Origin of the sequence: Paenibacillus zeirhizosphaerae (assembly GCF_030705605.1) — a bacterium.
Classification (GTDB): domain Bacteria; phylum Bacillota; class Bacilli; order Paenibacillales; family Paenibacillaceae; genus Paenibacillus; species Paenibacillus zeirhizosphaerae.
The window spans coordinates 461,370-519,040 of sequence record NZ_JAPCKK010000016.1; the positions used below are offsets into that span (position 1 = coordinate 461,370).

The 57,671-nt window shown below is 50.0% G+C and carries 55 protein-coding genes (1 of these 55 only partly in view); all 55 read right to left on the reverse strand.

Annotation, left to right across the window (positions count from 1 at the left end; genetic code table 11):
• Positions 1-48 precede the first annotated feature (48 nt).
• Positions 49-1,590, reverse strand: coding sequence for a ribonuclease Y (rny, locus tag OIN60_RS11860; RefSeq protein ID WP_305755070.1), 1,542 nt, complete (start codon positions 1,588-1,590; stop codon positions 49-51).
• Positions 1,591-1,893: 303 nt separating this feature from the next.
• A complete protein-coding gene (locus OIN60_RS11865; protein WP_305755071.1) occupies positions 1,894-2,631 on the reverse strand; it encodes a regulatory protein RecX in 738 nt (245 codons plus the stop codon).
• 133 nt (positions 2,632-2,764) lie between these two features.
• A complete protein-coding gene (recA, locus tag OIN60_RS11870; protein WP_305755072.1) occupies positions 2,765-3,826 on the reverse strand; it encodes a recombinase RecA in 1,062 nt (353 codons plus the stop codon).
• A gap of 216 nt (positions 3,827-4,042) precedes the next feature.
• A complete protein-coding gene (locus tag OIN60_RS11875) occupies positions 4,043-5,308 on the reverse strand; it encodes a competence/damage-inducible protein A (RefSeq protein WP_305755073.1) in 1,266 nt (421 codons plus the stop codon).
• Between the two features lie 107 nt (positions 5,309-5,415).
• Positions 5,416-6,003, reverse strand: coding sequence for a CDP-diacylglycerol--glycerol-3-phosphate 3-phosphatidyltransferase (pgsA, locus tag OIN60_RS11880; RefSeq protein WP_305755074.1), 588 nt, complete (start codon positions 6,001-6,003; stop codon positions 5,416-5,418).
• 215 nt (positions 6,004-6,218) lie between these two features.
• On the reverse strand, positions 6,219-6,710 hold the full coding sequence (locus OIN60_RS11885; protein WP_305755075.1) for a YajQ family cyclic di-GMP-binding protein: 492 nt from the start codon (positions 6,708-6,710) through the stop codon (positions 6,219-6,221).
• A gap of 180 nt (positions 6,711-6,890) precedes the next feature.
• Positions 6,891-7,958 (reverse strand): helix-turn-helix domain-containing protein, encoded by a 1,068-nt coding sequence (locus OIN60_RS11890; RefSeq protein WP_305755076.1) that lies wholly within the window; start codon positions 7,956-7,958, stop codon positions 6,891-6,893.
• Positions 7,959-7,989: 31 nt separating this feature from the next.
• A complete protein-coding gene (locus tag OIN60_RS11895) occupies positions 7,990-8,763 on the reverse strand; it encodes a DUF3388 domain-containing protein (protein ID WP_305755077.1) in 774 nt (257 codons plus the stop codon).
• 204 nt (positions 8,764-8,967) lie between these two features.
• Positions 8,968-9,228, reverse strand: coding sequence for a DUF3243 domain-containing protein (locus OIN60_RS11900; protein ID WP_305755078.1), 261 nt, complete (start codon positions 9,226-9,228; stop codon positions 8,968-8,970).
• A 107-nt stretch (positions 9,229-9,335) separates the two neighbouring features.
• A complete protein-coding gene (ymfI, locus tag OIN60_RS11905; protein WP_305755079.1) occupies positions 9,336-10,106 on the reverse strand; it encodes an elongation factor P 5-aminopentanone reductase in 771 nt (256 codons plus the stop codon).
• A gap of 1 nt (position 10,107) precedes the next feature.
• On the reverse strand, positions 10,108-11,388 hold the full coding sequence (gene yfmH / locus OIN60_RS11910) for an EF-P 5-aminopentanol modification-associated protein YfmH (protein WP_305755080.1): 1,281 nt from the start codon (positions 11,386-11,388) through the stop codon (positions 10,108-10,110).
• A 2-nt stretch (positions 11,389-11,390) separates the two neighbouring features.
• Positions 11,391-12,671 carry an EF-P 5-aminopentanol modification-associated protein YfmF gene (gene yfmF / locus OIN60_RS11915; RefSeq protein WP_305755081.1) on the reverse strand — a complete coding sequence of 427 codons (1,281 nt, stop codon included), beginning with the start codon at positions 12,669-12,671 and terminating at the stop codon, positions 11,391-11,393.
• 169 nt (positions 12,672-12,840) lie between these two features.
• The gene (gene sleB / locus OIN60_RS11920; RefSeq protein ID WP_305755534.1) at positions 12,841-13,698 is read right to left on the reverse strand and encodes a spore cortex-lytic enzyme; all 858 of its coding nucleotides are present in this window, start codon (positions 13,696-13,698) and stop codon (positions 12,841-12,843) included.
• Between the two features lie 156 nt (positions 13,699-13,854).
• Entirely contained in the window at positions 13,855-16,494 is a 2,640-nt protein-coding gene (locus OIN60_RS11925) for a DNA translocase FtsK (protein WP_305755082.1), read from the reverse strand.
• A gap of 103 nt (positions 16,495-16,597) precedes the next feature.
• Positions 16,598-16,807, reverse strand: a complete 210-nt coding sequence (locus tag OIN60_RS11930) for a YlzJ-like family protein (RefSeq protein WP_305755083.1) — start codon at positions 16,805-16,807, stop codon at positions 16,598-16,600.
• Positions 16,804-17,634, reverse strand: coding sequence for a ClpP family protease (locus tag OIN60_RS11935; RefSeq protein WP_305755084.1), 831 nt, complete (start codon positions 17,632-17,634; stop codon positions 16,804-16,806). The genes OIN60_RS11930 and OIN60_RS11935 overlap by 4 nt, the downstream gene beginning before the upstream one ends.
• A gap of 155 nt (positions 17,635-17,789) precedes the next feature.
• Positions 17,790-19,469, reverse strand: a complete 1,680-nt coding sequence (locus tag OIN60_RS11940) for a ribonuclease J (RefSeq protein ID WP_305755085.1) — start codon at positions 19,467-19,469, stop codon at positions 17,790-17,792.
• Between the two features lie 263 nt (positions 19,470-19,732).
• Positions 19,733-20,614 carry a 4-hydroxy-tetrahydrodipicolinate synthase gene (dapA, locus tag OIN60_RS11945; protein ID WP_305755535.1) on the reverse strand — a complete coding sequence of 294 codons (882 nt, stop codon included), beginning with the start codon at positions 20,612-20,614 and terminating at the stop codon, positions 19,733-19,735.
• Between the two features lie 29 nt (positions 20,615-20,643).
• Complete coding sequence (gene dapG / locus OIN60_RS11950) at positions 20,644-21,861, reverse strand: aspartate kinase (RefSeq protein WP_305755086.1); 1,218 nt, start codon at positions 21,859-21,861, stop codon at positions 20,644-20,646.
• A gap of 200 nt (positions 21,862-22,061) precedes the next feature.
• Positions 22,062-22,658, reverse strand: a complete 597-nt coding sequence (locus OIN60_RS11955) for a dipicolinate synthase subunit B (RefSeq protein WP_305755087.1) — start codon at positions 22,656-22,658, stop codon at positions 22,062-22,064.
• A complete protein-coding gene (gene dpsA / locus OIN60_RS11960) occupies positions 22,655-23,554 on the reverse strand; it encodes a dipicolinate synthase subunit DpsA (RefSeq protein ID WP_305755088.1) in 900 nt (299 codons plus the stop codon). Before dpsA ends, OIN60_RS11955 begins: the two co-directional genes overlap by 4 nt.
• A 137-nt stretch (positions 23,555-23,691) precedes the next feature.
• A complete protein-coding gene (dut, locus tag OIN60_RS11965) occupies positions 23,692-24,141 on the reverse strand; it encodes a dUTP diphosphatase (protein WP_305755089.1) in 450 nt (149 codons plus the stop codon).
• Entirely contained in the window at positions 24,119-25,429 is a 1,311-nt protein-coding gene (locus OIN60_RS11970) for a M16 family metallopeptidase (RefSeq protein WP_370872472.1), read from the reverse strand. The genes dut and OIN60_RS11970 overlap by 23 nt, the downstream gene beginning before the upstream one ends.
• Before the next feature lie 39 nt (positions 25,430-25,468).
• The gene (locus OIN60_RS11975) at positions 25,469-26,458 is read right to left on the reverse strand and encodes a polysaccharide deacetylase family protein (RefSeq protein WP_305755091.1); all 990 of its coding nucleotides are present in this window, start codon (positions 26,456-26,458) and stop codon (positions 25,469-25,471) included.
• Between the two features lie 157 nt (positions 26,459-26,615).
• Positions 26,616-28,718 carry a polyribonucleotide nucleotidyltransferase gene (gene pnp, locus OIN60_RS11980; protein WP_305755092.1) on the reverse strand — a complete coding sequence of 701 codons (2,103 nt, stop codon included), beginning with the start codon at positions 28,716-28,718 and terminating at the stop codon, positions 26,616-26,618.
• 294 nt (positions 28,719-29,012) lie between these two features.
• Positions 29,013-29,282 (reverse strand): 30S ribosomal protein S15, encoded by a 270-nt coding sequence (gene rpsO, locus OIN60_RS11985; protein WP_305755093.1) that lies wholly within the window; start codon positions 29,280-29,282, stop codon positions 29,013-29,015.
• Between the two features lie 165 nt (positions 29,283-29,447).
• A complete protein-coding gene (locus OIN60_RS11990; RefSeq protein ID WP_305755094.1) occupies positions 29,448-30,398 on the reverse strand; it encodes a bifunctional riboflavin kinase/FAD synthetase in 951 nt (316 codons plus the stop codon).
• A 43-nt stretch (positions 30,399-30,441) separates the two neighbouring features.
• The gene (truB, locus tag OIN60_RS11995) at positions 30,442-31,368 is read right to left on the reverse strand and encodes a tRNA pseudouridine(55) synthase TruB (protein WP_305755095.1); all 927 of its coding nucleotides are present in this window, start codon (positions 31,366-31,368) and stop codon (positions 30,442-30,444) included.
• Positions 31,365-32,342 (reverse strand): DHH family phosphoesterase, encoded by a 978-nt coding sequence (locus tag OIN60_RS12000; RefSeq protein ID WP_305755096.1) that lies wholly within the window; start codon positions 32,340-32,342, stop codon positions 31,365-31,367. Before OIN60_RS12000 ends, truB begins: the two co-directional genes overlap by 4 nt.
• 22 nt (positions 32,343-32,364) lie before the next feature.
• Positions 32,365-32,718 (reverse strand): 30S ribosome-binding factor RbfA, encoded by a 354-nt coding sequence (gene rbfA, locus OIN60_RS12005; RefSeq protein WP_305755097.1) that lies wholly within the window; start codon positions 32,716-32,718, stop codon positions 32,365-32,367.
• 20 nt (positions 32,719-32,738) lie between these two features.
• A complete protein-coding gene (infB, locus tag OIN60_RS12010) occupies positions 32,739-35,273 on the reverse strand; it encodes a translation initiation factor IF-2 (protein WP_305755098.1) in 2,535 nt (844 codons plus the stop codon).
• The gene (locus tag OIN60_RS12015; protein WP_305755536.1) at positions 35,266-35,589 is read right to left on the reverse strand and encodes a L7Ae/L30e/S12e/Gadd45 family ribosomal protein; all 324 of its coding nucleotides are present in this window, start codon (positions 35,587-35,589) and stop codon (positions 35,266-35,268) included. Before OIN60_RS12015 ends, infB begins: the two co-directional genes overlap by 8 nt.
• Positions 35,582-35,890 carry an RNase P modulator RnpM gene (rnpM, locus tag OIN60_RS12020; protein WP_305755099.1) on the reverse strand — a complete coding sequence of 103 codons (309 nt, stop codon included), beginning with the start codon at positions 35,888-35,890 and terminating at the stop codon, positions 35,582-35,584. Before rnpM ends, OIN60_RS12015 begins: the two co-directional genes overlap by 8 nt.
• Positions 35,891-35,914: 24 nt before the next feature.
• Positions 35,915-37,012 (reverse strand): transcription termination factor NusA, encoded by a 1,098-nt coding sequence (nusA, locus tag OIN60_RS12025; protein WP_305755100.1) that lies wholly within the window; start codon positions 37,010-37,012, stop codon positions 35,915-35,917.
• A gap of 121 nt (positions 37,013-37,133) precedes the next feature.
• Entirely contained in the window at positions 37,134-37,595 is a 462-nt protein-coding gene (rimP, locus tag OIN60_RS12030; protein WP_305755101.1) for a ribosome maturation factor RimP, read from the reverse strand.
• Positions 37,596-37,930: 335 nt separating this feature from the next.
• Complete coding sequence (locus tag OIN60_RS12035; RefSeq protein WP_305755102.1) at positions 37,931-42,247, reverse strand: PolC-type DNA polymerase III; 4,317 nt, start codon at positions 42,245-42,247, stop codon at positions 37,931-37,933.
• A 128-nt stretch (positions 42,248-42,375) separates the two neighbouring features.
• Positions 42,376-43,824, reverse strand: coding sequence for a proline--tRNA ligase (proS, locus tag OIN60_RS12040; protein WP_305755103.1), 1,449 nt, complete (start codon positions 43,822-43,824; stop codon positions 42,376-42,378).
• 52 nt (positions 43,825-43,876) lie between these two features.
• Positions 43,877-45,148, reverse strand: a complete 1,272-nt coding sequence (gene rseP / locus OIN60_RS12045; protein ID WP_305755104.1) for an RIP metalloprotease RseP — start codon at positions 45,146-45,148, stop codon at positions 43,877-43,879.
• Between the two features lie 112 nt (positions 45,149-45,260).
• Positions 45,261-46,400 carry a 1-deoxy-D-xylulose-5-phosphate reductoisomerase gene (locus OIN60_RS12050; RefSeq protein WP_305755105.1) on the reverse strand — a complete coding sequence of 380 codons (1,140 nt, stop codon included), beginning with the start codon at positions 46,398-46,400 and terminating at the stop codon, positions 45,261-45,263.
• Positions 46,401-46,457: 57 nt separating this feature from the next.
• Complete coding sequence (locus OIN60_RS12055; RefSeq protein ID WP_305755106.1) at positions 46,458-47,252, reverse strand: phosphatidate cytidylyltransferase; 795 nt, start codon at positions 47,250-47,252, stop codon at positions 46,458-46,460.
• A gap of 15 nt (positions 47,253-47,267) precedes the next feature.
• Positions 47,268-48,038: an undecaprenyl pyrophosphate synthase gene (gene uppS, locus OIN60_RS12060; protein WP_305755107.1), complete on the reverse strand. Its 771-nt coding sequence runs from the start codon at positions 48,036-48,038 to the stop codon at positions 47,268-47,270.
• A gap of 84 nt (positions 48,039-48,122) precedes the next feature.
• Positions 48,123-48,677, reverse strand: coding sequence for a ribosome recycling factor (gene frr / locus OIN60_RS12065; RefSeq protein ID WP_305755108.1), 555 nt, complete (start codon positions 48,675-48,677; stop codon positions 48,123-48,125).
• Entirely contained in the window at positions 48,677-49,405 is a 729-nt protein-coding gene (gene pyrH / locus OIN60_RS12070) for a UMP kinase (protein WP_305755109.1), read from the reverse strand. The genes frr and pyrH overlap by 1 nt, the downstream gene beginning before the upstream one ends.
• 180 nt (positions 49,406-49,585) lie before the next feature.
• The gene (tsf, locus tag OIN60_RS12075; RefSeq protein WP_305755110.1) at positions 49,586-50,236 is read right to left on the reverse strand and encodes a translation elongation factor Ts; all 651 of its coding nucleotides are present in this window, start codon (positions 50,234-50,236) and stop codon (positions 49,586-49,588) included.
• Positions 50,237-50,361: 125 nt separating this feature from the next.
• Positions 50,362-51,060, reverse strand: coding sequence for a 30S ribosomal protein S2 (rpsB, locus tag OIN60_RS12080; protein WP_305755111.1), 699 nt, complete (start codon positions 51,058-51,060; stop codon positions 50,362-50,364).
• 215 nt (positions 51,061-51,275) lie between these two features.
• Complete coding sequence (locus OIN60_RS12085; protein ID WP_305755112.1) at positions 51,276-51,881, reverse strand: peptidase; 606 nt, start codon at positions 51,879-51,881, stop codon at positions 51,276-51,278.
• Positions 51,874-52,452, reverse strand: a complete 579-nt coding sequence (locus OIN60_RS12090; protein WP_305755113.1) for a hypothetical protein — start codon at positions 52,450-52,452, stop codon at positions 51,874-51,876. The genes OIN60_RS12085 and OIN60_RS12090 overlap by 8 nt, the downstream gene beginning before the upstream one ends.
• Before the next feature lie 37 nt (positions 52,453-52,489).
• On the reverse strand, positions 52,490-52,813 hold the full coding sequence (locus tag OIN60_RS12095) for a hypothetical protein (protein ID WP_305755114.1): 324 nt from the start codon (positions 52,811-52,813) through the stop codon (positions 52,490-52,492).
• Positions 52,814-52,880: 67 nt separating this feature from the next.
• Entirely contained in the window at positions 52,881-54,290 is a 1,410-nt protein-coding gene (locus tag OIN60_RS12100) for a FapA family protein (RefSeq protein WP_305755115.1), read from the reverse strand.
• 39 nt (positions 54,291-54,329) lie between these two features.
• Positions 54,330-55,118, reverse strand: coding sequence for a FliA/WhiG family RNA polymerase sigma factor (locus OIN60_RS12105; protein ID WP_305755116.1), 789 nt, complete (start codon positions 55,116-55,118; stop codon positions 54,330-54,332).
• 15 nt (positions 55,119-55,133) lie between these two features.
• The gene (locus tag OIN60_RS12110) at positions 55,134-55,559 is read right to left on the reverse strand and encodes a hypothetical protein (RefSeq protein ID WP_305755117.1); all 426 of its coding nucleotides are present in this window, start codon (positions 55,557-55,559) and stop codon (positions 55,134-55,136) included.
• Positions 55,560-55,561: 2 nt separating this feature from the next.
• The gene (locus tag OIN60_RS12115; RefSeq protein WP_305755118.1) at positions 55,562-56,059 is read right to left on the reverse strand and encodes a chemotaxis protein CheD; all 498 of its coding nucleotides are present in this window, start codon (positions 56,057-56,059) and stop codon (positions 55,562-55,564) included.
• Positions 56,060-56,062: 3 nt separating this feature from the next.
• A complete protein-coding gene (locus OIN60_RS12120) occupies positions 56,063-56,644 on the reverse strand; it encodes a chemotaxis protein CheC (RefSeq protein WP_305755537.1) in 582 nt (193 codons plus the stop codon).
• A gap of 31 nt (positions 56,645-56,675) precedes the next feature.
• A complete protein-coding gene (locus OIN60_RS12125) occupies positions 56,676-57,137 on the reverse strand; it encodes a chemotaxis protein CheW (protein ID WP_305755119.1) in 462 nt (153 codons plus the stop codon).
• A 43-nt stretch (positions 57,138-57,180) separates the two neighbouring features.
• Positions 57,181-57,671, reverse strand: partial view of a chemotaxis protein CheA gene (locus OIN60_RS12130; protein ID WP_305755120.1) — the final stretch only. The gene runs 1,600 nt beyond the window's last position; 491 of the gene's 2,091 nt are visible here — the last part of the coding sequence; its start codon lies beyond the right edge, outside the window; its stop codon occupies positions 57,181-57,183.

Here is a 57,671-nt window from a genome sequence, read left to right on the forward strand (position 1 = left end):
TCTTAATGAAAAATGGCCCCAGCGGGGGCCACTTTTCATATTCATATCTTATTTTGCATATTCAACCGCACGGGTTTCCCGAATAACGGTTACTTTAATATGCCCAGGATAATCAAGCTCGTTTTCAATCGTCTTGGTAATATCACGCGCCAATCGGAACGCTTCGGCATCATCCACTTTTTCCGGCTGCACCATCACGCGGACTTCACGCCCGGCCTGAATGGCATAGGATTTCTCAACACCTTCAAAAGATTCGGAGATGGCCTCCAGCTTCTCCAGACGTCTGATATACGTTTCCAGTGTTTCTCTTCTTGCTCCCGGTCTTGCAGCGGACAATGCATCTGCCGCTCCGACTAGCATGGCAATAACAGAAGTTGCTTCCGCATCACCGTGATGGGAGGCAATACTGTTGATAACCACTGGATGCTCTTTGTATTTCTTCGCCAGTTCCACGCCAATTTCGACATGTGATCCTTCCACTTCGTGATCCAGCGCTTTCCCGATGTCATGCAGAAGGCCAGCACGTCTCGCCAACACAACATCTTCACCCAATTCTCCGGCCATCAAGCCTGCCAAGTACGCCACTTCCATGGAGTGCTTAAGCACATTCTGACCATAGCTTGTACGGAACTTGAGACGTCCGAGAATTTTGATTAAATCCGGGTGCAGGCTGTGTACTCCCACTTCAAAGGTGGCCTGTTCACCGTATTCTCTAATCCGTTCATCAACTTCCTTGCGGGATTTCTCCACCATTTCTTCGATTCGAGCCGGGTGAATACGCCCGTCAGCGACAAGTTTCTCCAAAGCGGTACGCGCAATTTCACGGCGGATTGGATCAAATCCGGATAAGATTACAGCCTCCGGCGTATCATCGATAATGAGGTCAATGCCCGTAAGGGTCTCAAGCGCACGGATGTTACGGCCTTCACGTCCGATAATGCGCCCTTTCATTTCTTCGTTCGGCAGAGTGACTACGGACACTGTCGTTTCGGCCACATGGTCAGCGGCACAACGCTGAATCGCCAGTGTAATGATTTCACGGGATTTCTTGTCCGCTTCCTCTTTGGCCTGCTGCTCGATTTCTTTGATCATCTGAGCCGTTTCATGACGAACCTCTTGCTCTACGTTAGACAATATGATGCTTCTGGCATCTTCCATCGTAAGATTGGAAATTCGCTCCAGTTCCGACACTTGGCTTTTGTAGATCAACTCAATTTGCTGCTGAGTTTCATCAATTCTCTTCTCTTTGTTAGCCACTTGTTCTTCTTTTCGTTCCAGTGATTCTATTTTTTTATCCAGCGATTCTTCCTTTTGCAGCAGTCGTCGTTCCTGCCGTTGAATTTCATTCCGACGTTCACGAGTTTCTTTTTCAGCTTCGTTACGGATGCGATGGACTTCGTCTTTCGCTTCCAGTACCGTTTCTTTTTTCAGTGCTTCTGCCTCTTTCTTCGCGTTCTCCACGATTTGCACGGCAGCCTGCTCCGCACTGGAAATTTTAGCTTCTGCAATAGATTTGCGAATAAAATAACCAATCCCGAACCCAAAGAATAACGCGGCTACAACGAGAATGATCGAGATTCCAGGACTCATACTGTTCACCTCCTCGTTGGTTCCTCCAAGGCATTCCTTGGGACTTGTTCAGTTGTCATCATTACGCTTCAATCAATGTGAACATGCTTCCACATGTACAATACCGCCTTAAGGCGGCTTCACTTGTTATGGGCGATAGGAATCAGGCCTAGCCGTCCCCTTTTTTGGAAGGAAAAAGAGGGCATGCACAAGACGCGGATTCATGTCCATTTTATTATTTGACAATCCGCATTGTCAAGAGAAGGCAAACGTACATACGTCTTCATTCCTTTAGTTCTGGGAAGAACAGCATGGACAATTGATCTAATCCCAAAACATTTCGTCTTCTTCTGCTTCCAGGCCTGCTTGATCATTACGCAGCAAAGACTGAAGAACTCTGCGAGTAACTTCACTGGAATAACCTCGCCTTATTAAAAATGAATAGGTTTTGCGCTTTTTTTCAATCACTTCACCACGCATCTGCTTCCACTTCTTCTGCCCTGCCTGAAGTGCACTCTCCCACTCTTCCGTCTCGCTAATTTCACCAAGTGCTTCGGCAATGACCAACTTATCCACGCCCTTTTGCCGAAGTTCCTGCCTGATCCACAGCTTCCCTTTGCTCTGACCAGATATGCGCTGTCGTGCCCACTGCCTGGCATACAGCTCATCATCTACCAGCTTTTCTTTCTCCAGACGATCCAAAGTTTCGTCAATGACAGCCGGCTCCAGTTCCTTCTCACCCAAACGCCGCGAAAGCTCCTGACGCGTGCGAGGTTTGCGTGCCAAATACTGCAACGACAGGACATAGGCCCGCTGCCTCTCATCTGCAATGATAATGTCCGATAGCTCACTCTTATTGAAGAATGACCCCTTGGTCATCCTGTATTTAATCATGACATCCTCGAGAACGGATAACGAGTACGGTCCGAAGTATATAATGTACCTGCCCCGCATGCCTCGCTTCCCCTGCTCTACTTTGGTGATTTCAAGCTCCACCCCGGCGGGAAAATGGCCAATGCCCTGCTGAATATTATGCTCCTCTTCTATCGGCTCATGCTTCATTTCTGAAAGTTCCTCTCTTAGTCCACAAGGTAAAATGCCCCGTCGCTCCCCTTGTTAGTGCTCTGATGAACAAAAAGGTCGAAAACAGGGAAGCAAGTTCCCCTGTCCTCGACCTTTATCAACCCACTGATTCCTATTCCAACTCAAGCAGTTCTTGCTCTTCTTTGGCTTCCTTCGCAAGCTGCTCAGCGCTCGGTGCTTCAACTGTTGTAACCAGATTGCTTGCAACCCGAATTTTTTGTTCAATCGCATTGGCCATGTTCGTATTTTCTTTAAGGAACTGCTTCGCGTTCTCACGGCCTTGACCAAGACGATCTCCCTCATAGGAATACCAGGCACCGCTCTTATCTACGATATCAAGCTCAGTACCTATATCGATCAGGCTGCCCTCTTTGGAAATGCCTTCACCATACATGATGTCGACCTCGGCTTGTTTGAAAGGAGGAGCCACTTTATTTTTAACAACTTTAATCCGGGTTCGATTACCCACGATGTCGTTGCCTATTTTTAAGCTTTCTACCCGACGTACATCCAGCCGGACTGTCGAGTAAAACTTCAATGCGCGGCCGCCTGGCGTTGTTTCCGGGTTGCCAAACATAACACCGACTTTCTCACGCAACTGGTTGATGAAGATCGCAATTGTCTTGGATTTGTTAATGGCACCGGAAAGCTTACGCAGAGCCTGGGACATCAAGCGTGCCTGCAGACCCACGTGCGAATCTCCCATCTCCCCTTCAATTTCAGCTTTTGGTACGAGAGCCGCTACCGAGTCAATAACAATGATATCCACCGCACCGCTGCGGACGAGCGCTTCAGCAATCTCCAACGCCTGCTCACCTGTGTCCGGCTGGGAAAGCAGCAGCTCGTCAATGTTAACGCCCAGTTTGCTTGCATATGAAGGATCTAGAGCATGCTCTGCATCGATGAATGCAGCCTGTCCGCCTGTTTTCTGCACCTCGGCAATCGCATGCAATGCTACTGTCGTTTTACCTGAAGATTCCGGTCCGTATATTTCAATAATGCGGCCTCTTGGAAAACCGCCAGTTCCTAACGCAATATCCAGTGCAATCGATCCACTGGGAATCGTTTCCACTTGCATATGAGTCGATTCGCCCAGCTTCATGATTGAACCTTTACCAAACTGCTTTTCTATTTGACGGAGCGCCATATCCAGCGCAGCGCGACGATCTGACAATTAGCTCACATCCTTCATTGTTTATAATATAATAATACTCTGTTTGGACAGGTTTGCCAAGCATTTTTTCGAACATACATTCGTTTTTTTTTATTCCAGCCGGATAGAGCGACAACTGCCGATCAAGCCACAGAAAGCTTATTCTTGCCTCAGCTCAACAAAAAAAGAACCGTTGGCAAGTTCTTTGCCACGGTTCTTCCGTGTAATTCCATTATATCATTCTTTTTCATTTTCAACAAGCCTGCGCCATAGTCTGTACAAAATGGCTTTAGCCGAGCGGATTCGGATCGTCTCCCGGTTCCCATTCAGTCGCAGCTCATGGATTTCCGTCTCTTTGCCACGCTCCGCTATCCCGATATAGACAAGCCCTACAGGCTTATGCTCGGAATAACCCGGACCCGCTACGCCGGTGATCGATAGCCCGAAGTCGCTATCCATAATCATTCTGACCTGCTCTGCGAGCACTCCCGCCACTTCCTGGCTTACCGCACCCGGACAGTTCTCTCCCTCAAGGTAATCATGAGGCACATTCAACAGCTTCTCCTTGATCTCGTTGGAATAACAGACGATTCCGCCTTTGAAAGTAGCAGCACTGCCAGGTATGGAGGTAAGCATCTCCATAACAAGACCGCCGGTACAGCTTTCCGCTGCGCTCACCGTCAGCCCCAGCCTGCTCATCCCTTCCACGATGACTTTTTCGAGCGGCACATCTTCACTGGCGTACAAATGCTCCGACAAACGCTGCTGTATCTGAGCCTCCATAGCATCCAGCTTGACCAAGGCCACGCTCTCGCTTGTCGCCTTCGTAGATACCCTGATCGTCACTTCTCCCTCTTTGGCATAAGGAGCTATCGTCGGATCGCTCTGCTTCTCGATGAGATCGATCAGCCTGGTTTCGAGCGCTGATTCGCCGATACCTGCAAACTTCAGCATTTTTGAGTAAATGGCCATTTCGCTACCGCCTAATGCGTGCTGGAGAAGCCAGGGCTTCGCCTCCTGCTCAAACATCGGCTTTAATTCCTTGGGGGGACCCGGAAGAATCACATAATACTTCCCTTCCTGCACAAGCGCATTGCCTACAGCCAGTCCGGTTTCATTCTTGAGCGGCGTTGCCCCGTCGATCGTCAATGCCTGACGGCGGTTGTTCTCCGTCATTTCAACACCGCGTTCTCTGAAGAAACCTTCGATTTTATCCATCGATAGTCTATCGATATGCAGTTCGCGTCCCAGCACGGAGGCTATCGCATCCTTGGTCAGATCGTCCTGTGTTGGCCCCAGGCCTCCGGAGAACAGAATAATGTCCGCGCGTCTCTGTGCCGCTTTTACCGCCTCCTGGAGGCGCATCATGTTGTCCCCTACCACGGTTTGAAAATATACATCCACCCCGATCGACGCCAGCTCCTGGGACAGATACTGGGCGTTTGTATTCACAATTTGCCCCAATAACAATTCAGTACCTACTGCAATAATCTCTGCCTTCATATCGACGCCCCTCCACATCAATTAAGTATCGTCACCCACTGCTTCATAAAGAAAAAGCAATAGGCAGTCCCATTGCTTTAGTCTTCCCCTCCAAGACATCCTATGTATCAAGCATTGGAGGAATGAAGCAGGTGCTTATTCTTTACGAAATAGTCATACCCTGAATAAATGGTAATGATAGCAGCCGCCCAAATCGCGATTTGATCAAACGGAAGCCCCATAAATACAAAAGGGAAATTGTTGATCAGTAAAGCTACGATAGCCACGATCTGTATGACCGTTTTTAGCTTGCCCCAATTGCTCGCAGCCACTACGGAACCATCAAGCAGCGCAATCTGACGCAGTCCGGTGACAGCGAACTCTCGGCTTACGATAACTACGGCAACCCAGGAATCCAGCTTGCCCATCTCCACTAGAGAAATGAGCACCGCAGTAACGAGCAGCTTGTCTGCCAGCGGGTCGAGAAGCTTGCCCAAATTGGTAACCAGATTGTGCTTGCGGGCCAAATATCCATCAATACCGTCCGTGCTTGCAGCCACGATAAAAATAAGCGCAGCAAGCAACTGGTTGAAAGGCAGACTGAATTCTCCCCATTGAAGCGGTTCGGGGTAGAAGTCAAATTTCACCAGCAGACAGATCATCATGAGCGGAATGAGGCAAATCCGTGCCAGTGTAATTTTGTTGGGTAAATTCACAGTACACCTCTCCCCTGACAATTCTTAAATACGTCGACACTATGTACTTCGAAACGGCGTCATCGCCAAGGCTTATCCGCGTATCGATTACAAGTATAATATACGCCTGAAACACGTGTCAAAGCAGGTCGTACCGGCAAAGGGGCATGCTCCAGCAGAGTATAGAAAACAAAACCTCCGGCACAGCCGTATGTACGGTACACCAGAGGAAAGTCTTACTTAAAGTTTGTGAACTGGAGGTCGAGTGAAAGGTCCGCTTTGCGCAGCATCTGCATAACCTCCTGAAGGTCATTTTTACTTTTGCCTGTCACACGAATCTGATCTCCCTGAATCTGACTCTTCACCTTCAGTTTGGAATCGCGTATCAGAATGTTGATCTTTTTTGCATTTTCCTGGTCGATGCCTTGCTTGAAGGACACCTTTTGACGGACGCTTCCCATCGAAGCAGGCTCCAGCTTGCCGTAATCCATATTTTTGACAGCAAGACCGCGTTTGATCATTTTGGATTTCAAAATGTCAATAACCGCGTTCAGCTTATATTCGTCGTCTGACGCGATCGTCAGAGCATCCTTTTCCAGTTTGAGGCTGCTTTTGCTGTCTTTGAAATCAAAGCGTGTTTCGATTTCGCGCTCCGTCTGATTTACGGCATTTGCAAGCTCCTGCATATCCATTTTGGAAACAATGTCGAATGAATTTTCTGAAGCCATTTCGTCACATTCCTTTCGGAAGAAAGTTCAAACATTAATTATATGGAAAAGCTGCCCAAAAGTCTAATTTTCGTGAAAAAAGGTGTTTTTTCACGGGCTCGCCCGAAAAAAACACCTGGATACAACATAGCTGCTTCATTCGGAGAGTTGAACAGGTTCATCCTCCCTCACTGTCAGGCATTATTCACCATTAGAATCCATTTCCGTTTTGGAGGTGTCTGAATTAGTGCCCGCTGTGTTGTCGGCAGCCTTAACCTGAACCAGCCGGATGCGTGTCGTAGCCTTTCCGTCGGAAACCGGCTGTCCCCCCACCTTAATCGCAGTAGCGGAAGAAGCGCCCGATTTAATATACATTCCACGTTCATCAAGGTCGAAAGACTTCGTATCACCTGCTGTGGTCATACCGTACTGCAATTTCTCACCAGTTGAATTTTCTCCCCTGTATACTTCAAGCCAGCTTTCACCGGAAGCCTGAATTTCCACCTTGACAGGGTCGCCGCTTGCACTGGACACATTGAAAATCGTCGTCTTCCCTGCCTTGCCGTCCTGGGTTACCGTAACTCCTTCGGTTGTACCTGTTCCTTCGTCCGTTCCAGGTTCTTCTGTTCCTGATTCTTCCGTCCCGGAATTCTCTTGGGAAGTCTCACCCTGTTCATCCGTTGTTGATCCGCCACCACCGATCTGACCATCCGTTGTGCCGGGTTGATCCTGCGTCGTGGCTGGAGGAGTATTGTTCTGGCCGGTATTCGCCGGAGGAGCCGTTTCCTCATTCCCGGTTCCCTGACCCCCGCCTGTGGCTGGTGGTGTTTGCGTTTGATTATTGTTTTGAGCTATACCGCCAGGAGGATTATTATCTTCATTGCCTCTACTTGTGATATAAACATAAATTACTACGATGATCAAAATCGGGAACAGCCACATCAATGCATTGGACAGCCATTTCATATTTTGTTCTCCCGATGCGCGGCTCGCACGTTTCTGAATTACCGGCTCCATCGTAGCCTCCTGCTCTTGCACAGGGACGTCCTTTTTGTGGCCTTCGAGCAGTTCATCCGCATTTAACCCTACCGTCTCCGCGTAGGTTTTGATAAAAGCTCTGACGTAAAAAGTGCCTGGCAGCACCTTGTAGTCACCCGCTTCGATCGCTTCCAGATACCGTTTGCGAATTTTCGTCATATCTTGGACATCGTCCAGGCTCAACCCTTTTTGCAGCCGGGCCTCCCTTAACTGCTGACCCAGTTCAGACATGCCATCATCTCCTCATTTCTCTCCACTGTTATTAAATATCGTCTGTATAACTGGTAGTGAAAGTATCATATATAATTTCCTCGTTCGGATTGTTGCGCAGCTCAATGATCATATGGAAATCATCAAATGTGTAACCTGATTCACGGACAAAAATATCCGGGTGCTCAATAACCTTGGTGCTTGGCAAATTCATGATATCCTGCAGTAAATTATAGTGTTTCTCATTGGAGCGGATTGTACTCACGATCCCGTCAATGATAAAAACATTGTCCGGATTCATCTCCTCCTCGGAGAGCTGGCTGCGGACAGTTTGACGCAATAACGTGGAGGAGACAAACGTCCATCTTTTGGCAGCACACACACTGCTGGCTATAATAGACTCCGTCTTCCCAACCCTGGGCATCCCCCTCAAGCCGATAACCTGATTTCCTTCCCTTTTAAATACTTCACCCAAAAAATCGACAAGTAACCCGAGTTCATCCCGCGTAAAACGGAAAGTTTTGCGGTCATCTGAATCGCGGTCAATATAGCGGCCATGACGGACAGCAAGAATATCAACCAGCTTTGGCGGACGAAATGCCGTAATCGTGATGTTGCTTGCCTTCTGCAGCATTTCCCCGAGGATGCGGATTTTGTCGTCATCATCGGTTTCAAGCAGCATGCCCCGTCGCTGTCCCTCCACCCCGTTAATCGTCAGGATATTGACCCCCAGCATTCCCAGCATGGAAGCAATATCGCCGAGCAGACCCGGCCGGTTATTATGTATTTTGTATTCCATGTACCATTGTTTGCTTTCAGCCGTCACTTCGCCACCTCTTCAAACCTTTATTCTATTACTCTAGCACAGATCGACATATTTCTATGATACTTCCGTGCAAGTGCGTTTAAATGACATCCGTAACTACAATCACGTTTTATGATATATAAAATAGTTATGAATTACAAGAACAGGTCTGTAACCATTGCAGAAAAGCCCCCTCCAAGGGAGCTTTTCTACATCATTTACAGGTTAAACTTGGCTTTTGGCAAGCTTCACCATACATTTGGCAATGACATGGCGCTCATCCTTATCCGCCACATCCCACAGCTCTTTCAGAGCACGGTTGGAGTGGTTTGCCGGATCAACCTTTTCATCCAAAAATTCCCCGATTTCGTAAGCCAGATTCGAGATGGTTTCCTCGCTGAGACCTATTTTTTCTGCTTGGGCCACACGATCTCCGAGGAACTTTTTCCAGGTATCGAAATTTTTGAGAACTGTATTCGACATCATTACATCCTCCTTCAGTAAGGAATGAGATTTAAAATCTACAGATGTAATATGCGCCGCAGCAGCCCCCTCTATGCTGGAGGTTTCCTCCAGCACAGGGCCTCTTGTGTTCAGGTTACCCAGCCGCCATTGGGACTGATAATCTGACCATTGATATATCCGGATTCAGGCAGAGCGAGAAAATAAACAAGTGACGAGATTTCATCCGGCTTCGCCAGTCTTCCGGCGGGGATCTCTTCTCTTAGCCCTGCCAATTCGCCAGCGTCAAGATGCTCCAGCATGGCCGTATCTACAGCGCCCGGAGCTACCGCATTCACAGTAACTCCGGACGGCGCCGCTTCTTTGGCTAATGCTTTGGTAAAAGCATTTACAGCCCCCTTGGTCGACGAATACAGCACCTCACAGGAAGCGCCGGACAATCCCCATATTGAGGATACGTTGATAATCCGGCCGTAACGCTGCGAAATCATATACGGCAGAAAAGCCTGTGTGCAGAGGAATGTCCCTTTTACATTCACAGCCATGACGTCATCCCACTCTTCCTCGCTTACATCCGCCAGCAGACCAAAATGGGATATTCCCGCATTGTTCACAAGAATGTCCGGCTTTAGCCCGTGGTTCTCCAGCTTTTCCCGCATGCGTAAAATTTGTTCTTTATTGCGGAGATCGGCGGTGACGGTCATAACCGAGCCTGCATATTTCATGCAGCGTCGCGCGACTTCATTGGCCTCTTCATGGGATTTCATGTAATGAATCACCACGTTCATGCCTACAGAGGCGAAGCGCTCCGCGATAGCCGCGCCGATTCCTCTGCTGCCGCCGGTCACCAATACTGTCATTTCCCCTAACGCTTTGTTAATCGCTCCGGTTTCACTCTCCATGTCAAGGGCTCACCACCAGCGAAACGGCCAGCTGCTCCCAATCCGTGTGCTCCCGCAGACGCCGGTTCACATCTTCAAGGGTAATGCTCTCATAGACAGGCAGGATCTCGAACAAATCGCTGCCTCTAAAGCGGTGGCGAGTAAATTCATGGGCAATATTTTCAGGCGAGTTCAGCATACGCAAATATCCACCGATTCTTTTCTTGCGTGCCCGTTCAAAATGCTCCTCCGTAAACCCGCTTGCTTTTACCGCCTCAATTTCTTCACGAATGCGGGACAGTAGCCGGTCTGGGTCCTTGGTGTCGCCGCCGATCGCCGAGAAGGCATATTGATTAGAGCTGTTGTATTCATGGCCGAAGCTGTCTGAAATGAGCTCTTCATCATAAAGCTTTTGATAAAGCTGTGTGCTGGAGCCCAGCAGCAGATCGAGCATCAGCTTGCTCTCCAGGTCATGCCGGAGTAGTTCTGCGCCGGTAAGGCCTGTTGTTTTCTCCTTGAAACCAAACAGACATTTAGGAAGAGACACCGCAAGCCTTACCTCACGTCTTTTTTCAGCTACACCCGCAGGCTCCGGCTCAAAAATCCGTTCAATATCACCCTGCGGCTTATAATTTTTGCCACTTTGGTTTTCCCTTATGAGGTTCAATACCTTTTCCGGTTCAACGCCTCCTACCACGAAGAGCAGCATGTTGCTGGGATGATAAAACGCATTGTAGCAAGTATAAAGCGTATCCTTTGTAATGGTACCGATTGATTCAATCGTACCCGCGATATCGATATGTACCGGATGCTTGGAATACATAGCCTCTATGAGGCCAAAATAGCTTCTCCAATCCGGGTTATCCTGGTACATATTGATTTCCTGGCCAATAATGCCTTTTTCTTTATCCACACTTTGATCCGTAAAATAAGGAGACTGGACAAAATTAATCAACGTCTCCAGGTTATCGTAAATATGCTCGGTTGCCGAGAATAGGTAGACGGTCTGCTCAAAGCTGGTGAACGCATTGGCGGATGCACCCTTGGAAGAAAACTTGGTGAAAACATCCCCATCCTCTTCTTCAAACATTTTATGCTCAAGAAAGTGGGCGATTCCGTCCGGAACCTTGATGGCTTCGGCCCCTTCAACCTTAAAGTGATTATCAATCGAACCATACTTCGTGGCAAAGGTGGCAAAGGTCTTCTGAAAGCCCGGTTTGGGAAGCACATACACGTGCAGGCCATTATCCATTACCTCGAAATACAGCGTTTCCTGCAAATGATCATACGTGATGCTCTGCACGGCTACTCCTCCTTCTGATCTCTCAAGAAATAAATGGTGTCCAGATTAAAGGTCTGGGCCGCTTCCTGCACATCCTTTACGGATACCGATTCTACTTGCTCCAATAGCTGCTCGACCGTTCTTTCTTTGCCGGAAAGCTGTCTGTTAAAGTCAAACGCAATCATTTCGAACGCCGAATCCTGCATCTCTTTGAGCAAGTTGCGGATCATGGCCTTGGTCTGGGTCATCTCCAGCTCACTGATGACACCGCCGCGCATATCGTCAAGCTGCTGACGAATGATGCTTACAGCCTTTTCATAATTTGGTATCTCAATACCGGATTGAATGGTGGCAATGCCCTTATGACCGTCATAACGAGAAGAAGCATAATAGGCAAGGCTCTCCTTTTCTCTTACGTTCACAAACAGCTTCGAATGGGGGTAACCGCCAAGAATACCATTATACATCAGTGCGGAAGCATACTGATCGTCACTGTAGGTAATCGAGGTCCGTAAGCCCATGTTCAGCTTCCCTTGATTTACATCAAGACGTTCAACAATGGTCTGTACTTCCCGCGCCTGTGCGGACACACCTGCGCCTCTATAGTGCGGTGTAGAGGATCGGTCAAGGCTGAAATAACGGTCTACAAGCCCTTCTACCTCTTCGAGCGACGTGTCCCCTACCACATACAAATCCATGCTGGCGTTGTCGAGCCAGCCTCTGTAGGCCTTGTAGAGGTCGTCTGGGCCGATAGAATCAAGATCGGAGCGCTGACCGAGCGGATGCAGGCGAAAAGGTTCATTTTTACACATTTCTTCGATACAGCGTTCACCTGCATAACGGATTTTGTCATTTACGATCGCTTCCAGCTTTTTGCGCACATTCTCCCTCTCCTGCTGGACATAGGTTGCGCGGAAAGCGTCATCCTCCACAACTGGACGTGTCAGCACCTCTCCGAGGAAAGAAAATGATCTGTCGAGCAGGCTGTCTGCGCTGCTTACGAAGCTGTCATTAATGGTATCCATCCGAAACTGGACAATCTGATAATCTCCTCTTTTATATATATCGAACCCGAAGCCAGCGCCATACATTTGCTCAAGCTGCTCCCTGAACTGAGTTGTTTCCGGATAAGAAGCAGTCCCGCGTCTCAGTACAAATGGTGTCAAAGCCACACTTGAAACGGTAGTTTCCTGCAAAGGAACTCCAGCGTAAAGCGATATCGCATACGTCTTAAAGCGTTTGGTCGGCATCACGTGAATACGCAACTGCCGCCGGCTGCCGCGTTCAAATCTTGTTTTTATCAACTCCAAAACTCCTTTGCGACGTCATTTTCGAATCCTTAATGAGCGGCAATCTATGCCAATTTTTATTGTAAACGATCAAAAAGCCAAGAAGCAACCGGAGACAGGCTCCGGTTGCCGGTTTTCACACGCGGGACACTGCCTTTTTCCGCCGTGTATTTGATTTTCAAAGCTACATGCAGAAAATGTGCTCTCCAATCGTTTTTACCTGGGGCCGTGACCAGATCCATTTAGAGGTTGCCGTGCGCGGGTTGAAATAATAAAGACAGCCTCCTGTAGGGTCCCAGCCGTTCAATGCCTGCTGAACTGCCTTGCGAGCCTGCGGATTCGGTGTGAGCCAGATTTGGCCGTCCGCCACCGCTGTGAACGCTCCAGGTTGAAAGATCACACCAGAAGGTGTATTAGGAAAATTAGGTGATTTCACACGGTTCAGGATAACGGCTGCAACCGCAACCTGACCTTCGAACGGTTCCCCCCGTGCTTCCCCGTAAACCGCGTTGGCCATCATTTTCAATTCGTTTTCTGACAGGCCTGCCGCTCTTCCGGGGCTTAGCGAAACTGCCCCGCCTGTAGATGCTGCTTTCTCACCTGACCTGCCTTTGTTCGCCGTTTGCTGATTACTCCCTCCATTGTGCAAAGGGGTTTCCGTCGGCTTCCAATGCGCCGTGGCATTCACCAGCTTCAGTTTTGTTTTGGCCCCCACAATGCCGTCGGGAGTTATGCCGAATTTGGATTGGAACCATTTAACCGACCCTAATGTTTTACTTCCAAATTGGCTGTCTACTTTTCCATAGAAAAAGCCAAGCAATTTCAACCGGCTTTGCAGCTCATATACATCCTGACCGTAAGAGCCATAGGTGATCGGCTTGCTGCTGAAAACCGCCTCAACAGGTCCCGTTTCGTAAGTCTCAGCTTGTTGCGGAAGCTTGTCGGGGCTCCTTTTTACGCCCGGATCATCAAGGAAGGCTGCATATACTACGGCCGTAACCGCCAATACGCCCGTGCATATCCATAGGGCTGTCTTTTTCATCATCGCTCTACCTTTCTTTGTGGGATGAACAGGATGGCTACGCTTATTATGACAAGGGAGGAGCCTGGCTATTCACACCACATGGTGAGCACGCAACGATTAAAGCGCGAAAAAAGCCGTGCAAGCTACACGCTTGAACGGCTGGAGACAGCCCGGTCAGGAGCTGATTTTATTTTGCTGGTACTGCTCCAGAGACATCAGAACCTCTCGTGGTTTGCTTCCTTCATACGGCCCAATCACACCTCGTGCCTCCATGGAATCAATCAGGCGGGCAGCCCTTGTATATCCGATTCTCATACGGCGTTGAAGCAGAGATACGGAGGCCTGCTTAGCCTCAAGAATGATGCCCACAGCCTGGTCATACAGCTCATCCAGTGTATCGTCCGTTTCGGCTGTGTTATCCTCCACTTCCGGTACAAGCGTGTCGTCATATTGGGCCTCTGCCTGATCACGGACATAATTCACGATGTTCTCGACTTCCTGGTCGCTCATAAATGCACCCTGAACACGCACCGGCTTGGAAGCTCCCATTGGCATAAAGAGCATATCCCCACGTCCAAGCAGTTTCTCCGCCCCGCCCATATCGAGAATGGTGCGGGAGTCGATCTGAGACGAGACGCCGAACGCGATGCGTGAAGGAATATTGGCCTTGATCACACCAGTGATGACATCAACCGACGGGCGCTGTGTGGCAATGATCAGATGGATGCCGGCGGCGCGGGCCATCTGTGCCAAACGGGCAATAGCGTCTTCCACATCTCCAGCGGCTACCATCATCAAATCGGCAAGCTCGTCAACGATAACTACAATAAATGGAAGTACCGCCGCGGGGTTGTCTTTCATCAGATGGTTATAGCCTTCAATGTTTCTTGTGCCTGATTTGGAGAACAACTCATAACGCTTCTCCATCTCTACGACGATTTTCTTCAATGCAAGCGATGCCCGTTTCGGATCGGTGACAACTGGAGCCAGCAGATGGGGAATGCCATTGTAGACATTCAGTTCCACCATTTTGGGATCGACCATCAAAAATTTAACCTCATCGGGTTTGGACTTGTACAAAATACTGGTAATAATGCCGTTAATGCACACCGATTTACCCGAACCGGTAGCTCCTGCTACGAGCAAATGGGGCATCTTGGCCAGGTTTCCGATAATGGTCTGTCCCGCAATATCCCGACCAAAGGCAATAGACAGCTTAGCTTCCGATTCCTGAAATATCGGCGTTTCCATAACCTCGCGCATGGTAACTACGGATACCTCGCTGTTCGGCACCTCAATGCCGATAGCCGATTTGCCGGGAATCGGCGCCTCCATCCGAATGTCTTTGGCCGCAAGAGCCAGCGCAATGTCATCCGTCAGACTTACGATCCGGCTCACCTTAACACCAATATCGGGCTGGATCTCATAGCGGGTTACAGCAGGACCCCGTACAACCTCAAGCACCTTGGCTCGTACACCGAAGCTTTCCAGTGTAGCCTCCAGCTTGCGCGCTGTCTGCATATAGTCTTTCTGTCCGCCTCCCTTGCCTGCGCCTTGAGGCTTGGAAAGAAGCTTGAAGGGAGGAAGCCTGTACGGCTTCGGAGGCGGTGAGGGCGGTGCCTGCTGAGTAGCCACTCCACCGTCTGGTGCCTCTCCTTCGGCTGTTGGTGTCCCCTCTGCCGCTGCTTCGGCATTACTGTGCCTCTGAGCATTCTTTTCATCTGCTGCTGCTCCGGCCACAGAAGGTATATCCGCTTCGGCATCCGCACCGTCAGGCAAGCTGCTATCCTCTTCCCCACCGTACACATCCATGCTTTCTTCCGTACGAACCTGCTCGAAAAAGTCTCTGATAATCGGTGAACTTCTCGTCTCCACCGCTTCGGGCTCACCAGCAATGAATGGTGGTGACTGCATGTCAGCATCCCTATCATCGTGCCGGTTCTTATACGCCAACGAATGAAACGGCGCGACTTCTTCTCCTCCCACCGCTGTATGATCATCCATCGCATTATCCGCAGGAGCCTTACGGCTCCCGAACAACTGGAAGAACAAAGGCTGCTTCCACTTCGGTGGGGAAGGAAGCTCTTCATAATCGTCGTCCATATCCTCCCCGTCTTCAGGAACAGCAACCGGCTTGTTTTTTCTGCCCTTGCGGCTTTCCGCAATCGGGATCGGAGTCTTTCTTTCCTCCCATTTTCGCTGCAGGCTGCTGCCTGTTTTCAGCGCTTTGGTACGCAAAATGCGCCCCAAATCAACATAGGAAAGCTGGGTAACAAGCATAAAGCTGATGACAAACATGACAAGCATGATGAGCTTGGCTCCCGTCAGCCCGAACAACCAGAGCAGAGCGGTCAGCTCCAGGGCACCGACATATCCGCCGCTGATATCCTTGTTCAGCATGGAGTGCTGATCCTCATCAGCAGCAAATAGCTCGTCCCGCAAATCGATATGTATTTGACTCATCACATTCCCCGGCTCCAGCGCCCCAATCGGGCCAAGCCGATGTTCCATGGAGGAAATAGTGCTCATCAGCGTTAATGAAAGCACGAATAAAAGCAACCCGCTCTTGCGGGCATGCCATTTGTCAGGCCACTTTCGGTGTATCATCACCATTAATCCGTAAAAAATGCCGATCAGGGGTATGACAAAATAAAACTTGCCCAGTACAAGACCGAACATCTTGGACAAAGAGCGGCCGACTGCCGCTTCACCAGACAAGGCGATCACTGAAAGTGTAATCAGAACAATACCGTATATTTCGTATTTGAGGACGCTACCCAATGTAGTTTTCTTCTTTTTGCGTCTTCTGGCCATTATGGTCACCCCCAGAAGAATATTATACCACGTCCGCCTGCATCAGCACATATGTTCTTTTTCGACAAGATCTCCTTATTTCGTGAATCTGTTCGTCTAGCAGCTACCACTCAATTTCGGTACCAGGGGCCAGCTTGGGATTCAAATAAGCATCGAGAGGGCAGTCCAGCAGCCTTACGATGGTGCCCTTTCGCTCCCCCTCAGCCCTTACCTGGATCAGGCAGCCATCCGCTTTGATTTCCTGCAGCGGACCTGACTCTTTCCACATCCCCTGCCAAACCAGATCCATCGGTATTACAGAGTAAAGCGTCATTGGGTCAAGCCTCCCCCCTGCTGCGTGGCGACCGCCCCGGGTTGTCCCTGCAATGCACCAGCATTCATGGTAGGGATATCCCCCTGCGGTGCAGTGCCGCGCCGTTCAGCGATAGCTTTATTCAGATAGGTTAACGCTTCGCCAATGCCGCCGACCGCATCCATGAGCCCGTATTTCACAGCATCTTGGCCTCCCACAGCCGTTCCGATATCCCGATTCAGCTCTCCCGTCTTAAACATCAGCTCTTTAAACTGCTGCTCCGTGATGCGAGAATGACCCGTTACAAACCGGACAACCCGCTCCTGCATTTTTTCCATATATTCAAATGTCTGCGGAACCCCGATCACCAAGCCGCTCATCCGGATCGGATGAATGGTCATGGTAGCGCTCTCCGCAATAAGTGAGTAGGACGCTGACACCGCGATGGGCACGCCGATACTGTGTCCCCCGCCAATGACTACCGTCACAGTCGGTTTCGTCAGAGAAGCAATCATCTCTGCGATAGCGAGGCCAGCTTCCACATCGCCCCCCACCGTATTCAGTACCAGCAGCAATCCCTCTATGCGGGAATTCTGCTCGGCAGCAACGAGCTGGGGAATGATATGTTCATATTTGGTGGTTTTGTTTTGTGGAGGCAGTATAAAATGCCCTTCAACTTGTCCGATAATGGTCATGCAAAAAATATTAGATTCCGCTGTCGGTACTCCTGTCTGACCAAACTGCTGAATACTTTCTATAATCGGGGACATTTTTTTCTCACCGGTCTGTGGACTCTGAGCTTCCGTTCCCTCTTCCTTATTACCGTCATAGGATACCATACTATTCATCCATCCCTTCATCGATAAATGCCGTTATAACGGATAGTATGGTATATAAATGGAAGATTTTATACTTTACACGCAAAAAAAGCCTCCTCTCCGCGGAAACCGTCCAATATTTCCGGCGTAGAGGAGGCGACTGTGTGCCTTATTCAACTATAAGTTTACACTTCCATAATAATCGGCAAAATCATCGGTCTGCGGCGGGTCTGCTCATACAGGAAACGACCCAGCGCATCTTTGACATTGGTTTTAAGTGAAGCCCACTCATTCACATTCTCGCTCATCAGTTTCTGTAAAGTACTGGATACGATGCGGTTGGCTTCATCTAACAGTCCTTCCGACTCGCGGACATATACAAAACCGCGGGAGATGATATCAGGACCGGATACGATTGTCCCATCCTGCTTGCTAAGCGTAACCACCACCACCAGAATTCCGTCCTGCGACAGAAGCTTCCGATCACGCAGAACAATGTTGCCTACGTCTCCGACACCTAATCCGTCGATCAGTACGTTGCCTGCCGTAACTTTACCCGCTTTACGCGCAGCACCATTCTGAATCTCGATAACCTCACCGATATCGGTAATGAAAATGTTGTCATGCTCAACACCAACAGACTCGGCCAGCAAGGCATGTCTGCGCTGCATTCTGTATTCACCGTGGATGGGAATGAAAAATTCCGGTTTCATCAGGTTGAGCATCAGCTTGAGTTCTTCCTGGCTACCATGTCCAGACACGTGTACGCCAGAATTTGCGCCGCTGTAATAAACTTCCGCACCTAGACGGAACAATTCGTCAATCGTGCGGCCGACATATTTCTCGTTGCCCGGTACAGGCGTTGCCGCAATGATCACGGTATCTCCAGGCAGAATATCCACCTTGCGGTGAGTCGAGCGAGCCATGCGCGTCAGCGCCGACATGGGCTCTCCCTGGCTGCCGGTACACAGGATAACGACCCGGTCAGCAGCCATTTTGCCTACTTCCTCCGGCTCAATCAGCATGCCGTCTGGAATTTCGAGATATCCAAGATCATGGGCAATACCGACTACGTTAACCATGCTTCGCCCGATCACAGCCACCTTGCGTCCTGTCTTCTCGGCAGCATTGATCACCTGCTGAATCCGGTGCACATTGGAAGCGAAGGTTGCAACTACGACCCGTTGGCGAGATTTACGGAAGATATCCTCAAGCACGATACCTACACTTTTTTCCGAAGGTGTGAAGCCGGGCTTCTCAGCATTGGTGCTGTCCGATAACAGCGCTAGCACGCCCCTGCTCCCAATCTCAGCCATCCGCTGCAAATCCGCATATTGACCATTGACTGGAGTATGGTCAAACTTGAAGTCGCCCGTATGAACAACAGCACCTTCTGGTGTATCGATGCAAACACCGACCGAATCCGGAATACTGTGATTTGTACTAAAAAATGACACTTTCAGGGTCGAACCCAATTTGATCTCGGAGTCGGCGTTAATCATGATCCGCTTCGTCTCTCCGAGCAAATTCGCTTCCTTCAGCTTATTTTCGACAAGCCCCAAAGTCAGCTTTGTCCCATAAACCGGAACATTCAGGTGCTTGAGCACATACGGAAGTCCACCAATATGGTCTTCATGGCCATGTGTCAGCACAATTCCTCTCACTTTGTCACGGTTCTCCGTAAGGTAGGAAATATCAGGGATTACAATATCGATGCCGAGCATATCTTCCTCAGGAAATTTCAGTCCCGAATCCACGACAACAATGTCGTTGGCATATTGGATGACATACATATTTTTCCCGATCTCTCCGACGCCGCCCAAAGCGAAAATCATCAATTTATCGTTGTTAGCTTTTTTAGACAAATGAATCTAAACCTCCTATGGTAGTTGGACGTCGTACCTTAATTTGTTATTTATTTTTCAAAAAAATACCGCACCCAGTCACTTGACCTCATTATACATGATTAAAAAGCGAAAACACAAGTCGCCCTCTTCTTTAGAAGATAGGTTTCCCGTTTTCCAGAAAACCATGAACGGCATAGTGTTCTTTCACTTCTTTCTTCACCCATTCCCAAAAACACAAAAAAAGCGTCCCGCCTCGGAACGCTTTTGTCATATCCTATAATTTACTTTTCAAACAGGGAGCGAATAAAGTCTTCCTCCTGCTCTGTTGGTGCCACTAGGGGCAAACGGACAGGACCCGCAGTAATTCCTTTCAGCTCCAATGCATATTTCACGGCTACAGGGTTCGGAACCGGATGAGGGCACTCAAACAAGCCTTTAAACACGGGAAACAACGACTGATGCAGAGAGGCTGCCCGATCAGGCTGACCCTTCGTAAATGCCTCAATCATCTGCTTCATTTCGGCTCCGATAACATGGCTTGCAACGCTGACAATCCCGTATGCGCCGACAGCCATGGCGGGAAGCGCCGAAGAATCGTCACCGGAATACACTTTAAAACCGTCTGGTGCAGCCGCCGCAATCTGCGTGACCTGCTCCAGTGAAGCGCATTCCTTGGTTGCTACGATGTTATCAATCTGCGCCAGACGCAGCGTGGTCTCTGCTGTAAGACCCACAACCGTTCTTCCTGGGACATTATACAGCATGACTGGAAGCGAAGTGGACCGGGCGATTGCCTCGAAGTGCCTGTACATCCCCTCCTGATTCGGCTTGTTGTAATAAGGAACGACAAGCAGAACGCCGTCCACGCCCGCTCGTTCAGCCTCCTTGGTTAAATGAATGGAATGGCGTGTATTGTTGCTGCCCGTTCCCGCAATAATTTTACAGCGTCCTGCCGCTTTTTCTACCGCGAAGGAAAACAATTTGATTTTCTCCTCATCGCTGAGGGTCGGAGATTCTCCAGTCGTCCCCGATACAACGAGAGTATCGGATTTCTGCTCCTCTATCAAATAATTGATCAAATCGGATGCGGCATCCCAATTGATCTCACCCTGCTCATTGAATGGTGTAATCATCGCTGTTATCAATCTTCCAAAATCCACGATGCTGCCTCCTTTCTTAGCTCTATGCCCGGTTAACGGTGAAGCTCGAATTTGGTATGAAGCGCACGCAGCGCCTGCACCATATCATCCTTTTGGACCAATACCCAAATGGTTGTGTTGGAATCGGCAGACTGCAGAATCTGAATATCCGCCTCCGCTAAAGCCTCAACGATCGTCGCCATAATACCGGGTACGCCATTGATACCGCCCCCGATCACCGATACCTTTGCACAACCTGCAACAATTCGGGGCTCCAGGTCCATTTCCTGCAGTACTTTAACCGCTTTGGCTCCTTCTCTGTCACTGACTGTATATACTGCGCCTGTTGGCGTCACGTTAATAAAATCCACACTGATCCCGTTCGCAGCCATCGCCTTGAATACCTTTAGCTGAAGCTGATTGTTCGCTTGTTCCGAATCTACGGTAATCTGTGTTACATGCCCAACGTAAGCGATGCCAGTTACGTAGCGATCGACCACGCCGGACTGAACATCCTTGAAGCCTTCCGGATGGGTAACCAAGGTTCCTTCATTATCAGAAAATGTCGAACGAACTCGAACCGGGACATTGGCCTGCATAGCGATTTCCACAGCGCGCGGGTGAATGACTTTCGCTCCGTGGTGGGCCATATTGCAAATTTCGGTGTAGCTGACATAAGTAAGCGGTTTGGCATCTTCCACAATTCTTGGATCCGCGGTTAAAATTCCGTTAACATCCGTATAAATATCGACCATTTCGGCATGCAGAGCGGCCCCCAATGCAGTAGCCGATGTGTCGCTGCCGCCTCTGCCAAGGGTCGTGAAATCCCCATTCTCCGTCTGACCCTGAAAACCGGTTACAATAACAACCCGGTCCCGCCCAAGCTCTTCCAGAATGCGTTCAGGCTTGATATCCAGAATTCTCGCATTCCCAAACTGGTTATCGGTTACAAAACCCGCTTGTGCTCCGGTCAACACTGTTGCCGGAATCCCTTCCTTCTCCAGCAGACCGCAGAGCGTAGCTGCAGAAATAATCTCTCCGCAACACATCAGCAAATCCCGTTCACGCTCAGGCAAACTGTCTCCATTGCTTGCTGCCCAATCGAGCAGCGTATCCGTCGCGTACGGCTCACCCTTGCGGCCCATTGCCGATACAACTACCACAAGCTGAAATTGATTATCCAGCTCCCTCTTGATATGACCGATAACCAAACGTCTGGCCTCTGATGTGGAGAGCGAAGTGCCCCCATATTTTTGTACTAAAATCCCCATGATTTCTCCTCCACCGTGTACACCTCAGGAACTTGCTTTGTCTCCGACCAAACTCCAAAGCAGCATTGATTCCTGCCAAACCATCAAGTATTGCATGTTATATTTCTTCGCTTCCATACTGCAGTGATCCGTTCAGTTTGACATACCATATATTCTGAAAGCCCCCGGGCTGCATCAGCAGCCGGAGGCCCGACAGGCAATTACACGGTATGATATCGCTGAATGATCATAGGTTGGAGCTGTCTGCCCTCCAAGGCTGCATAGCAGGTCTCAGGAATAAGCTCCATCTGAGCGACAAGCGAATTAGGCTTCTGCTCTGGATTGTCCTGTCCGAACGGCACAAAATAAACGGATTTGGCTACAAGCAGCTTCGCGATATTGGCTGCATTAAATCCAAGACCGTCATTGGTCGAAATGGCCAGCACCAACGGACGGCTGTTCCGCAACTGTGCTTTCGCCGCCATCAGTACCGGACTGTCCGTCATGGCATTCGCCAGCTTGCTGGTCGTATTACCTGTGCATGGAGCGATAACGAGCACATCCAGCAAACGTGATGGGCCAAGCGGTTCAGCCTCAACAATTGTAGAAATAATATCATTCCCTGTTATATCTTTCAACTGTTTTTGCCAACTTTGCGAGGTGCCGAAACGTGTATCCGTCGTCTGTACCGAGCTCGATATAATCGGGATTACCCGTGCACCCTCATCCATAAAACGCTGAATGACAGGCATCACTTCCTCAAAGGTACAGTGTGATCCCGTGATCGCATAACCTACTGTTTTGCCCCTCCAGTTCATACGCCTTCCTCCCGGTTCGGATTATCTTCCAAAAGCTGCTGAACCAACGCGTCAGCCATGATCAGGCCTGCGGTTTTGGGAGCTACGATGCCGGGAAGTCCAGGTGCTAGAAATGCCTTAATTCCAATCTTCTCCGCACTTGAGAAATCACAGCCGCCGGGAGCAGAGGCCAAGTCAATGATAACGGCACTCCTAGGCATTCGGGACAGGATTTGCGCTGTGATAATCATAGAGGGTATCGTATTAAAAAGCAAGTCGATACCGCCCACCTCATCCGCCAGATACTTTGTCGCAAAAGGCTTCCAGCCCATCACAGCAGCACGCGCCCCTTCATCCTTCCAGCGGATTCCGACCTTCACGTCAGCCCCCATACCCTGGAGTGTTTTAGCCAATGTAAAACCGGTACGCCCCATACCGAGCACGATACATTTCGACTGGTGAATTGTAATTTCTGTATGCTGAATCGCCATCATGATGGCCCCTTCGGCAGTAGGGATCGAGTTGTAAATGGCAACATCGTCCCGATCCAGAAGCTCAACCAGCTTCAGACCGTATTTGGCGCTTAACTCACGCAAATACGGCTTCGCCATACCGGTGTAAATTGTACAGTGCCCCGGAAGCACAGAAACATGCTCTTCCAGTAGCTGCAGCGATGCTTCGGCAAATGTGGCACTTACCGCTCCATTCTCGTCACAGCCAACGACAGGTAGTATAAGAGCATCCGCTGATTCCAGAAGTTCTTCTCTTAGCGGTGCCAGCGTCACACCGGGTATCTTCTCCGAAAGACGGTCGAACCCCACGGCATGTACTGAAGCATCCAAGGCGGCACATTTCCTCATCACTTCCAGTTGCCGTGCATCTCCGCCAATAACCAAGACCCGAATTCCTGTCAGCATCTGGTGTTCACTCCTTTCCCAGATACGGTATGGTTCATTGTATGCATATACCCGGAAAGGGTGAAAGTGACGGCAAAAAAGCCGCCCACGGCGGGCGGCTCTCTCTAACTTGGATATCGTATCATGGCTTACTAAGTCTAGTTCGTGCCTGTATGTCCAAAGCCTCCCGAGCCGCGAACCGTTTCAGATAGAACTTCGACCTGCTTCAGTTCGACCTGAGGCACCTCCTGGAAGATCATTTGGGCAATCCGTTCGTTCCGCACGATCGTAAAGGGCTCCTCTCCCAAATTAATAAGCAGCACCTTAACTTCGCCGCGGTAGTCGGCATCAATTGTTCCGGGAGTGTTCAGGCACGTAATCCCGTGCTTGAAAGCAAGCCCGCTACGGGGGCGAATCTGAGCCTCCAGCCCGGCAGGCATGGCGAGCGCAAAGCCGGTCGGAATGAGACAGCGTTTACCTGGCTCAAGTACGACATCCTCCGTTACTGCCGCGTACAAATCGAATCCGGAAGCCAATTCCGACATTCTGCGGGGCAATGCGATGTCTTCGTTACCGGCCAGTTTGTTAATTTCCACGTAATAAGGCAAATTGGTCCCTCCTCAATCCTGTAACTGCCGCGTCCGAAGATCCGACCATAGCAACGGCGAAAGGCTCGGCGAACATGCGATCCAGCACAGCCTGCACATCGTCCATCGTTACCTGCTCAATATTTTGTATCATCTCATCCAGCGTATAATGCCGACCGAGCATCAGCTCATTCTTTCCGTTTCTGTTCATCCGGCTGCCCGTACTCTCCAGGCTCAAGATAAGGCTTCCTTTAAGCTGTTCCTTGCCTTTGGCGAGCTCTGTGGGTGTCAGCCCGTTCACCGCAACATCACGCAGCAGCTCCTGGGTCAGCTCAAGCACATCCTTGGTTTGCTTCGGAGCCGTCCCCGCATAGATGGTCAGCATGCCGCTATCCGCATGGGAGCTGTGATAGGAGTATACGGAATACGCAAGCCCTCGTTTTTCACGGATCTCCTGAAACAGCCGGGAGCTCATGCCGCCGCCAAGCGCATTATTCAGCAAAATCATGGCATATTGCAGCTTCTCTCCTGTCGAGCAACCCGGAAACGACATGCAGATATGATTTTGCTCCGTGCTCTTCTCATGAAATAACATCTGTCCCGTAAAGGAAGGGATTTCCAGATTGGAAGACTGACCGTGATCATTAAAGTGGCCAAAGTGTTTTTCCAGCAGTTCAACTACGCTATCCTCAATATTGCCGGCCAGACTGATTACTGTGTTTTCAACCGTGTAATGCTCCTTCATGTAGCTGCGAAGAAGATCGCTGTCCATCGCCAACAGGCGTTCCTCCGAACCCAGAATCGGATAGGCCAGCGGATGGCTCCCGTATGCCGCTCGCGATACCAGATCATGCACCATGTCATCAGGCGTATCCTCATACATGGATATCTCCTCAAGGATGACATTTTTCTCGCGCGCCAGCTCCTCCGGGTCCAGCTTGGAATTAAAAAACATATCTGACAGCATATCTACCGCAATTGGCAAATGCTCGTCAAGCACCTTTGCATAGTAGCACGTATATTCCTTGGATGTGAAAGCATTGACGTTGCCGCCGATGGCATCAAACTCCTCAGCAATATCTTTTGCGCTGAACCGCTCTGTGCCTTTAAAAAGCATATGCTCAATAAAATGAGAGATCCCGCTGCTTGCTTCATTTTCATGCCGCGATCCGGTCTTGACCCAGATCCCGAAGGAAACAGAGCGTACGTTCGGGATTTTTTCCATGACCACTCTAAGGCCGTTGTTCAGCTTGATTTGTTTCACTAGGTTGGCCCCCTTAAACTTAAACTTACCTATGCCGTTATGCATCTGACGCCATAATGTCTCATCGTAACAGAAAAATAAAGACTACTCAACCGCTCCCTCAATGATCCGCTCCGGCGACAATGTCTGGCTTACGGTTCCGAGTACCAGTCCTTTGCTGCGTACAGCCTTAATCATATCCGCCAATGCCAAAGCTGAAGACCGGGTTGGGTGCATCAGAATAAGTGAGCCCGGTTCTACATCGGCCTCAATTTTTCGTACAATGGATAACGGCTCCGGTTTTTTCCAATCCACCGTGTCCAGTGTCCATAGAATAGTCTTCAACCCCAGACCTGCCGCAATTTCGACGGTTCCCTGATCATAGTCTCCGGAAGGCGGGGCAAACCACTTGTTCCGGACACCCAGTGTTTCCTTCAGCAGAGCTTCCGTTTTCGAGATTTCCTGCGTCGCACGTTCCCTGCTGAGCTGGCTCATATGCGGATGGGAATAAGCATGGTTCGAAATTTCATGCCCTCTCTTCTGGATTTCCTTGGCGAGATCTGAATTTTTCTTCAGCCAGCTTCCATCCAGAAAAAAAGTGGCCTTGACGTGTTCACGATCCAAGGTATCGAGCATAGGAACTATGTATTCATTACCCCAGGCTACATTAATCATGATTGCGGCCATCGGTTTGGACGGATTGCCGCGATAAATCGGATAATTCCCCAAATCATCAAGCGATACCCGCGGCGAAATTTGTTTATGTATGTATTGTACAGGGGCATCCGGACTGGCTGCCGCCTTCAGATAGGTAGCGTCGATATCCACCTCGAGTCCATTATATCCTGGAATCGCCTTCCAGACAGGGTCAACCTTCGCGTCAACCGGAGCCTGCTTACGCCGGTCGGCTTCCATCTGTATCTTCTCTATAAGCTGGTCGCTAGCGGGGGCAGGTCCCAACACATCTAGTACGGCCACTCCTTTCCCCTGATTGCGCACCTCTTGGACATAATCACGAATGCCGCCGACTTGGCCAATGAATAGAACCAGGGCAGCACTCACTACGGCAGCGGCGGCTATTTTCGCCTTTTTCATTCAATTCATCCTTCCAGCGCGTTTGTCCACATCCTATGAGCTCCGGACAGGTTTTATGCCTCTATGCATACTAGCTGGAAAACTTATGACATGAAAAAAAGAGCCAGAAAATTACTCTGTCTCTTTTACGGATCATTGATTGGTATGATTGTTACAACTACTCGGCAGGCTGCTGCTCAGCAGTCAATACGGCTTTACGGGACAGATTGACACGGCCCTGCTGATCTATTTCGGTAACTTTAACCGTAATCGTATCGCCGATTGCCACAACATCTTCTACTTTGCCGACCCGATCGGTAGACAACTGGGAAATATGAACCAGTCCGTCTTTGCCAGGCAAAATTTCAACGAACGCACCAAATTTTTCGATACGTCTAACAGTTCCGATATAGATTTCGCCTACCACAACTTCTTTTACGATACCCTCAATAATAGAGCGTGCTTTCTCGTTCATTTCCTGGTTGGAGGAAGCGATAAATACACGTCCGTCCTGCTCGATATCAATTTTTACACCGGTTTCTTCAATGATCTTGTTAATGATCTTGCCGCCTGCACCGATGACATCACGGATTTTATCCGGATTGATATACATGGTAATGATTTTCGGCGCATAAGGAGAGAGCTGCTCTCTTGGCACTTTGATCGCTTCCATCATTTTATTCAGAATGAACATACGTCCTTCTTTGGCTTGGGTCAGAGCGTCTTGCAGGATTTCACGGTCAATACCGTCGATCTTAATGTCCATCTGAATAGCGGTTACGCCTTCAGCGGTACCGGCTACTTTAAAGTCCATATCTCCAAGATGATCCTCCATGCCCTGGATATCCGTCAAAATGGATACATGTTCATTGTCCTTGATCAATCCCATAGCAACACCCGCAACCGGCGCTTTGATCGGAACGCCTGCGTCCATTAGAGCCAATGTGCTGGCACAAATGCTTGCTTGTGACGTAGACCCATTGGATTCAATCACCTCGGATACAAGGCGGATTGTGTAAGGGAACTCGGATTCCGACGGAATGACTTTGGCTAATGCACGCTCGCCGAGGGCACCATGTCCAATTTCACGTCTGCCGGGAGCACGCAAAGGACGCGCCTCACCCACGCTGAAAGGCGGGAAGTTGTAATGATGCATAAAACGCTTCGATTCTTCCAGAGAAATGCCGTCCAGGATTTGAACATCACCAAGGGCTCCCAGCGTACAAACGCTCAGCGCCTGTGTCTGGCCACGCGTAAACAAACCTGAACCGTGAGTCCGCGGCAGGAGGCCTGTATCACTTTCGATCGGACGGATTTCATCCAGCTTACGGCCGTCAGGACGGACCTTGTCATGCGTAATCAGACGACGCACTTCTTCCTTAACGATGTCGTACAGCACTTCGTTGACATCCTTCAGCAGTGCAGGTGTATCGATGTACTTCTCTTCAAAATAAGCAACCGTCTCTTCGTTGATCACATCGATTGCGTTCTGGCGTGCATGCTTCTCTTCGATTTTTACCGCTTCCACCAAACGAGCTCCAGCATAATCACGAACCTCTTGGTTAACCGTCTCGTTCACAGCATGCAGCTTCACCTGCATTTTTTCCTTGCCAGCAATCTTCACCAGTTCCTCAATCGACGTAACGATATTCTTGATTTCATCATGTCCAAACATGATGGCCTCCAGTATCGTGTCCTCGGGAATCTCGTTCGCTTCGGCTTCCACCATCATAATCGCATCTCTTGTGCCCGCTACAACCAGGTACAAATCGCTGACTTCCTGCTGTTCAATGGTAGGATTAATAATGAATTGACCGTCTACCCGGCCAACTGCAACACCGCCGATCGGACCGTTAAACGGTACATCCGAAATGCTGAGCGCTGCCGAGGTGCCGATCATGGCTGCGATCTGAGGCTCACAGTCTTGGTCAACACTCATCACCAGGTTCAGTACCTGAACATCATTGCGGAAGCCTTCCGGAAACAGTGGCCGGATCGGGCGGTCCGTCAAGCGGCTGGCCAGAATCGCCTTCTCGCTTGGTCTTCCTTCTCGCTTGATAAATCCCCCCGGGATTTTACCCACAGCATATAATCTTTCCTCGTAATTGACGGTCAGCGGAAAAAAGTCTAAATCCTTCGGTTCACTTGATGCTGTTACCGTACAAAGCACTGCGGTATCGCCGTACCGAACCATTACCGCCGCATTGGCCTGTTTCGCCAGTCGTCCCGTTTCCAGTACGAGCTGTCTGCCGCCAAGCTGCATTTCTACACGTTGTTCCATGGTATCCCTCCATTCTTTACACCTGTATGTTCTTGTTCTGCGTAAAAACAGTATTTCCTGCTTCAAGCCGATTCATAAGACCTCCATCAGTGGAAGCTTATCCTGCGATGATAGAATTGTTCAGCTTCGCAGAAAACGTATGTATTCTATCATCTAGAAAAACGGCATGGCTGGTGCGGCTTCCCGTAGATCTAGAAACCCGAGAACTAAGAAAATAACCTGGCTGCTGTCCGCCGTCGCCTTTTCAGGGACATGCGGTGAACAACCAGGTTCTTTTTCGCCTTACATGTAAAATTAACGGCGCAGTCCGAGTCTTTCGATCAGTGCACTGTAACGTTTTACATCGGTTTTCTTCAGGTAAGCCAAAAGCTTACGACGCTGACCAACCATCTTCAACAGCCCGCGGCGGGAGTGATGGTCTTTCTTATGCGAACGAAAGTGGCTTTGCAAGTTAACGATGTTCTCAGTCAGGATTGCGATTTGTACCTCTGCGGATCCAGTATCAGATTCGTGAGTTTTGTATTCGTCAATCAACTGTTGTTTGCGCTCTTGAGTCAATGCCATTCTGTTCACCTCCTTCATTATAATCGCCATCAGCCTAGTAACCGCCGGTGAGAGCGTGAAACCAAGCCAAGGTTCTTGCTGCATGAGCAACGTACATTAGTATAACACAGCAGATTGTCCATTGTAAATCTTTGCTGTTATTTTCTTACTTAAAAGCAGCTATGTTTATAGTCTGGAGGATGAGAGCAACTGGCTTGCCGTATCCGCATCATTCCGGATTTGAGCCACAAGCTCCTGCACCCCGCTGAACTTCCGCTCAGGCCGGATAAAGTGACACAGCTCCACAGTCATCATTTCACCATATATCTGCCTGTCAAAATCGAACAGATGCACCTCAAACGACGGCTTCAGCTCTCCTTCATGAAACGTCGGTTTAACACCAACGTTCATGACACCGTTCAGGAGTTGATCTTCCACAACGGCCCGGACCGCGTATACGCCCTTCATAGGAACGACATAATTATCATGCAGCCGGAGGTTGGCGGTCGGAAACCCGATCGTCCGTCCCCTTTTTTCTCCATCGCTGACGATTCCCCGCAGCCTGTACGGGCGTCCGAGCCAGTCCAAGGCACGGGCAAGATCGCCTTCGCGCAGCGCATTACGGATTCCCGAGCTGCTTACTTTTTCCCCGTTTAATTGAAACGGGGGCACCGTCTCTACATTCATTCGTTCGCCGCCCAGCTCCCGCAGCATGCCCTCATCCCCTTCGCCCCGGTGGCCAAAACGAAAATCAAAGCCGACAACCGCCGTCTGGACTTGAAGCGAAAAAAGCACATGATCCACAAACTGCTGCGGGGTTACACGTGAAAAAGCATCATTAAACTCCATAATATACAGCACGTCGACACCCATCGACTCAAGCAGAGCCTTTTTCTCGGCAACCGGAGTCAGATAGCCTTCATAATCACCCTTCTTCATGACTTCTTTGGGATGAGGATGAAAGGTCATGACCGATACCGGGCACTGTCGGCTCTCGGCAAGTGAAGCTGCCGTGCGGATCACACTTTGGTGGCCCATATGAAGACCGTCGAACTGCCCCATAGCCATCACCTGCGGGCGGGCGTGCTGCAGCAGAACATCACCTGTCGGCGGGTACGACAACGATACAGTTATCATTCTCTTTCACCTGCAATTCCTAGATATTGTTTCGGAATACCTTCTATTCTTGCTCAGGAAGAAACACTTTGATGGCTGCCACGGCATGCGACTCCGGCTCACGGCCAAAGATGCCAAGAAACTGGCCATCTTCCCGATAAAGCCGGATCGGTAAATTATGATCCACCAGCGGCACCACGGCCTGTGGGGACAAGCGCTGCCCTTGCAGGGCCGCTGCTGTCCTTTCATTCACAACCGTATGAGCAGGCATAAAAGAAACCGCCTGGTCTACCGAAATCAGATATTCCCCAAGCGAAGCATCCGCCACATGGCGCTCGATTTCCTCGAACGTCAAGCATCGGTCTGCTGTTATGCCGGCGGACATCGTCCGCTCGAGACGAACCATGGTGGACGGATAACCGAGTTCGCGTCCGATATCCACACACAGGGTTCGGATGTAGGTACCTTTGGAGCACAGAACACGAAACGATACATCCGTATATGTACCCGTTTTGGAAAATCCGTTTATTTCCAGCTCGTAAATGGTGACTTCCCGGCTTTTGCGTTCCACGGTCTTCCCTTCACGAGCGAGCTCGTACAGCCGTTTGCCCTCAACCTTCACTGCCGAGTACATTGGGGGCACTTGACTGATTACGCCGGTAAAATGCTGCAGCACCGCTACTGCCTCTTCCTCGGTCACCGCCTGCGCATCGGCTTCCTCCACAACCTTGCCCGTCATATCTTCCGTATCCGTAGAAATCCCAAGACGTAGTGTGGCATGGTATTCCTTCGGTCGCTCCTGCAGGTATTCTACAACCCGGGTCGCTCTCCCCAGACATAGCGGAAGTACGCCGGTAACCTGCGGGTCCAGCGTGCCTGTGTGACCAATCCGTTTCATCCCCAGCAGACGGCGTGTTTTGGCAACTACATCATGGGATGTGAAACCGGCAGGCTTGTATACCGGTAATATCCCTTCCCACGTTTTTTTCATAGCAGCTCCTTGACCCGGTTCACAACCCGCTCTATGACTTCCTCAACCGTGCCTTCCAACCGGCAGCCGGCGGCCCGCACATGCCCTCCGCCTTCGAAGGACTGGGCAAGAGCGGCCACATCGATCCTGCCCGCAGAGCGCAGACTGGCTTTGACCGCTTGTCCGTCAATCACCTTAAATAAAATGCCCACTTCCACGCCCTGTATGTTGCGCGGATAATTTACAATCCCTTCGAGGTCCTCATTATCCGCCCCTGCTGCCGTCATATCCTCCGGTCGAACGGTTACCCAGGCAATTTTCCCATCCGCTGTCATCTCAAGCGTTGACAAAGCCCGTGTCAAAATTTTAACCTGTGCCAGTGACATACATTCGAGCAGCCTTTCCGACAAATCTGGACCATTCACGCCATAAGACAACAAGTCAGAAGCAATCGACATGACTTTCGGTGACGTATTTGAATAACGAAAGCCACCCGTATCGGTCAACAGACCGGTATAGACTGAGGCTGCAATCTCTTCATTCCAGTTTACGCCGCACAGCTCCAGCAGATCAAACAAAATTTCGGCTGTAGCAGCCGCGTCGGGCTTGATGACATTAACGGTGCCATAACCATCGTTTGTCGGATGGTGATCAATATTCAGAATAAGTGCCTCTTCTTCAAAATACTGCGCGGTCAGCCCGACGCGGCGAAAATCCGCACAGTCCACACAGATCACCCGGCTGTACTTGCGGTCCAATGGCTGAAGGCTCATATTCACAATGTCGTCAGCATGCCACAAAAATTTCATTCGCTGCGGGATCGGCCCTTCGTTCAGCATCGTGAATTTCTTGCCCAGACATGAGAGAAGCCAGCCCACCGTTAAGGTTGAGCTGACTGCATCTCCGTCCGGCTGTACATGCGACACGACCAGGAAATCATCATGCTCCTGCAGGAAATTCTTTGCCTGCTGAAGCGCCTGTTCATAAGTCTGCATTGCCGTCTCCTTTACATTCAATTCATTGTTGGTCCTCTTTGCCGATATCATTGAGCAGCTTCTCGATGCGGCTGCCATATGCAATGGATTCGTCAATTTTAAAAATCAATTCAGGCACATGACGGAGCCGAATCCTTTTGCCCAGCTCCGAGCGCAGAAACCCATTAGCTTTTTCTACCCCTTTGAGCGAGGCCTGCTTCTGCTCTTCGTCCCCCAGAACACTTAAATACACTTTAGCCTGGGACAAATCATTGGTCACTTCAACACCCGTTACGGTAACAAAACCGATGCGCGGATCCTTCATCTCGCTCTGGATCAGCAGGCTCAGCTCCTTTTTGATTTGTTCCCCGACACGTCCTGTTCGTATTTTAGCCATTGTAGCTCACCTTTCTGTCCTCAGCGTTCCACCGTCTCCATGACGAACGCTTCAATGACGTCTAGTTCTTTAACGTCATTATAGCCATCAAGGGTAATACCGCATTCGTAGCCTTGCGCCACTTCCTTGGCATCATCCTTATACCGCTTCAAGGAATCAATTTTGCCCTCGAAAATTACGATACCATCGCGGATCAGGCGGGCTTCCGCTGAGCGGGTAATTTTACCGGAAGTAACCATACTGCCGGCAATGGTCCCGACTTTGCTGACCTTGAACACATTCCGCACTTCAGCATGGCCGATAATGCTTTCTTTGTAAACCGGATCAAGCATGCCCTTCATAGCCTGCTCGATTTCTTCGATTACGTTGTAGATGACCCGGTGCAAACGGATATCCACTTTCTCGGATTCAGCCGTCGCCTTAGCTTGGTTGTCAGGACGAACGTTAAAGCCGATAACAATCGCATTCGAGGCCGCGGCCAGAATGATGTCGGACTCATTAATCGCACCGACACTGCTGTGAATGATCTTGACGCGTACACCCTCAACTTCGATTTTGTTCAGGGAGCCTTTCAGCGCTTCGACAGAGCCTTGAACGTCACCTTTAATAATGACATTCAAATCTTTCATTTCGCCATCTTTAATGTGCTGGAACAGGTCATCAAGGGTCACACGTGTATTGCTGCCCAGCTCGGATTGACGATGTGTGATCGCACGTTTGTCAGCAATGGCGCGCGCTTTGCGCTCATCTTCAAATACCATGAACGGATCCCCCGCCAAAGGTACTTCTGTCAAACCAGTAATTTCTACTGGGGTGGAAGGACCAGCCTCTTTCAGGCGGCGGCCCTTATCGTTGACCATTGCCCGTACCCGTCCGAAGCAGTTACCCGCAACAAACGCGTCCCCAACTTTCAGCGTGCCGTTCTGAACGAGAATTCGTGCCACCGAGCCGCGGCCTTTGTCAAGCTCTGCTTCGATGATGGTTCCGCGTGCGCGCTTGTCAGGATTCGCTTTATACTCATTCACTTCAGCTACCAGCAGAATCATTTCGAGCAGGTCTTCCAGACCCATTCTTTGTTTAGCAGATACATTGACAAAGATCGTATCGCCGCCCCACTCTTCAGGAACGAGTTCATATTCTGTGAGCTCTTGTTTCACTTTATCCGGATTAGCATCCGGCTTATCAATTTTATTCACCGCTACGATGATCGGCAACCCTGCCGCTTTGGCATGGTTGATGGCCTCCACTGTTTGCGGCATAACGCCGTCGTCGGCTGCAACAACGATAATAGTCATATCCGTAACCTGGGCGCCGCGTGCACGCATGGCTGTAAATGCTTCGTGGCCTGGCGTATCCAGGAACGTAATCTTCTTACCGTTGATCTCTACCTGGTAAGCTCCGATATGCTGCGTGATGCCCCCGGCTTCGCCGCCGGTAACGTTCGTGGAACGGATTGCATCCAGCAGTGTTGTTTTACCGTGGTCGACGTGCCCCATGATCGTAACAACCGGCGGACGGGTCGTCAGCTTTTCCGGATCGTCGTTCTCCTCAACTGTTTCAAAACGATCCTCTTCAACTGGAATCTTCACTTCAACTTCCACGCCGAAATCACCTGCAAGCAGGAGAATCGTGTCCATGTCCAGCTCCTGGTTGATGGTAGCCATCGTGCCAAGCGTAATGAGCTTTTTGATGACTTCGGAAGCATCCTTGTGGAGAAGCTTAGCCGTTTCACCGACGGTCATTTCACCACGAACGATAATTTTCTTCGGTGTGTTGTCGATTTTCTCGCGACGTTCCTGCGGCTGTCCTCCGCGTCCGCGGTTATTGTTGTATTTACCGCCTCTGTTGTTACCTCCGCGTCCGTTATTGCCACGGCCCCCGCCGGAACGGTCGTCAAAGCGGTTGCCACCCGGCTTGCCGCTACTGCCATTACTGCCGTTACGGTTGTTATTATTGCCGCCGCTGCGATTGCCCTGCCCACTGCGATTTTGTCCTCCGCTGCTGCTGCGTTCGGCCGTTCTGACAGCAGTTCCGCTATCACGCTGCTGTCCGCTGTTTTGCGGACGGGAAGCTGCCGTTGCACCGCTTTGCTGGCGCGGCGCGGAACTGCCCTGCTGACGATTGCCGCCGCTCGTATTTCCTTGGCCTTGGCCTTGTCGTTGTCCACCGCTCCGATTCTGGCCACCCTGGCCGGAAGCGGAGCCGCTTCTCCGGTTATCTTGACCGCTTTGCGGTCTTGAGCTAGTGCTGCTCTGGTTTTGGTTGTTTGTTTTATTATTCATACTTACCTGCTTTTCCTGTTGATTTTTGGGTTGCTCTGTCTTCTGCGCATGGACCTGAACTGTACCTGTCCCGTTTTGCTTTGCGGCGTTGGATTTGATGTCCTTAAAAAAGTTTTCAACCTTGCCTACGGCATCGTTCTCCATGACACTCATATGATTGTTAACGGGAATGTCAAGCCTTTTAAGAATCGTAATAATTTCCTTACTGCTCATATTCAATGACTTGGCGTACTCATAAACCCGCAGTTTGTCTTTGTTTTCCTGTTTACTCAATATACTCCACCTCCGACATAATCCCCGCATGTTTCAAGATCATCTGCGCGAACCCTTGATCCGTTACTGCCAGCACGACCCGTTCGGCCTTGCCGACACTGTTGCCCAAGCTCTCCCGGTCAAACCCTATCAGCAGTGGAATGTTGTAGGATCCGCATTTATCGCGGAATTTCTTTTGAGTATTTTCTGAGGCATCTTTCGCAAGGATGACCAGCTTGGCTTCAGAAGAGCGCACAGCCTTCAGGACAATTTCATCACCGGTTACAAGTTTGCCTGCTCTCATAGCCAGGCCTATATTAGACAGCGCCTTATTCATCATCTGCACTGCCTTGTGCCGCCAGGAATTCTTCCTCGGCGGCAGCGAAATCCCGCGCCAATTGATCATGGATTTCCGGATCTACCTGATGCTTTAAAGCACGGTCCAACGCTTTGTTCTTACGGGCCAGCTTAAAACATGCGTCCTTGCCGCATAAATAAGCCCCCCGGCCGGATTTTTTACCGGTCAGATCAATCAATATGTCGTCTTCAGGGGTTTTGACGATACGGATAAGCTGCTTCTTCGGCATCATTTCCTGGCAAGCCACGCATTTACGCAGCGGTACCTTTCTCTGTTTCATACGACTCCCCCCTTAACCTTACGTTTAATCGACAGAAACGGAATCCTGATGCATCTCCCCGTCATGTGTGCGAGGTCTGCCAAGTTCTTCTTCCGCCTGGGTTTCGCTCTTGATATCGATTTTCCAGCCTGTCAGCTTGGCAGCAAGACGCGCATTCTGCCCCTTGATGCCAATGGCGAGGGAAAGCTGGTAATCAGGGACGATGACACGTGCCATCTTCTCTTCTTCAAACACCTGTACCTCAAGCACCTTGGAAGGACTCAGCGCATTGGCTACATATTCGTCAACATTGTCAGAGTAACGGACGATGTCGATTTTCTCACCGCGCAGCTCATTGACGATCGTCTGCACCCGTGTGCCTCGCGGGCCTACGCAGGAGCCGACCGGATCGACTTCTTCGTTGCGCGAATGTACGGCGATTTTGGAACGGAAACCGGCTTCACGGGCCACGGAACGGATCTCAACGACCCCATCAAAAATTTCAGGAACCTCCAGCTCGAACAGACGCTTGAGCAGGCCGGGATGGGTGCGGGACAACAAAATTTGCGGTCCCTTTGTCGTATTCTCGACTTTTGTAATATAAGCCTTGATACGGTCCAGATGGTTGAATTTCTCGTTCGGCATCAGTTCGCTGAGCGGGAGCGCAGCCTCGATCTTACCAAGATCCACGTAAATGTTACGCTGATCCTGCCGCTGCACGGTGCCTGTGACGATATCCTCCTCTTTATCGACAAAAGCGTTATAAATCAGCCCGCGCTCCGCCTCGCGTATACGCTGGGTAACAACCTGCTTAGCCGTCTGGGCGGCAATACGCCCGAAATCACGCGGTGTCACCTCAATCTCCGCAATGTCGTCAATCTGGAAATGCGGATTGATCTCACGAGAGGCTGGCAGGGAAATTTCGGTGCGCGGATCCAGCACCTCGTCAACGATCAGCTTGCGGGCAAACACTTTGATAACCCCAGTATTGCGGTTCATATCAACACGAACGTTCTGGGCGGTGTTGAAATTGCGCTTATAGCTGGAAATGAGGGCGGCTTCAATCGCTTCAAACAGCACATCTTTGCTGATGCCTTTTTCCCTCTCCAGCTCATTCATTGCTTCAATAAAATCCATACTCATGGATTCTTTCTCCCCCTTTCAAATCATGGCGTCTTGCGCAGAAACGGCTTGATTTCCTTGCTGCAAGCAAAGAAACCGGCCGTTTCACACGAGACAAATAGTCATTAGTTGTAGTTAAGCATTAAAATATGATCGCCAGCCGCGCTCCCGCTACTTTGGCGTACGGAATGACATGCTCTTTTTTGCTGGTTTGTACAGTAAGCTCGTCATTTTCAAATGAAAGCAATCTGCCCTCAAATTCCTTGAGGCCATTGATAGGCTCGTATGTAGTGATGAATACGTTCTTACCTACCGCTTTGGCCACATCCTCCGCCTTCTTCAGCGGACGTTCCGCGCCGGGAGATGACACTTCCAGAAAATAAGCATCCGAGACCGGATCCTTCTCATCCAGCTTCTGGCTGAGAAATTCACTGATCATACCGCAATCGTCCAGATCGATTCCGCCATCCTTGTCAACGAAGACGCGCAAAAACCAGTTGCTTCCTTCCTTGACATATTCAACGTCGACCAGCTCGAAGCCATGCTCAATAAAGTAGGGTTGGACCATTTCTTCCACGATGGATTTGATCTTTGGTGTGCTCAAAGATTATAACCTCCAAGAGTATCGTTTCCTGCACCTGTTTTTCCTGCGCAGCCCAGGGCATGCGCAAAAGTGTGCTGCTGGACAATGCAGATGTCCAGATATGCTGCCGTCACGGCATTTATAATTGAATCCAGAAAGCAACCGACAGAAAAATGAAGGGTTGCTGTTCAAGGCAGCTTTCAAAATATATAAAACCACCATAGCAAAGATTAAAGAGTGGGTTTCCCCACTCTTTAGCAACGGTTTTATCTCCATGATTACCAAAAAAATTATAACATAACCAGATGTAAGTGACAAGTGCCGGAGCTTGACTGTCACTGGGAGAAAACGTAAACCTAGAACAGAGAAAGCTGATTGCTTTCCGGCAGTCCGCGGAAGCATCCCATTTGAGACAGCATTTCTACAATTGTTTTACTTGCCTTAGACTTTTGCTGAAAGTCCTCAATGGACAAAAATTCACCCTGCTCGCGGGCGGCGGCAATATTGCGGGCGGCGTTCTCGCCAATTCCCGCCAGCGCGCCGAACGGTGGAATCAGCGAATCCCCGTCGACCTTAAAACGTGTCGCTTCCGAGCGGTAAAGATCAATCGGTTTAAAGGTAAAGCCGCGTGCGGTCATTTCCAGCGCCATCTCCAGAATCGGCAGCATGTTTTTCTCCTTCGGCGGAGCCTGAAACCCGAGCTGCTCGATTTCAACAATTTTACGGCCGATCGCTTCATAGCCCTGACAGCATAATTCGATATCAAAGTCGGCTGCGCGGACAGAGAAATAGGTCGCATAAAATTCTATTGGATAATACAGCTTGAAGTAGGCGGTACGGACGGCGGAAATAACGTAGGCCGCCGCATGCGCCTTCGGGAACATGTACTGGATTTTGAGACAGGAGTCAATGTACCATTGCGGCACCTTGCATCTCTTCATCTCCTCAATCCACTCTGGCGTCAAGCCTTTCCCTTTACGCACGTTTTCCGTAATTTTAAAGGCAAGACTGGCATCCATGCCAGCCTTGTAAATGAGGAACAGCATGATATCGTCACGACAGCCAATTACGGTTTTGATGTTGCATGTTCCGTTTTTAATCAGGTCCTGCGCATTGCCGAGCCATACCCCTGTACCGTGCGACAATCCGGAAATTTGCAGCAAATCCGCAAAGGAGGTCGGCTGTGATTCGACCAGCATCTGGCGCACGAATTTAGTGCCCATTTCCGGAATACCATAGGTGGCTACCGGCGTCCGGATCTGCTCCGGCCTAACACTAAGTGCTTCCGTCGAGTTGAACATGCTCATGACCTTGGGGTCATTCATCGGAATCGTAGTCGGGTCCACCCCCGTCAGGTCCTGCAGCATTCGCATCATCGTCGGGTCATCGTGCCCCAGAATATCAAGCTTGAGCAGGTTGGCGTCAAAGGCATGGTAGTCAAAATGGGTGGTCTTCCATTCTGCAGAGGTATCGTCCGCCGGGAATTGTACCGGCGTGATATCTTCCACTTCGATGTAATCCGGCACGACGACTATCCCGCCCGGGTGCTGACCCGTGCTGCGCTTGACGCCGGTACAGCCGGCCGCCAGCCGGTTCAGTTCTGCGCCACGCCATTTTTGATTATGCTCTTCTTCATATTTCTTGGCAAAGCCGAAAGCCGTTTTCTCGGCCACCGTGCCGATCGTGCCGGCCCGGAATACCGCTTTCTCCCCGAACAGTACCTTCGTATAGTTATGGGCGTGTGGCTGATACTCGCCCGAGAAGTTCAAGTCGATATCGGGAACCTTGTCGCCCTTGAAACCAAGGAACGTCTCAAACGGAATATCCTGCCCTTCTCCTTTAAGCTTGCCGCCACAGTGTGGGCAGTCTTTGTCCGGAAGATCAAATCCGCTCGGTACGCTGCCATCCAGGAACCATTCGCTATGCTTGCATTCCGCATTGAGACAAATGTAATGAGCGGGCAGCGGGTTAACCTCGGAGATGCCAAGGAACGTCGCGACAACCGATGAGCCTACCGAACCCCGTGAACCGACAAGGTATCCGTCCTGGTTCGATTTCTTAACAAGACGCTCGGAAATGAGATAGTTGGCCGAAAAACCGTATTTTATAATCGGTTCCAATTCCTTTTCCAAACGAGCGACCACGACCTCGGGCAGATCATCCCCGTAGATGGATTTGGCCGTCTCGTAGCAGGTGTTCCGGATTTCTTCATCCGCCCCGTCAAGGATTGGAGTAAACAGCTTGTCCGGGAAAAGCTCCAGCTCTTCGAACCGGTCCGCCAGCTCATTTGTATTGGTAACAACCACTTCAAAGGCCTTCTCTTCACTCAGAAATTCAAATTCAGCCAGCATTTCATCGGTAGTACGTAAATGAGCGTCAGGCTTACGTATGCCTTTAAGTGGGCTGAAGCCGGTAATGCCGTGAATCGTGATATCGCGGTAAAGCTTGTCCCTCGTCTCCAGATAATGAACGTTGCCTGTGGCGATCACGGGCTTGCCAAGCTTTTGTCCGATATCGCAAATTTTGCGGATGGCCGTTTTAAGCGCATCCGGGTCGCTGACGATTTGCTTTTCTACGAGATGCATATACATCGTAAGCGGCTGGATTTCCAGCACATCGTAGAATTGTGCTACCTCTTCGGCCTCTTCCACCGTTTTATTCAGCACCGTTTCGAAAAACTCGCCTTTTTCACAGCCGGATATGATCAGCAGACCTTCCCGCATTTCGGCCAATTTCGATTTTGGGATACAGGGCACCCTTTTAAAATATTCCGTGTGTGACAAAGAGACAAGCTTATACAGGTTCTTCTTGCCGACCGGGTTCAGCGCATAAATGCAGCAGTGGAACGGCCGGGCTGTGGATAAATCCTTGCCTACATAATCGTTAAGCTGATCCAGCCGGGTCATGCCTTTAAGTTGTGCGGCGTCGGCCAACAGGCCGTTCAACACACCTCCGAGCGCAAGCGTATCATCAATCGCGCGGTGATGGCTTTCCAGTGCGACCTTGTATTTGTCAGTCAGCGTATTCAGTCTGTGGTTTTTCATCGTAGGAAACAGCAGTCGCGCCAATTCCAGAGTATCCAGAACCGGGTTCTTCAGCTCAGGCAGCCCCATATTTTTCAAGGTCGCTTGAATGAATCCGATATCGAAGCGTGCATTGTGGGCGACGAGCACTGTGTCTCCTACAAACGCCACAAATTCCTTCATGACAGGCTCAACATCCGGCGCATCCTTAACCATCTCATCCGTGATGTTCGTGAGCTGCTGAATATTATAAGGAATCCGCTCATGCGGGTTGACGAAGGTGGCATACCGGTCAATTTCCTTGCCCTCCTGCATTTTCACGGCCGCTATTTCTATAATTTTGTTCTGTGTAATCGAAAGGCCTGTCGTCTCAATATCAAATACGACATAGGTAGCCGTTTTGAGATCAAGCGGCTGAGCCTGCAGGACAACCGCTACGGCATCGTTGACTACGTTGGCTTCCACCCCGTAAATCATTTTAATGCCGTTCTTTTTGGCTGCTTTGGCCGCTTCGGGATAACACTGCACGCCGCCATGATCCGTTACGGCGATCGCTTTATGCCCCCATTTAGCCGCTGTTTTAATATATGCGTCAATGGCTGTCACCGCATCCATCGCGCTCATTTTCGTATGCAGATGGAATTCCACCCGTTTCTCGGCCGCATTATCTTTACGTGTTGGCGGAGCCTGTACCTCTACCAAATCGGAAGGAATCATGGCCAACTCTGGAATCTGCATGAAGCGGTCGTATTCCACTCGCCCACGAACCCTTACCCATTTGCCATTAGCAAGCAGGCTGAGAACCTTCAAATCTTCCTTGGTCTTGGCAAACATTTTCATCTGCAGTGAATCCGTGAAATCTGTCAGATAAAAAGTGAACAGGGTGCTTCCGTTGCGCAGCTCCTTGCTGTCCAGGCCAAAAATCGTCCCTTGCAGCGTGACCTTCTTCTCCTCGTCCTGAATCTCCTGAATCGGAACAGGCTGCTCTTTAATTTCATATCCGAACTGGAGCCGTACATCCCCTTCCTCTTCATCCCCAAGTGGCATCTCGGCTTCCATGCTTTCCATCATCTTCTGAATGACCTCGCGCTCTTCTTCCATCTTCTTCTGCTGGAACTGCTCAAGCGCTTCCTGATTGCTCTCTCCGACCTGCATTTTGACCCTGAGCGCAAGGTGAAAATATCGCTCGTAAAAACGGGTGATCGCCTGATCAATCTGCTTTTTGCGGGCCAGCTCCAGCGACATCGCGTCACTCATCGTCAGAAGAAGCAGACCGTTATCCCAGTCGTGGGCAGCTCTGGTCATCCAGCCGTTGACCGAAGGAATTTCACGTTGAACCCATTCAAGGAACATTTTCCAATATTCATCGACTATATTAGCCTGGTTCACAGTCTCACTATATTGAAAGCCAAAGGTAATTTTGGCGATATGGTTCATTTTTTCCTGCACCTGCAGGCAAAACGTCCGGTACGCCTGAGCAGGAACCAGTGTTTCTTTAGCGATGATAATATGCCATTCTTTATTGCTGCGGCTGATCTCTACCCTTTCAATCCATCCATCCAGAAAGTAAGGATCTACTAGGCCGGGGGCTAAGTTGGCCTGCTTCATCAGCAATTCCAGTCTCTTTCTCTTGTCGTCAGTACCGCTCATGGTTCTCCCACCTTCCCCAAAAACATAAAGAGCTCCTGGTCCGCAAATGCCATCGATGGCAAGAGACACACCGACATTTTCTGCGATCAGAAGCTCGTTTTGTAACAGCTTTCTGTTATGTTGCTCTATTAATAAGCACGTGCGAATACCACAGTATGCTTGGCAGGCTGTCCGCAGCACAGACAGATACTCTTCTCTTCGGACGGCTTGAAAGGAATGTTCCGGCTTGTTGCGCCGGTAACCTCTTTCACCTTGTCTTCACATTCCGTAGAGCCACACCAGCCTGCAATCGTAAAGCCGCGCTTCTCCTCCATCAGAGCTTTCATTTCATCCAACGTATCTACAGAGTAGAAATTATCCTGCATAAAGGACTTGGCACGCTCATACATCTCCTGCTGAACCTGAGCCAGCATTGCGTTGATCTCCTCAACCAGATCGGACTGCTGTACCACTTTCTTCTCGCCGCTGATGCGGGATACGAGCACGCAAACTCCGTTTTCCATATCACGAGGCCCAAGCTCCAGCCGAACAGGCACGCCACGCATTTCATATTCGTTGAATTTCCAGCCTGGGCTGACGTCGGAACGGTCATCGACCTTCACGCGTACACCGGCTTTTTTCAATTCAGCATAAAGCTCATCCGTGCGGGCAAGCACCACATCACGTGTTTTCGGCGGTCCAATTGGAATCATGATGACCTGGGTAGGGGCAACCTTCGGCGGCAACGCCAGCCCACGGTCATCCCCGTGCACCATGATGAGCGCGCCAATCAAGCGTGTGCTTGTTCCCCACGAAGTTGTATGCACATACTCAAGCGCATTGTCACGGCTCAAATATTTGATATCAAACGCAACCGAGAATTTCGTGCCAAGATAGTGGGACGTTCCCGCCTGCACCGCACGGCCGTCACGCATCATCGCTTCCAGCGAGTACGTATTCACGGCACCGGCAAAACGCTCAGAAGGAGTTTTCTCGCCAACAACAACCGGAATGGCTAACACATCCTGGATGACTTCGCGGTATACCTCCAGCATTTTCATCGTTTCCTCACGTGCCTCTTCTTCCGTCTCATGCGCGGTATGGCCCTCCTGCCATAAAAACTCGCTTGTGCGCAGGAAAGGAAGCGTACGCTTCTCCCATCTGACCACGTTCGCCCATTGGTTAATGAGCACAGGCAGATCACGGTAGGATTGAATCCATTTAGAATACATATGTCCGATCATCGTCTCAGAGGTAGGGCGGATCGCCAGACGCTCCTCCAGCTTTTCTCCCCCTGCTTCCGTCACCCACGGCAGCTCCGGATTAAAGCCTTCCACATGCTCTTTTTCTTTCTGGAAGAAGCTCTCCGGGATGAACATCGGGAAGTATGCGTTCCGGTGTCCTGTCTCTCTGAAACGGACATCCATTGCATCCTTAATATGCTCCCAAATTTCGAAACCGTCAGGGCGGAAAACGATGCAACCCCGTACTGGAGAGTAATCCATTAATTCTGCTTTTTTGATGACATCAATATACCAGCGGGAGAAATCCTCCCCCTGCGGTGTAATTTCGGACACGAATTGTTTATCTTTTGACATAAAAAGGCCGTCCTCCCATGGGGGTCCGGCCGCAACCGGACCCTGGCATAAATTAACCGTTAATCAAACGCAATATATCGTTATAGGTGACTGCAATCATCAGCAGGAACAGCATGGCAAAACCGACGAAATGCACCATTCCTTCCCTGCTCGGATCAACAGGTCTGCCCCGTACAGCCTCCACCCCGAGGAAAATCAGACGGCTTCCATCCAGCGCCGGAATCGGCAGCAGGTTGAAGATGCCAAGATACAGGCTCAATATCCCCGCCCAATACGTAAGCTGTTCGATGCCCTGTTTGGCAATCTGTCCGGTAACCTCAGCCGTACGGACCGGTCCGCCCAGATCATCGATGGAGAAATTCTGAATCAGTTGACGGAAGCCGGCAAAAATAGCTACGGTCGTATCCACCATCGACTTGCCCGCAACCTGGAATGTTTCGATAAATCCGGCATTCCTTGTCGGCAGCGTCGGTATAATTCCAACCTTGCCGCCTTCCTGCCCTTCCATCGCCATTGGCGTGATCGTCAGGTTCAGTGCCTCATCCCCGCGCCGGATCACCCACTTCATAGGCTGGTCCATAGACGCCGCAATCACATTAATCAATTTTTCACGGTCAGCGCCAACCGGCTCGCCGTTAATGGATTCGATAATATCCCCTTCACGGATTCCTGCCTTATCAGCAGGCATGCCTTTGGTGACTTCCCCTACGACCACATTCGTCGGATTTTCCAACTGGATCCCGGTCATCTGCACATGAATAGCAAACAGCACAAAGGCAAGCACGAAGTTCATTAACGGGCCGGCAAAAATAGCCATCGCTCTCTGCCCTACTGTCTTGCTCCCGTATTGGCGATCCCGCGGAGCAATCTGAACCGATTGACCCTTGCTCACGGTCATCGCCTGCGGATGAACCTTGAACTGCTGGGAATCACCATCCACGTCAAGCGTGAGTGTAAGTGCGTTCTCCAAATCAATGGACTGCACTTCACCTCGGATGACATTTTTACGATTGTCGAGTTGGTCAAGATAGATGCTTTTCACCAGGCCATCCGTTTCGCGGACCGCAATGGTCTGCCCTGCTTCAATCTGGTTCATCTCTGGGTCTTCTCCCGCCATCCGTGCAAATCCGCCGAAAGGCAGCAGACGAAGAGTGAACTGGGTTTCATTCCTTTTATAGGAGAACAGTTTCGGACCGAAACCGATCGCAAATTCTCTAACCAGAATGCCGGCACGTTTGGCAAAATAGTAATGCCCCCATTCATGCACCGTTACAAGAACGAAGAACATGAGTACCGTCAGTAAAACCATTTGAATCGTTTCCAATCGTTTCCTTTCCCCTTTCGTGAGATCGAGTATGTCCTTCTAATTTATCATTATTCTCCGATCCCGTACAAGAGAATCACACAGGTGGGTCTTAATTGGAAAGAAGAAGGTTTTACAGCGCTGCGGCCGCCGCCCGTACCTCGCGATCACAGGCTTCAATAGCCGACAGATCCGGATTCATCGTATTATGGTGCCGATCAAGCACTTTTGCGATAATGTCCTCAATCGCCAAAAAAGAAATTTCTCCTTTTAAAAACCGGGCTACCGCCACTTCATTCGCCGCGTTGAACGCGGCCGGCGCTGTCCCCCCCATTTTACCACATTCAAAGGCAAGTCTTAAACATGGGAACCGCTCGTAATCCATTTCCCGGAAATGCAGGCTGCCAGCAGCCGCCAATGACAGCGGCTTGGCCGGGGATGACATGCGATCCGGATAAGTCAGCGCGTACTGAATCGGGACACGCATATCCGGATTCCCCAACTGGGCGATAATGCTCGTATCCTTGAATTCCACAAAGGAATGGATAATGCTTTCGGGATGCAAGAGCACGTGGATTTGATCATAAGATAATCCGAACAGCCAGTGTGCCTCGATCACTTCCAGCCCTTTATTCACCATCGTCGCCGAATCAATTGTGATTTTCGCTCCCATCGACCAATTCGGGTGCTGTAAAGCCTGCTCAACGGTAACACCCTTAAGCTGCTCTCTGCTCAAATCCCGAAACGAGCCGCCGGAGGCTGTCAGTGTAATTCCTGCGACATCCCGCATACGTTCCCCGTTCAAGCACTGGAAAATAGCCGAATGCTCGCTGTCGATTGGCAGCAACCTAACTCCCTTTTTCTTAGCCTTCTCGGTCACGATATGCCCGGCTGTCACCAGCGTTTCCTTGTTGGCCAGACCAATGTGTTTGCCGGCTTCGATCGCGGCCAATGTCGAAGGCAACCCCACGCTGCCCATTACGGCTGTCACCACCATATCTGCTTCGGTACCTGCCGCCACTTCAACAAGTCCTTCACTGCCCCAGTACAACTCTGTCCCGGGGGGGAGCAGCTCTCGGATCTGTTCGGCAAGCTCTCTCGTCGCCACAGACACCTTCTTAGGCCGGTGACGGTGCACCTGTTCAAGCAGCAGCGCCGTATTGGCGCCTGCAGTTAAGCCCTCTATCTGATACAGATCAGGGTGCATGGAAACGACGTCCAGTGTCTGAGTTCCGATTGAGCCCGTTGAGCCAAGCACGGTAATCTTTTTCATGATGCACCTTCCTTTAGAAATTCAGCACAATGTCTTCAGCAGCATCTATTGCTTTCTTCAGGCAGGAAGCAGCATCAGCATATGTACGAACGGAAAAACAACGATCCAGCTATCACACCGGTCAAGGATTCCACCATGTCCTGGCAGAAGACTACCCGAATCCTTAATTCCGTAAACCCGTTTATAAGCAGACTGGACCAAGTCACCCAGTTGTCCGACGACCGCACAAGACAAGCCGATCATCAGTGCGTTCCCTGCAGACAGCAGCCCTCCTGAAAACACAGCAAAGACCACAGCTACTACAGAGGCCATAAGGACACCTCCCAGGGCACCCTCCACTGTTTTATTCGGACTGATCGCAGGCCACAGCTTTGTTCTTCCGAACGCCTTACCCACAAAGTAGGCCCCCGCATCACTGGACCAAATCCCTGCCAGAAGCAAAAATGTCCAGAATACCCCATGGTTCAAATGGCGTGACTCCGCGATATAAGAAAATCCGATACCCACATAAACGGCACCCAGAAACAGAAGTGCTGCCGTCTGAATCGTGATCTGGTTTTTGGTAAACACCGTGATCAGCATAAACAGGACCAGCAGCAGCCACAGCGTATTAGCAAGCGGTAAAAAGGGTTCTATGCCCAGCGGTTGATACGGAAAAACCAGTATCGTAACGCCCAGATAACCGACCCATGTGCTTCCGCTCCTTAATGAAAGTCCGATCATACGCACAAATTCGTAAAATCCGATCCATGCCATGGCAAGAATGAGCAGGTGATAGGGCAAACCACCCCATAGGACCATGCCCAGGAACAGGATGCCTGCCACTATACCGGTTATCAATCGCTGTTTCAACGGCCTCATCCTCCATTATTTCAGACCGCCGTATCTCCGTGATCTGCGTTGATACTCGGCCACTGCTTCGTGTAAATGCTCTTTGTTGAATTCAGGCCAGTAAATGTCCGTGAACCAGAGCTCGCTATAGGCTAACTGCCAGAGCATAAAATTGCTTAATCTCAATTCGCCGCTTGTACGAATCAACAGGTCCGGATCGGGCATTTCCTCCGACAGCAACGATTTTCCGATGAGCTCAGGCGTAATATCCTCCGCTTTAATTGTGCCGCCCTCAATTTCACGGCCAAGCTTTTTCATGGCTTCGGTAATCTCAAGCCGACTCCCGTAATTGACCGCAAAATTCAGGATAAGCCCCGTGTTATGCTCGGTACGCCGGATAGCTTCCTCGAAAGCAGCCAGCGTGTGCGAAGGCAGATGCTCTTTATGTCCCATAATGCGGACCTGTACATTTTTCTCGATTAGCTCGTCCAATTCGATAGCCAAAAACTCTTCCGGCAGCCGCATCAGAAAGTCCACTTCTTCTTTTGGACGGGTCCAGTTTTCCGTGGAAAATGCGTACATGGTCAGGTACTTGATCCCCAGCTCATCAGCGGCAATGGCTGTTCTTTTGACTGCCTTCATTCCATTCTGGTGACCTATCACCCTCGGCATGCCAATCCGCTTTGCCCAACGGCCATTCCCGTCCATGATGACGGCTACATGCTGTGGAATATTGTCTTTTGAAACGGCCGGGGGCTGTTCATCATTTTGCTCTGCACCCCACCAAGACCGAACCCGTTTTATCATACCATTTCCCCCAACATTCTCTGGAAATTAACCATGGGCTTGAAAAGAGACAAACCCCACCGCAATGGAGGGGCCGCTAGTCTCTTACACTTCCATGATCTCTTTTTCTTTCGCAGCGAGCACTTTGTCTACTTCCGCGATGAATTTGTCCGTCGTTTTCTGGATATCATCCTGATGGCGGCGGGATTCGTCCTCGGAAATATCGGTTTTTTCAAGTTTTTTGATATCGTCGTTAGCGTCGCGGCGGATATTCCGAATCGCAACCTTCGCTTCTTCACCGTACTTCTTGGTCATCTTCACCAGCTCTGTTCTGCGTTCTTCCGTCAGCGCCGGCACCACAAGTCTGATCGAAGTACCGTCATTGGACGGGGTCAATCCCAAATCCGATTTCTGAATGGCACGCTCGATGTCAGCCAGAGAGGATTTATCCCAAGGCTGGATCATTAGTGTGCGGGAATCCGGTGTATTAATATTGGCAAGCTGATTCAACGGGGTCATGGCACCGTAATATTCGACCTGAACGCGATCCAGAAGGCTTGGTGTAGCACGTCCGGCACGCAAAGTTGCAAGATCGCGTTTCAAAGCCTGAATGGCTTTTTCCATACGCTCTTCTGCGCTTTTCTTAACGGATTGCGGCATTAATCTACACTCCCTTTAACGATTGTTCCAATTTTTTCGCCAAGCACGACACGTTTGATATTGCCTTGCTCCGTAATTGCAAATACAATAAGCGGAATGTTGTTATCCATACACAGCGATGAAGCTGTCGAGTCCATTACTCCGAGATTTTTGTTCAGCACATCCATATATGTAAGCTGCTCATACTTCTCGGCAGTGCTGTCTTTGAACGGATCTGCAGAGTATACACCGTCCACTTTATTTTTAGCCATAAGGATGACCTCAGCCTCAATCTCCGCTGCACGCAGCGCCGCGGTTGTGTCCGTGGAAAAGAACGGGTTACCGGTGCCTGCAGCAAAGATAACGACACGTCCCTTCTCCAGATGGCGGATCGCCTTACGGCGTATGTACGGTTCCGCGATCTGCTGCATGGCGATCGATGTCTGTACACGGGTCGGCACGCCGATTTGCTCCAGTGAATCCTGCAGCGCAAGTGAATTCATAACGGTTGCAAGCATCCCCATATAATCTGCAGTGGCACGATCAATGCCGTTTGCACTGCCCGCGATACCACGCCAGATATTGCCTCCGCCGCATACGATAGCCACCTCTACGCCCAAATCCACAACGTCCTTAACCTGCTGGGCAATGGATGCGATCGTATCAGCGTCAATCCCATATCCGTTATTACCCGATAACGACTCACCGCTCACCTTCAAGACGACACGTTTAAATACAGGCTGTTCCAAATGCTCACCCTCCACTATTTAGTTTCTATCTATTTTAATGCCCATTTGCAAGAAAAGCTCCTGTCTTCAAGCAGGTAGCTTTTCTGGACAAGAGCGCACAAACCGTCCTTACCTGAAAGAAAAGGAACACTGGCGTGTTCCATTTTCCTTCTGACGCCTATACAACCCGTGCAAATGGTATTATTGTTTCACCTGAGACATAACTTCTTCATAGAAGTTATCTTCTTTTTTCTCCAGACCTTCACCCAGCTCGTAACGTACGAAACGGCGGATGGAGATATTTTCGCCAATCGTGCTGATTTTCTCGTTCACCAGCGTTGCGATTGTTTTGTCCGGATCTTTGATGAAAGCTTGTTCCATCAGGCAGAATTCTTCATAAAACTTACTGATGCGTCCTTCAACCATTTTTTCAACGATTTTCTCTGGCTTACCTTCGTTCAGCGCTTGAGCTTTCAGAATTTCCTTCTCTTTTTCGACCTCTTCAGGCGAAACTTCTTCACGACGGACGAAACGAGGGTTGGAAGCCGCGATGTGCATTGCGATGTCACGAGCGAAATCTTTGAATTGATCTGTTTTTGCAACGAAGTCGGTCTCGCAGTTGATTTCTACGATGACCCCGATTCTTCCGCCTGCATGGATGTAAGATTCTACAACACCTTCAGTTGCGATGCGACCTGCTTTATTAGCGGCAGCAGCTAAACCTTTTTCACGGAGAAATTCGATCGCTTTCTCGATATTACCGCTCGTTTCTTCAAGCGCTTTTTTGCAATCCAGCATCCCTGCGCCTGTTTTTTCGCGAAGCTCTTTTACTGCGCTAGCATTCACTGCCATTTTAATTCCCTCCAAAATATGATTGTTCTAAGTATTGTACACTTTAAAAAAAGGGCAGTGAAAGGTTATCCACCTACCAACCACCCTTTTCATTTAATTCATATATTACGTCCGCAAAAGCGGTATTAAGCAGTAGTTTCTTCGCCTTGGTTAGCTTCCATAACGGCATCAGCCATTTTACCAGTCAGCAATTTAACAGCGCGGATCGCATCGTCGTTACCAGGGATAACATAATCGATTTCATCCGGATCACAGTTCGTATCAACGATACCTACGATTGGGATACCCAATTTGCGGGCTTCAGCAACCGCGATACGCTCTTTACGAGGGTCGATGATGAACAATGCGCTTGGCAGACCCTTCATGTTCTTGATACCGCCCAGGAATTTCTCGAGACGATCTTTCTCTTTGCGGAGAAGGATAACCTCTTTCTTAGGAAGAACTTCAAATGTACCGTCTTCTTCCCAAGTTTCCAGTTGTTTCAGACGATCAATACGCTTTTGAATCGTTTGGAAGTTAGTCAGTGTTCCACCGAGCCAACGTTGATTGATGTAAAATTGACCAGCGCGTGTTGCTTCCTCTTTAACAGAGTCTTGCGCTTGTTTTTTGGTGCCTACGAACAGAATTGTTCCGTTCTCAGCAGCCACGCTTTTCACAAAGTTGTAAGCTTCCTCAACTTTTTTCACTGTCTTTTGCAAGTCAATGATGTAAATACCGTTTCTTTCAGTGAAGATATAACGATCCATTTTCGGGTTCCAACGACGTGTCTGGTGACCGAAGTGTACCCCAGCTTCTAAAAGCTGCTTCATGGAGATTACTGCCATCTTCACACACCTCCTAAATTTGGTTTTTTGTGTGTTCCTCCGCTGCTATCATCTTCCGCAAAAACTCCCATTCGGAAGCACCCTTTACGGAATTAACCAGCGTGTGTTTTTAACACCGTTATTTAATATACCATAAGACACAAACCACTGCAACCTGATTTTTCAGTTCTCTCCGACTTATAAATTCAAAAAAATACCGCCTTATTTGCTTGCGGTCATTTCGGCGGAGTTGTGATTTTTGTTATGATCGAATCAAAGGACTCCCCTTCACGGAAGCTGTAAGTCCCAGAACGGATTTTAGTGTTTATTTTCTGCTCAGTTGCCGCGTTCTGAAAAGCGCCCGCATCCTCAAGCACGCCCGCCTTCTGAAGACCTTCGGCAACGCCACGCAAATTACTTCCTGGAGCGATCTGGTAACGGATCAGTGAAACTGCGGGCGCGGCAGGCTGCTCCGGAGTCTTCGCCGTGCTCGCCCCGGCTTGCGGAGCAGCAGTCTCAGGGCTTGTGTTGCGGGGCTGCTCAGGTGCTTCCGGTTCCGCGGCGGCATCCGTGCTTTTCGGCGTATCCGGTTCTTCGGGGGCTTGATTTCCTTGCTCTATCGCCTTCTGACGCCATTCTTCCTCGGTCATTAACGGTTTGTCACGTTCACTGATCTGAAGCCCCAAACGTTCCGCGGCAGCTTCCAGCTCTTCACGTGTAAGCTCATCGGACGCAACGTAAGCAACCGTCTGGCCCTGGCCTATGATCGCTAACTGAAGCAGCAGCGCGCCCAGAATTAGTCCCATTCCCATTCCCAACATAAATGCACGGTTCTTAATCATCCTGCCCCTCCCTCTCGGCCAATTGAAGGATCAACTGCACCTCGCCGCGCTGCATTCCTGTTTGCTTGGCGATGGAGTCCAGTGATTTCCCTTGACCGTACAGTGTAAACAGCTCGCCGTAGCGATCCCGGATCGTCTCTGGTGGCTCGACTGTTTCTTTCTCGGATACGTGATCCGTAAGAGGGGGGAGCGACGTATACTGCTCCGCTTCCTGAACAAGAGTGAGGGGATGGGCCTGGCTCGGTTGTTCACTGAAGAGGTTAGCAGCCTGCTGCGAAATGTCCAGCCTGCTGAGATCCTGTCTTTCCAGCTCGATCATCTGCTGTCGAAGCTCGGCGATTTGTTTCTGTACAGCAATCTGCCGGGCAGCCTGCTCCTGTTTCATCTGCGCCACCAGATCGATTAATTCGTCGTTTTCCCTTGCTATATCAGCCATATACTGTTCGAGCGTAGCCTCCATGTTTTTCACCAGCGCTTCATCTGTGCTTCTGCCGCTTCCACGCTTAGGGAGCATCCAGCCGTACATCAACGCTGCCGCACCCAGTAATACGATATATACCCATGGATCCAAAAACCATCGTCTCCTTCATGTCCCATTTATCGCCGGGTTAAAGCGACAAATCAATATAATGTCCTTTAAATGGATGCTCTGCCTGGTGTACGGCAGGTTGATTATCCTGTGTAGGCTCGGAACCACGCCGCTTGTTCCGGTCATCTTCATGGTTCGATTGCCCTTTCTGGTCGCGGACGACGGCATCAGCAGACTCGTCGACCGCTTCGCTGCGTTGCCTGATCGTCTCAGTCGCTTTCACAGCTTGTTCTCCAAGAAGAGCCTGGTCATTCACCATTCTGTGCCGGTTTTCGCTTTGAACCTTTCCGGCCTCGCTCGTCCGCGGGACGGCAATTTGCAATTCAATGGCCTTCAAACTCATAGGATCACACCTTTCTTAGCAGCGGCTGCGCTTGCCAGCCCCAGATAACCGCATCACATCAGAGGTTTTAGACCAAGGTGGACATTCCTATGTCCCCATCGTGGTGATGAAACACCATTCGCTGTACCGGATCCTTAATATATTTCGTGTATCTGCCGATAACTATTTTAGAACCGCTGTAAATCATGTTTCTGACTTCAACTCTGGCCGTGTCGGTATCTTCGAGCATCCTTTCGATTTCCAGCATTCTTTCCCGATTCTCGCTCTTTTCCTGCTCCGTGGATACCTTCGTTGCCTTCAGTTTCATACGCATAGTGACTTTGTCCGGCGTTAATTGACCCGCTGCCGCAAGCTGGTCCAATATGTTAAGCGCCTTGGACGTCTTGTCCAGGCTTACTGTCTGTTCTTTAAGCAGATTGCGCAGATCCGCCAACTCGTTGCGCAGCTCGGGCAGGACGCCGACCTCAATGCTGGTCACTGTAGACATCGTATTACCGATCGTTCTGGCCTCCACTTTCTCTCCGGCTTGAATGCTTCCGCCGACGATGAGTCCCTTAGCGCCGCTGCACAGCACTTGTTTGCCGGCACGCAGATTGGAGTGCATAATGCTTTGCGAGACTATAATATCCGCACCCGCTGTGACGTTGCCATCCTGAATAAAAGAGCACTTGACATTGTAGCCTGCTTTAACTAATCCTTTATGATAGCCGATAATACCTTCGGTGATTTCGATTGAGCCCGCAGCTTCCAGCTCCGCACCTTCGACTCCGCCGACGACCCGAATATCGCCGTCAGCCTTGACACGAAACCCGGTAAGGACATTTCCACGGATGACAACCGTTCCGACAAAGTTGATGTTGCCGATGCTGTAGTCTACGTCACCGTTAATTTCATAGACGGGAAAGACATTGATTTTATCTTGATCCGTCATCGTAACCATTCCGTCGATTGCAGCATATAAAGCAGAACCTTCCGGATGGACAACGACATTTTTGCCCACTTTGAACCTAGCTTCCCGGCCTTCACGGAAAGGAATTTCCTCCCCGGTTACTCCGGTGCCCGGCACTCCCGGTTCGGGATCCATGCGCTCGGCTATAAGCTGGCCCTTGCGGACATTGCTCAAACGGGTCAATTCCTTATAATCCACTTTACCGTCCTGCGTCTCAAGTGGCCTGTGTTCATCAGATTTATTCATGATTTCCGCCATACGTATGTAACCATCCTTGCCGCTGACCGGAACTATTCCTTCCGCAATCAAGGTTTTGACGAGAAAAAAGCTTTCCGGACGGTCGGCCAACTGCTGCAGTGTCTGACGTTTGATTCCATAACAGATATGGTGCTTCTCCAGATATTGCTCCAAATCCTGAAGCGAACAATAAAAGCCCTCTTCATGCTTGGAAAATTCCAGATAGGCCGCACTCTTATCCGGAGCAATGGTCAAGCTCAAAAACTGATCCAATGCGTACACCTGCTCCACCCCCATTCTCCTTTCCCTTATAAAGTAATGAAAGGCCCCCTAATCCTTCTGCATCAGCAAATCCCGCTGCTTATCCAATGTAGCTCTAAGACGCAAGATGGCTTTGGAATGCAATTGGGAGATCCGTGAAGGAGATAATGACATAACCTCCGCAATTTCACTTAGGGATAAATCCTCGTAATACAGCAAAGACACAACCGTCCGCTCCTTCTCGGTAAGCTTTTCGATGCCCTGGACCAGCGCCTGCCGAAGATAGAACTCATTCACTGTGTGATCAGGATTTTTGGCTTTCTCATCAACCAGAAGGGAAAGCCTTGTCTCCGCTTCTTCTTCCCGGATCGGATCTTCTAATGAGTAGATAGACATGACGGCGACCTCCTGCAGCATACTCTGAAACTCTTTTTCCGATATTTGCAGGTAACTGCTCATTTCTTCATCGCTGACTGTCCGCAAATATTGTTGTTCCAGCTTTTGATAGGCATCCTCGATCTTTTTGGCCTTTTCCCTGACAGAACGGGGAACCCAATCCCCTTGACGCAGTCCGTCGAGTATGGCTCCCCGCACACGCCAGGAAGCATATGTCTCAAACTGAAGCCCTCGCTCATAATCAAATTTTTCTATGGCGTCAATCAGTCCCATAACACCGTTGCTGGCCAGATCATCCTTGGATACATTCTTGGGCAAGCCAACTGCGAGACGGCCTGAGACATAATCGACTATGGAAAGATATTTTTCGATAAGCTGTTTTTTCGCTTCCAGTTCACCATGTTCTTTCCAGCGCTCCCACAGTTCAGAGTAATTCAAATGAGCGGCTTTTCGCTCGTTCATCGGCTTCACCCTCCTTTATTTGTCTGTCAGGTGACGAACTGCCTTCGCCAATTCTTCAGGGTCTTTGCTCGTGACCAGTTTGGGTGGATCGAGCGGCTTAAAGTCCGCTGACTTCAATTGCTCCGAATCCGGCATCGGGTTCAGCAGATCGTTCAATTCCTCGCTTTCGTCAGGCGTCGTCAGGTCCAGACGTGAGCCCAGACCCTCCCCCTGCCCGGCATGCCTGTCCACCCGCGGATCAGCGGATACCGGCTTTTCCGGCTGAGTCAGCATCCCCAGAACAAAACGGACCGCAAAAGCAAACAAAAACCAAACCGCAGAAGCGATTAAGCCGCGAATTAAGCTGGTCGTCAGCAAGTTACTGTTAAGGGACAGCAGGAATGTCAGAGTAAAACCGACGACCCCGGACCACAAGTTAATGCGCAAGCTTCCAAATAACATGACTATAGTTCCTTTACACCTTTTTGTACGCTTCGAATACTCAAAACGCCAGTAAGACAATCCAGCTCAATAGTACGCCCCACATTACCACCCGTATCTTCAGCAATAAGGGGAATACGCAGCCCCACGAGCATCGCGCGGCATGATTCCACATTACGCGGACCGATTCTCATGGTGTCTCCTCCACCCGCAAAAGCAAACATCTGCGCACCGCCGGCCATTTTGGCAACAATCCGGCTGCGCGCCGCTCCCAACTGAAGCATTCTGTTCAATAGCTCAGGCAAAGCAGTGTCTGCATATTTGGCAATGTTAATTTGACCTTCCCGCGCGATATCGGAAGACGGGAGCATAACATGGGCCATACCGGCAACCTTAAGCTGAGGATCATACATGGTCAATCCGACACAGGACCCCAGTCCGGTAGTTCGGATGGCATCCGGGGAGTTAGCGACATTCAAATCCGCCATGCCGACTTTAATGATGTTTTTCTCCTCTATCATAACTTAACGGACTCCTAGTGACTCGAAAATTTTTTCGAAGGATTCCGGGTCCGGAATGAGGAAAAATTGTCCTTCAATTTGATTCTGTCCTTCAAGAAACGATGTGTCAATCAAAAGGGCGTCGTCTCCCATTTGTCCAAACTGCAACAATCCGTAGCTCAGGATCGCACCAGCCATATCCATCGCCAGCCCCGGCACGGTTGGATACATGGACAGCCTGGTGAAATCGGCAAGGGAAGACAGATAGGAGCCTACTAAAATGTTGCCGATTTCCGAGAGAGCGGATTGTTCCATCTCCGTGAAGGCACCCTCATCCTCCGAATCTATACCCGCCAGCCGTTGAAGCAGCCCTTTGGCCGCTTCCGGCGCCAGAATGAAGAACAGGTTGCCCGGCGCATCCCCATCGACCCGAAAAAAGATGGCGACGACGAACTGCTCGGGTCCGCCTACTTTGTCAGCTATGGCCTCAAACGGGAGCACTTGTACCTTGGGCACTCCCATGTCGATAGGTTTGTTCAGAAGGCGTGACAGCGCGGTGGCGGCGTTGCCTGCACCAATATTGCCAACTTCCTTCAGCACATCCATTTTGAAATCTTCCAGGTTGTTGAACACGGCCTTATTCCTCAATACTTTCCAACTGCACGATCTCGCCTTTATTCAGCACCTCGGACAGATTCAGCATGATAAGCAGCCGTTCTTCGTTGATCTTGGCCACACCACGAAGGTACTTCGCTTTAATGCCGCCTACGACCTCAGGCGGAGTTTCAATCGTATCGGAACTCAAATCGATAACGTCGTTTGCGGAGTCTACAATAAAGCCGACCTGCATGTCATTGACAGAAACGATGATAATCCGGGTCTGATCCGTGTATTCCGTCTCCTCCAGACCGAAACGACCGCGTAGATCAATGGCAGGGATCACAACCCCTCTCAGGTTGAATACGCCTTTTACGAACGTGAACGTCTTCGGCACACGAGTAATCGGAACCATACGCTCGATGGACTGGACCTTGTCTACTTCCACTCCATATTCCTCTTCACCCAATTTGAAAACGATAACTTTAATTTCTTCTGCCATGCCCAAAACCCTCCCCTATGAGATTCACGATTCAGAAAAATCCTTATTTAATGAAAACGTTAGGATCAATAATCAATGCAACCTGCCCGTCACCCAGAATGGTTGCTCCGGAAATACCCGGAATGGCCGGAAGATATTTGCCCATATTTTTGATGACAATTTCGCTCTGCCCCAAAAAGTCCTGCACAGAAACAGCAGCCAGCTTTTCCCCCTTGCGAATGACCACGACTTCGGTTTCCTCTTCCTCATTCTCGTTGAAATCCGGAATTTCAAAGATTTGACTTAGTGAAATCAGCGGGATGTGGGTTTCACGGAAGGCAATCATTTTATTCCCGTGAACGGTACGGATTTTGTCACGCTTCACGATAGCTGTTTCAACAATCGAAGACAATGGAATCGCATATTTCTCCGAGCCGATTTGCACCATCATGGCCGCGATAATCGACAGCGTGAGCGGCAGTTGAACAGAGAAGTTGGTTCCTTTGCCCGGAGTTGAGTAAATCGTTACATTGCCGCCCAGAGAAGTGATCTTTG

Coding starts and splice junctions, on each gene's coding strand:
- nusA (WP_305755100.1), bottom strand. CDS start 37,012: ATGAGTATGGATTTTATTGAAGCAATGAATGAGCTGGAGAGGGAAAAA.
- OIN60_RS12015 (WP_305755536.1), bottom strand. CDS start 35,589: ATGAATAAGGCGCTGTCTAATATAGGCCTGGCTATGAGAGCAGGCAAA.
- OIN60_RS11865 (WP_305755071.1), bottom strand. CDS start 2,631: ATGAAGCATGAGCCGATAGAAGAGGAGCATAATATTCAGCAGGGCATT.
- OIN60_RS11885 (WP_305755075.1), bottom strand. CDS start 6,710: ATGGCTTCAGAAAATTCATTCGACATTGTTTCCAAAATGGATATGCAG.
- OIN60_RS12120 (WP_305755537.1), bottom strand. CDS start 56,644: ATGGATGTGCTGAAGGAAGTTGGCAATATTGGTGCAGGCAACGCCGCC.
- OIN60_RS11930 (WP_305755083.1), bottom strand. CDS start 16,807: ATGACGCTTTACTCTGTAATACCGATGGATCTGGTTTGGCAGGGGATG.
- OIN60_RS12115 (WP_305755118.1), bottom strand. CDS start 56,059: ATGATAGAGGAGAAAAACATCATTAAAGTCGGCATGGCGGATTTGAAT.
- OIN60_RS11875 (WP_305755073.1), bottom strand. CDS start 5,308: ATGAAGGCAGAGATTATTGCAGTAGGTACTGAATTGTTATTGGGGCAA.
- uppS (WP_305755107.1), bottom strand. CDS start 48,038: ATGATAAAACGGGTTCGGTCTTGGTGGGGTGCAGAGCAAAATGATGAA.
- OIN60_RS11935 (WP_305755084.1), bottom strand. CDS start 17,634: ATGAATAGTATGGTATCCTATGACGGTAATAAGGAAGAGGGAACGGAA.
- OIN60_RS12000 (WP_305755096.1), bottom strand. CDS start 32,342: ATGCAGACTTATGAACAGGCGCTTCAGCAGGCAAAGAATTTCCTGCAG.
- rbfA (WP_305755097.1), bottom strand. CDS start 32,718: ATGGCTAAAATACGAACAGGACGTGTCGGGGAACAAATCAAAAAGGAG.
- OIN60_RS11890 (WP_305755076.1), bottom strand. CDS start 7,958: ATGTCTGAACTGGGTCAGCAGTTAAGGGAGGCCCGGCTGCAAAAAGGG.
- OIN60_RS11955 (WP_305755087.1), bottom strand. CDS start 22,658: ATGAACTGGAGGGGCAAAACAGTAGGTTATGCGATCACGGGATCACAC.
- pnp (WP_305755092.1), bottom strand. CDS start 28,718: ATGGAACAACGTGTAGAAATGCAGCTTGGCGGCAGACAGCTCGTACTG.
- truB (WP_305755095.1), bottom strand. CDS start 31,368: ATGAAAAAAACGTGGGAAGGGATATTACCGGTATACAAGCCTGCCGGT.
- OIN60_RS12125 (WP_305755119.1), bottom strand. CDS start 57,137: ATGGCAGAAGAAATTAAAGTTATCGTTTTCAAATTGGGTGAAGAGGAA.
- rpsB (WP_305755111.1), bottom strand. CDS start 51,060: ATGGCAGTAATCTCCATGAAGCAGCTTTTAGAAGCTGGGGTACACTTC.
- OIN60_RS12085 (WP_305755112.1), bottom strand. CDS start 51,881: ATGATTAAGAACCGTGCATTTATGTTGGGAATGGGAATGGGACTAATT.
- dpsA (WP_305755088.1), bottom strand. CDS start 23,554: ATGCTGACAGGAATTCGGGTCTTGGTTATTGGCGGAGATGCACGGCAA.
- OIN60_RS12105 (WP_305755116.1), bottom strand. CDS start 55,118: ATGAACGAGCGAAAAGCCGCTCATTTGAATTACTCTGAACTGTGGGAG.
- OIN60_RS11975 (WP_305755091.1), bottom strand. CDS start 26,458: ATGAAAAAGGCGAAAATAGCCGCCGCTGCCGTAGTGAGTGCTGCCCTG.
- OIN60_RS11990 (WP_305755094.1), bottom strand. CDS start 30,398: ATGATAACTGTATCGTTGTCGTACCCGCCGACAGGTGATGTTCTGCTG.
- tsf (WP_305755110.1), bottom strand. CDS start 50,236: ATGGCAGTGAATGCTAGCGCAGTAAAAGAGCTTCGCGAAAAAACAGGC.
- OIN60_RS12095 (WP_305755114.1), bottom strand. CDS start 52,813: ATGAGTTTGAAGGCCATTGAATTGCAAATTGCCGTCCCGCGGACGAGC.
- OIN60_RS11925 (WP_305755082.1), bottom strand. CDS start 16,494: ATGGCCAGAAGACGCAAAAAGAAGAAAACTACATTGGGTAGCGTCCTC.
- frr (WP_305755108.1), bottom strand. CDS start 48,677: ATGCCGCAATCCGTTAAGAAAAGCGCAGAAGAGCGTATGGAAAAAGCC.
- rpsO (WP_305755093.1), bottom strand. CDS start 29,282: ATGGCATTGACTCAAGAGCGCAAACAACAGTTGATTGACGAATACAAA.
- ymfI (WP_305755079.1), bottom strand. CDS start 10,106: ATGGAGAGTGAAACCGGAGCGATTAACAAAGCGTTAGGGGAAATGACA.
- proS (WP_305755103.1), bottom strand. CDS start 43,824: ATGTCAAAAGATAAACAATTCGTGTCCGAAATTACACCGCAGGGGGAG.
- OIN60_RS12110 (WP_305755117.1), bottom strand. CDS start 55,559: ATGTTATTTGGAAGCTTGCGCATTAACTTGTGGTCCGGGGTCGTCGGT.
- OIN60_RS12050 (WP_305755105.1), bottom strand. CDS start 46,400: ATGAAAAAGATTACCGTGCTTGGCTCAACGGGCTCAATCGGAACTCAG.
- OIN60_RS11970 (WP_370872472.1), bottom strand. CDS start 25,429: ATGCATAACGGCATAGGTAAGTTTAAGTTTAAGGGGGCCAACCTAGTG.
- rnpM (WP_305755099.1), bottom strand. CDS start 35,890: ATGAAACAGAGAAAGGTACCGCTGCGTAAATGCGTGGCTTGCCAGGAA.
- OIN60_RS11900 (WP_305755078.1), bottom strand. CDS start 9,228: ATGATGTCGAATACAGTTCTCAAAAATTTCGATACCTGGAAAAAGTTC.
- rny (WP_305755070.1), bottom strand. CDS start 1,590: ATGAGTCCTGGAATCTCGATCATTCTCGTTGTAGCCGCGTTATTCTTT.
- dapG (WP_305755086.1), bottom strand. CDS start 21,861: ATGGGGATTTTAGTACAAAAATATGGGGGCACTTCGCTCTCCACATCA.
- OIN60_RS12035 (WP_305755102.1), bottom strand. CDS start 42,247: ATGAGCGGTACTGACGACAAGAGAAAGAGACTGGAATTGCTGATGAAG.
- sleB (WP_305755534.1), bottom strand. CDS start 13,698: ATGAAAAAGACAGCCCTATGGATATGCACGGGCGTATTGGCGGTTACG.